This window comes from Methanobacterium veterum (assembly GCF_000745485.1).
In the GTDB taxonomy this organism is placed as follows: Archaea; Methanobacteriota; Methanobacteria; order Methanobacteriales; family Methanobacteriaceae; genus Methanobacterium_D; species Methanobacterium_D veterum.
In genome coordinates this window covers 55,955-113,625 of the sequence record NZ_JQJK01000015.1, presented here as the reverse complement: position 1 = coordinate 113,625, position 57,671 = coordinate 55,955, and the positions used below count along the sequence as shown (strand labels likewise).

General features: G+C 32.2%; 64 protein-coding genes and 2 tRNA genes (2 of these 66 running past the window's edge). 41 read left to right on the top strand and 25 right to left on the bottom strand.

The window, feature by feature from the left end; genetic code table 11:
* The 4 genes from EJ01_RS07905 to EJ01_RS07890 all read right to left on the bottom strand — a co-directional run.
* Positions 1-547, bottom strand: partial view of a DUF134 domain-containing protein gene (locus EJ01_RS07905; RefSeq protein WP_048081836.1) — the 5' portion only. It extends 50 nt beyond the left edge of the window; 547 of the gene's 597 nt are visible here — the first part of the coding sequence; the start codon lies at positions 545-547; the stop codon falls past the left edge of the window.
* Positions 548-897: 350 nt separating this feature from the next.
* Entirely contained in the window at positions 898-1,968 is a 1,071-nt protein-coding gene (locus EJ01_RS07900; protein ID WP_048081835.1) for a metallophosphoesterase, read from the bottom strand.
* A gap of 191 nt (positions 1,969-2,159) precedes the next feature.
* Positions 2,160-3,071 carry a methanogenesis marker 7 protein gene (locus tag EJ01_RS07895; protein WP_048081834.1) on the bottom strand — a complete coding sequence of 304 codons (912 nt, stop codon included), beginning with the start codon at positions 3,069-3,071 and terminating at the stop codon, positions 2,160-2,162.
* Positions 3,056-3,571, bottom strand: coding sequence for a hypothetical protein (locus EJ01_RS07890; RefSeq protein WP_052375976.1), 516 nt, complete (start codon positions 3,569-3,571; stop codon positions 3,056-3,058). The genes EJ01_RS07895 and EJ01_RS07890 overlap by 16 nt, the downstream gene beginning before the upstream one ends.
* Before the next feature lie 306 nt (positions 3,572-3,877).
* On the opposite strand from EJ01_RS07890, the gene EJ01_RS07885 reads away from it, so the two are divergent.
* Entirely contained in the window at positions 3,878-4,141 is a 264-nt protein-coding gene (locus EJ01_RS07885; RefSeq protein ID WP_048081833.1) for a PRC-barrel domain-containing protein, read from the top strand.
* 56 nt (positions 4,142-4,197) lie between these two features.
* Here the strand turns inward: EJ01_RS07885 and EJ01_RS07880 are convergent, their stop codons facing one another.
* The gene (locus tag EJ01_RS07880; protein ID WP_048081832.1) at positions 4,198-4,470 is read right to left on the bottom strand and encodes a hypothetical protein; all 273 of its coding nucleotides are present in this window, start codon (positions 4,468-4,470) and stop codon (positions 4,198-4,200) included.
* A gap of 229 nt (positions 4,471-4,699) precedes the next feature.
* Between EJ01_RS07880 and EJ01_RS07875 the strand changes: the two genes are divergently transcribed.
* The 6 genes from EJ01_RS07875 to EJ01_RS07850 all read left to right on the top strand — a co-directional run bounded on the left by EJ01_RS07875 (position 4,700) and on the right by EJ01_RS07850 (position 9,970).
* Positions 4,700-4,912 (top strand): TRAM domain-containing protein, encoded by a 213-nt coding sequence (locus EJ01_RS07875; RefSeq protein WP_048081831.1) that lies wholly within the window; start codon positions 4,700-4,702, stop codon positions 4,910-4,912.
* Positions 4,913-5,007: 95 nt separating this feature from the next.
* Entirely contained in the window at positions 5,008-5,679 is a 672-nt protein-coding gene (comB, locus tag EJ01_RS07870) for a 2-phosphosulfolactate phosphatase (protein WP_048081830.1), read from the top strand.
* Positions 5,680-5,693: 14 nt separating this feature from the next.
* Positions 5,694-6,926 carry a TraB/GumN family protein gene (locus EJ01_RS07865; RefSeq protein WP_084689179.1) on the top strand — a complete coding sequence of 411 codons (1,233 nt, stop codon included), beginning with the start codon at positions 5,694-5,696 and terminating at the stop codon, positions 6,924-6,926.
* A 155-nt stretch (positions 6,927-7,081) separates the two neighbouring features.
* Positions 7,082-7,294: a DUF1922 domain-containing protein gene (locus EJ01_RS07860; RefSeq protein WP_048081829.1), complete on the top strand. Its 213-nt coding sequence runs from the start codon at positions 7,082-7,084 to the stop codon at positions 7,292-7,294.
* 38 nt (positions 7,295-7,332) lie between these two features.
* Positions 7,333-8,922 (top strand): GTPBP1 family GTP-binding protein, encoded by a 1,590-nt coding sequence (locus EJ01_RS07855; RefSeq protein WP_048081828.1) that lies wholly within the window; start codon positions 7,333-7,335, stop codon positions 8,920-8,922.
* Between the two features lie 427 nt (positions 8,923-9,349).
* Positions 9,350-9,970, top strand: a complete 621-nt coding sequence (locus EJ01_RS07850; RefSeq protein WP_157197607.1) for a hypothetical protein — start codon at positions 9,350-9,352, stop codon at positions 9,968-9,970.
* A gap of 112 nt (positions 9,971-10,082) precedes the next feature.
* Here the strand turns inward: EJ01_RS07850 and EJ01_RS07845 are convergent, their stop codons facing one another.
* Positions 10,083-10,934 carry a TIGR00269 family protein gene (locus tag EJ01_RS07845; RefSeq protein WP_048081827.1) on the bottom strand — a complete coding sequence of 284 codons (852 nt, stop codon included), beginning with the start codon at positions 10,932-10,934 and terminating at the stop codon, positions 10,083-10,085.
* A gap of 220 nt (positions 10,935-11,154) precedes the next feature.
* Here EJ01_RS07845 and EJ01_RS07840 point away from each other — a divergent pair, with 220 nt between their 5' ends.
* The 3 genes from EJ01_RS07840 to EJ01_RS07830 all read left to right on the top strand — a co-directional run bounded on the left by EJ01_RS07840 (position 11,155) and on the right by EJ01_RS07830 (position 13,926).
* A complete protein-coding gene (locus EJ01_RS07840; RefSeq protein ID WP_048081826.1) occupies positions 11,155-11,460 on the top strand; it encodes an MTH1187 family thiamine-binding protein in 306 nt (101 codons plus the stop codon).
* Positions 11,461-11,718: 258 nt separating this feature from the next.
* On the top strand, positions 11,719-12,240 hold the full coding sequence (locus EJ01_RS07835; RefSeq protein ID WP_048081825.1) for a hypothetical protein: 522 nt from the start codon (positions 11,719-11,721) through the stop codon (positions 12,238-12,240).
* A 306-nt stretch (positions 12,241-12,546) separates the two neighbouring features.
* Complete coding sequence (locus tag EJ01_RS07830; protein ID WP_084689178.1) at positions 12,547-13,926, top strand: DUF2142 domain-containing protein; 1,380 nt, start codon at positions 12,547-12,549, stop codon at positions 13,924-13,926.
* A gap of 73 nt (positions 13,927-13,999) precedes the next feature.
* Here the strand turns inward: EJ01_RS07830 and EJ01_RS07825 are convergent, their stop codons facing one another.
* The 3 genes from EJ01_RS07825 to EJ01_RS07815 all read right to left on the bottom strand — a co-directional run bounded on the left by EJ01_RS07825 (position 14,000) and on the right by EJ01_RS07815 (position 17,455).
* The gene (locus tag EJ01_RS07825; protein WP_052375973.1) at positions 14,000-14,803 is read right to left on the bottom strand and encodes a mechanosensitive ion channel family protein; all 804 of its coding nucleotides are present in this window, start codon (positions 14,801-14,803) and stop codon (positions 14,000-14,002) included.
* Between the two features lie 248 nt (positions 14,804-15,051).
* Positions 15,052-16,149: a DegT/DnrJ/EryC1/StrS family aminotransferase gene (locus tag EJ01_RS07820; protein ID WP_048081823.1), complete on the bottom strand. Its 1,098-nt coding sequence runs from the start codon at positions 16,147-16,149 to the stop codon at positions 15,052-15,054.
* A 412-nt stretch (positions 16,150-16,561) separates the two neighbouring features.
* Positions 16,562-17,455, bottom strand: coding sequence for a CPBP family intramembrane glutamic endopeptidase (locus EJ01_RS07815; protein WP_052375971.1), 894 nt, complete (start codon positions 17,453-17,455; stop codon positions 16,562-16,564).
* A gap of 502 nt (positions 17,456-17,957) precedes the next feature.
* On the opposite strand from EJ01_RS07815, the gene EJ01_RS07810 reads away from it, so the two are divergent.
* Positions 17,958-19,127: a tRNA (guanine(10)-N(2))-dimethyltransferase gene (locus EJ01_RS07810; RefSeq protein ID WP_048081821.1), complete on the top strand. Its 1,170-nt coding sequence runs from the start codon at positions 17,958-17,960 to the stop codon at positions 19,125-19,127.
* A gap of 156 nt (positions 19,128-19,283) precedes the next feature.
* On the opposite strand, the gene EJ01_RS07805 is transcribed toward EJ01_RS07810, so the two are convergent.
* Positions 19,284-19,976 (bottom strand): hypothetical protein, encoded by a 693-nt coding sequence (locus EJ01_RS07805; protein WP_048081820.1) that lies wholly within the window; start codon positions 19,974-19,976, stop codon positions 19,284-19,286.
* A gap of 363 nt (positions 19,977-20,339) precedes the next feature.
* Between EJ01_RS07805 and EJ01_RS07800 the strand changes: the two genes are divergently transcribed.
* The 4 genes from EJ01_RS07800 (at position 20,340) to EJ01_RS07785 (ending at position 23,596) form a co-directional block, all read left to right on the top strand.
* Positions 20,340-21,134 (top strand): DUF4013 domain-containing protein, encoded by a 795-nt coding sequence (locus EJ01_RS07800; protein ID WP_048081819.1) that lies wholly within the window; start codon positions 20,340-20,342, stop codon positions 21,132-21,134.
* A gap of 168 nt (positions 21,135-21,302) precedes the next feature.
* Complete coding sequence (locus EJ01_RS07795; protein WP_048081818.1) at positions 21,303-22,016, top strand: DUF4013 domain-containing protein; 714 nt, start codon at positions 21,303-21,305, stop codon at positions 22,014-22,016.
* Positions 22,017-22,181: 165 nt separating this feature from the next.
* Positions 22,182-22,901 (top strand): DUF4013 domain-containing protein, encoded by a 720-nt coding sequence (locus EJ01_RS07790; RefSeq protein WP_048081817.1) that lies wholly within the window; start codon positions 22,182-22,184, stop codon positions 22,899-22,901.
* Between the two features lie 197 nt (positions 22,902-23,098).
* A complete protein-coding gene (locus EJ01_RS07785; RefSeq protein WP_048081816.1) occupies positions 23,099-23,596 on the top strand; it encodes an Lrp/AsnC family transcriptional regulator in 498 nt (165 codons plus the stop codon).
* 55 nt (positions 23,597-23,651) lie between these two features.
* Here the strand turns inward: EJ01_RS07785 and EJ01_RS07780 are convergent, their stop codons facing one another.
* The 3 genes from EJ01_RS07780 to EJ01_RS07770 are packed head-to-tail and all read right to left on the bottom strand — an operon-like array spanning position 23,652 to position 25,146.
* Positions 23,652-23,996 carry a hypothetical protein gene (locus EJ01_RS07780; RefSeq protein ID WP_048081815.1) on the bottom strand — a complete coding sequence of 115 codons (345 nt, stop codon included), beginning with the start codon at positions 23,994-23,996 and terminating at the stop codon, positions 23,652-23,654.
* The gene (locus EJ01_RS07775; protein ID WP_048081814.1) at positions 23,997-24,614 is read right to left on the bottom strand and encodes a DUF2953 domain-containing protein; all 618 of its coding nucleotides are present in this window, start codon (positions 24,612-24,614) and stop codon (positions 23,997-23,999) included.
* A gap of 25 nt (positions 24,615-24,639) precedes the next feature.
* Positions 24,640-25,146: a GerW family sporulation protein gene (locus tag EJ01_RS07770; protein ID WP_052375970.1), complete on the bottom strand. Its 507-nt coding sequence runs from the start codon at positions 25,144-25,146 to the stop codon at positions 24,640-24,642.
* Positions 25,147-25,507: 361 nt separating this feature from the next.
* Between EJ01_RS07770 and EJ01_RS07765 the strand changes: the two genes are divergently transcribed.
* Together EJ01_RS07765 and EJ01_RS07760 are read left to right on the top strand one after the other, a co-directional pair.
* Positions 25,508-26,431 (top strand): prenyltransferase, encoded by a 924-nt coding sequence (locus EJ01_RS07765; protein ID WP_048081813.1) that lies wholly within the window; start codon positions 25,508-25,510, stop codon positions 26,429-26,431.
* Between the two features lie 137 nt (positions 26,432-26,568).
* Positions 26,569-27,951 (top strand): MFS transporter, encoded by a 1,383-nt coding sequence (locus EJ01_RS07760; protein WP_048081812.1) that lies wholly within the window; start codon positions 26,569-26,571, stop codon positions 27,949-27,951.
* 33 nt (positions 27,952-27,984) lie between these two features.
* Here EJ01_RS07760 and EJ01_RS07755 read toward each other — a convergent pair whose 3' ends face one another.
* A complete protein-coding gene (locus EJ01_RS07755) occupies positions 27,985-28,452 on the bottom strand; it encodes an HIT family protein (protein WP_048081811.1) in 468 nt (155 codons plus the stop codon).
* 138 nt (positions 28,453-28,590) lie between these two features.
* Between EJ01_RS07755 and EJ01_RS07750 the strand changes: the two genes are divergently transcribed.
* The 6 genes from EJ01_RS07750 (at position 28,591) to cofG (ending at position 33,610) form a co-directional block, all read left to right on the top strand.
* A complete protein-coding gene (locus EJ01_RS07750) occupies positions 28,591-28,896 on the top strand; it encodes a DUF2769 domain-containing protein (protein WP_048081810.1) in 306 nt (101 codons plus the stop codon).
* Positions 28,897-28,905: 9 nt separating this feature from the next.
* Positions 28,906-29,922, top strand: coding sequence for a histone deacetylase family protein (locus EJ01_RS07745; RefSeq protein WP_048081809.1), 1,017 nt, complete (start codon positions 28,906-28,908; stop codon positions 29,920-29,922).
* A 98-nt stretch (positions 29,923-30,020) separates the two neighbouring features.
* Positions 30,021-30,701 (top strand): DUF2100 domain-containing protein, encoded by a 681-nt coding sequence (locus EJ01_RS07740; RefSeq protein WP_048081808.1) that lies wholly within the window; start codon positions 30,021-30,023, stop codon positions 30,699-30,701.
* 322 nt (positions 30,702-31,023) lie between these two features.
* Positions 31,024-32,001, top strand: coding sequence for a GTP cyclohydrolase MptA (mptA, locus tag EJ01_RS07735; protein ID WP_048081807.1), 978 nt, complete (start codon positions 31,024-31,026; stop codon positions 31,999-32,001).
* A gap of 23 nt (positions 32,002-32,024) precedes the next feature.
* Complete coding sequence (locus EJ01_RS07730) at positions 32,025-32,459, top strand: DUF2120 domain-containing protein (protein WP_157197606.1); 435 nt, start codon at positions 32,025-32,027, stop codon at positions 32,457-32,459.
* A gap of 65 nt (positions 32,460-32,524) precedes the next feature.
* Positions 32,525-33,610: a 7,8-didemethyl-8-hydroxy-5-deazariboflavin synthase subunit CofG gene (cofG, locus tag EJ01_RS07725; protein ID WP_048081806.1), complete on the top strand. Its 1,086-nt coding sequence runs from the start codon at positions 32,525-32,527 to the stop codon at positions 33,608-33,610.
* A 208-nt stretch (positions 33,611-33,818) separates the two neighbouring features.
* On the opposite strand, the gene EJ01_RS07720 is transcribed toward cofG, so the two are convergent.
* Complete coding sequence (locus EJ01_RS07720; protein WP_052375968.1) at positions 33,819-34,220, bottom strand: response regulator; 402 nt, start codon at positions 34,218-34,220, stop codon at positions 33,819-33,821.
* 707 nt (positions 34,221-34,927) lie between these two features.
* Between EJ01_RS07720 and EJ01_RS07715 the strand changes: the two genes are divergently transcribed.
* The 3 genes from EJ01_RS07715 to EJ01_RS07705 are packed head-to-tail and all read left to right on the top strand — an operon-like array spanning position 34,928 to position 36,973.
* Positions 34,928-35,386 carry a GNAT family N-acetyltransferase gene (locus EJ01_RS07715; protein WP_048081805.1) on the top strand — a complete coding sequence of 153 codons (459 nt, stop codon included), beginning with the start codon at positions 34,928-34,930 and terminating at the stop codon, positions 35,384-35,386.
* Between the two features lie 27 nt (positions 35,387-35,413).
* Complete coding sequence (locus tag EJ01_RS07710) at positions 35,414-36,136, top strand: class I SAM-dependent methyltransferase (protein ID WP_048081804.1); 723 nt, start codon at positions 35,414-35,416, stop codon at positions 36,134-36,136.
* A gap of 15 nt (positions 36,137-36,151) precedes the next feature.
* Positions 36,152-36,973 carry a pyrroline-5-carboxylate reductase dimerization domain-containing protein gene (locus EJ01_RS07705; protein ID WP_048081803.1) on the top strand — a complete coding sequence of 274 codons (822 nt, stop codon included), beginning with the start codon at positions 36,152-36,154 and terminating at the stop codon, positions 36,971-36,973.
* 4 nt (positions 36,974-36,977) lie between these two features.
* Here EJ01_RS07705 and EJ01_RS07700 read toward each other — a convergent pair whose 3' ends face one another.
* A complete protein-coding gene (locus EJ01_RS07700) occupies positions 36,978-37,271 on the bottom strand; it encodes a chorismate mutase (RefSeq protein ID WP_048081802.1) in 294 nt (97 codons plus the stop codon).
* Positions 37,272-37,422: 151 nt separating this feature from the next.
* On the opposite strand from EJ01_RS07700, the gene EJ01_RS07695 reads away from it, so the two are divergent.
* Positions 37,423-38,031, top strand: coding sequence for a nitroreductase family protein (locus EJ01_RS07695; protein ID WP_048081801.1), 609 nt, complete (start codon positions 37,423-37,425; stop codon positions 38,029-38,031).
* Positions 38,032-38,123: 92 nt separating this feature from the next.
* Here EJ01_RS07695 and EJ01_RS07690 read toward each other — a convergent pair whose 3' ends face one another.
* Positions 38,124-38,381, bottom strand: coding sequence for a hypothetical protein (locus EJ01_RS07690; protein WP_048081800.1), 258 nt, complete (start codon positions 38,379-38,381; stop codon positions 38,124-38,126).
* A gap of 356 nt (positions 38,382-38,737) precedes the next feature.
* On the opposite strand from EJ01_RS07690, the gene EJ01_RS07685 reads away from it, so the two are divergent.
* From EJ01_RS07685 to EJ01_RS07660, 7 genes are all read left to right on the top strand, one after another.
* Positions 38,738-39,196, top strand: a complete 459-nt coding sequence (locus tag EJ01_RS07685; protein ID WP_048081886.1) for an Hsp20/alpha crystallin family protein — start codon at positions 38,738-38,740, stop codon at positions 39,194-39,196.
* Between the two features lie 142 nt (positions 39,197-39,338).
* Positions 39,339-39,905 carry an Hsp20/alpha crystallin family protein gene (locus tag EJ01_RS07680; protein ID WP_245611174.1) on the top strand — a complete coding sequence of 189 codons (567 nt, stop codon included), beginning with the start codon at positions 39,339-39,341 and terminating at the stop codon, positions 39,903-39,905.
* A gap of 571 nt (positions 39,906-40,476) precedes the next feature.
* A tRNA-Cys gene (locus EJ01_RS07675) sits at positions 40,477-40,548 on the top strand.
* A gap of 42 nt (positions 40,549-40,590) precedes the next feature.
* Positions 40,591-40,737 (top strand) — tRNA-Trp (locus EJ01_RS17270).
* Between the two features lie 135 nt (positions 40,738-40,872).
* Positions 40,873-41,466, top strand: a complete 594-nt coding sequence (locus EJ01_RS07670; protein ID WP_211251446.1) for an MBL fold metallo-hydrolase — start codon at positions 40,873-40,875, stop codon at positions 41,464-41,466.
* Between the two features lie 496 nt (positions 41,467-41,962).
* Positions 41,963-42,766, top strand: a complete 804-nt coding sequence (locus tag EJ01_RS07665) for a helix-turn-helix transcriptional regulator (RefSeq protein ID WP_048081798.1) — start codon at positions 41,963-41,965, stop codon at positions 42,764-42,766.
* Complete coding sequence (locus tag EJ01_RS07660) at positions 42,693-43,625, top strand: UbiA family prenyltransferase (protein ID WP_084689177.1); 933 nt, start codon at positions 42,693-42,695, stop codon at positions 43,623-43,625. The genes EJ01_RS07665 and EJ01_RS07660 overlap by 74 nt, the downstream gene beginning before the upstream one ends.
* A 103-nt stretch (positions 43,626-43,728) precedes the next feature.
* On the opposite strand, the gene EJ01_RS07655 is transcribed toward EJ01_RS07660, so the two are convergent.
* The 5 genes from EJ01_RS07655 to EJ01_RS07645 form a co-directional block, all read right to left on the bottom strand.
* On the bottom strand, positions 43,729-44,379 hold the full coding sequence (locus EJ01_RS07655; RefSeq protein ID WP_048081797.1) for a potassium channel family protein: 651 nt from the start codon (positions 44,377-44,379) through the stop codon (positions 43,729-43,731).
* A gap of 154 nt (positions 44,380-44,533) precedes the next feature.
* The gene (locus EJ01_RS17975) at positions 44,534-44,662 is read right to left on the bottom strand and encodes a hypothetical protein (RefSeq protein ID WP_269221173.1); all 129 of its coding nucleotides are present in this window, start codon (positions 44,660-44,662) and stop codon (positions 44,534-44,536) included.
* A complete protein-coding gene (locus EJ01_RS18080) occupies positions 44,659-44,781 on the bottom strand; it encodes a zinc ribbon domain-containing protein (RefSeq protein ID WP_157197609.1) in 123 nt (40 codons plus the stop codon). Before EJ01_RS18080 ends, EJ01_RS17975 begins: the two co-directional genes overlap by 4 nt.
* A 120-nt stretch (positions 44,782-44,901) precedes the next feature.
* Complete coding sequence (locus EJ01_RS07650; protein WP_048081796.1) at positions 44,902-45,675, bottom strand: slipin family protein; 774 nt, start codon at positions 45,673-45,675, stop codon at positions 44,902-44,904.
* Positions 45,676-45,989: 314 nt separating this feature from the next.
* Complete coding sequence (locus EJ01_RS07645) at positions 45,990-46,232, bottom strand: TRAM domain-containing protein (RefSeq protein ID WP_048081795.1); 243 nt, start codon at positions 46,230-46,232, stop codon at positions 45,990-45,992.
* A gap of 160 nt (positions 46,233-46,392) precedes the next feature.
* Here EJ01_RS07645 and EJ01_RS07640 point away from each other — a divergent pair, with 160 nt between their 5' ends.
* The 5 genes from EJ01_RS07640 to EJ01_RS07620 all read left to right on the top strand — a co-directional run bounded on the left by EJ01_RS07640 (position 46,393) and on the right by EJ01_RS07620 (position 52,406).
* Positions 46,393-46,863, top strand: coding sequence for a metallophosphoesterase (locus EJ01_RS07640; RefSeq protein ID WP_245611173.1), 471 nt, complete (start codon positions 46,393-46,395; stop codon positions 46,861-46,863).
* Positions 46,864-47,153: 290 nt separating this feature from the next.
* On the top strand, positions 47,154-48,173 hold the full coding sequence (locus tag EJ01_RS07635) for a UPF0104 family protein (RefSeq protein ID WP_048192869.1): 1,020 nt from the start codon (positions 47,154-47,156) through the stop codon (positions 48,171-48,173).
* A gap of 175 nt (positions 48,174-48,348) precedes the next feature.
* On the top strand, positions 48,349-50,196 hold the full coding sequence (locus tag EJ01_RS16480) for a PAS domain S-box protein (RefSeq protein WP_052375962.1): 1,848 nt from the start codon (positions 48,349-48,351) through the stop codon (positions 50,194-50,196).
* A gap of 269 nt (positions 50,197-50,465) precedes the next feature.
* Complete coding sequence (gene fhcD / locus EJ01_RS07625; protein WP_048192868.1) at positions 50,466-51,359, top strand: formylmethanofuran--tetrahydromethanopterin N-formyltransferase; 894 nt, start codon at positions 50,466-50,468, stop codon at positions 51,357-51,359.
* A 336-nt stretch (positions 51,360-51,695) separates the two neighbouring features.
* Positions 51,696-52,406: a phage minor head protein gene (locus tag EJ01_RS07620; protein ID WP_048082114.1), complete on the top strand. Its 711-nt coding sequence runs from the start codon at positions 51,696-51,698 to the stop codon at positions 52,404-52,406.
* Between the two features lie 18 nt (positions 52,407-52,424).
* On the opposite strand, the gene EJ01_RS07615 is transcribed toward EJ01_RS07620, so the two are convergent.
* Together EJ01_RS07615 and EJ01_RS07610 are read right to left on the bottom strand one after the other, a co-directional pair.
* Entirely contained in the window at positions 52,425-52,610 is a 186-nt protein-coding gene (locus EJ01_RS07615; RefSeq protein ID WP_048082113.1) for a hypothetical protein, read from the bottom strand.
* Positions 52,611-52,627: 17 nt separating this feature from the next.
* The gene (locus tag EJ01_RS07610; protein ID WP_048082120.1) at positions 52,628-54,517 is read right to left on the bottom strand and encodes a 3H domain-containing protein; all 1,890 of its coding nucleotides are present in this window, start codon (positions 54,515-54,517) and stop codon (positions 52,628-52,630) included.
* A 170-nt stretch (positions 54,518-54,687) separates the two neighbouring features.
* Between EJ01_RS07610 and EJ01_RS07605 the strand changes: the two genes are divergently transcribed.
* Positions 54,688-56,160: a bifunctional ADP-dependent NAD(P)H-hydrate dehydratase/NAD(P)H-hydrate epimerase gene (locus EJ01_RS07605; protein ID WP_048082112.1), complete on the top strand. Its 1,473-nt coding sequence runs from the start codon at positions 54,688-54,690 to the stop codon at positions 56,158-56,160.
* 106 nt (positions 56,161-56,266) lie between these two features.
* On the opposite strand, the gene EJ01_RS07600 is transcribed toward EJ01_RS07605, so the two are convergent.
* On the bottom strand, positions 56,267-56,524 hold the full coding sequence (locus EJ01_RS07600; RefSeq protein WP_048082111.1) for a pro-sigmaK processing inhibitor BofA family protein: 258 nt from the start codon (positions 56,522-56,524) through the stop codon (positions 56,267-56,269).
* A gap of 289 nt (positions 56,525-56,813) precedes the next feature.
* Here EJ01_RS07600 and EJ01_RS07595 point away from each other — a divergent pair, with 289 nt between their 5' ends.
* On the top strand, positions 56,814-57,671 hold the 5' portion of the coding sequence (locus tag EJ01_RS07595; RefSeq protein ID WP_048082110.1) for a glycoside hydrolase family 26 protein. 264 nt of this gene lie beyond the right edge of the window; 858 of the gene's 1,122 nt are visible here — the first part of the coding sequence; the start codon lies at positions 56,814-56,816; the stop codon falls past the right edge of the window.

Here is a 57,671-nt window from a genome sequence, read left to right as displayed (position 1 = left end):
TACATGGGACTCCCGGTGTTTTAGGAGATTCATATCCGCAATTCGGACATTTACAAACTCTAGGTTGGCCTGCTCCCCTTCCACCACTAAATCCTCTTCTCATTCCCATTCCAGGTTGTCCTGTGGGTGTTTGAGCCTCTTCAACTGTGCTGATTTTATGAATATGCTCTGATCCACAGTCCGGACATTTTTCATATTCTTTTTCAGGGCTGTACCATTCAAAACTACAGCTTTTACATTTATACCTTTCTTTATCTGCCACGAAATTTCCCCCTTTAATTTTAATCATTTTACCCTCAATAAGGGCCTTTGCAACTTTTCCTCGGGCCAGATTTAAAATTCTGTGAAATGTGGGTTGTGAAATATCCATGATCTCTGCTGCTTTTCCTTGTTTAATGTCTTGATAATCTTTTAACCTTATTGCTTCAAGTTCATCCATTGTAACCTCTACTGGATCAGCATGGCAAATATCTCCATTTAAATCTGGCCTGAAACACCTGATTTGATGCTCTTGGAATATTCTTCTGAATCTTCTCGGCCTCACCATGTTATGAATATATATTCATAATTATTATATAAAGGTTTTGAATATTTATTCATAACTAATATGTAACCAATTTTTAGCACAACAAAAAAGCAGAAATTAAAGCTCTAATTTATTTAAATCAATTTATTACTCTTTAAAATCATATATAAATGACATACATAAGTTTTAAATTTTTTTGGATAATTACAATTCTTATTAAAATATTTAAAGTAGTTTTTAACTATTAAAATTAAAAATTAATCCGGATATACTGATGAAAAATCTAAAGATGTTTATTCATCCTAATTTAAATTAGGTGCACTAACTTGTGAATAAATTAGCATAATGCCTACATTTACATATATCCCAAATTACTTCTTTTTGAGATTAATTAAAGTTATTTCACTTCTAGAACCCGATCTCATTGGGGGGCCCCATGTTCCAGTTCCCGGAGATACATAAACCTGTGTTCCATTATGATTATATAATCCATGGAAATACGGAAAAACAAGTCTTCCAAGGAAATTCAATGGGAATATCTGCCCTTTATGAGTGTGTCCTGAAAGCTGCAGGTCAATACCTGCTTCACTTGCAAATTCAACTTCTATAGGTACGTGATACATGAGAAGTGAAGGTTTTGATTTATCAATATTTAACCCCGGAAGTACAGTTTTAAGGTAATTTCTTTGAGTTGAATACCCCACCCCAACTATCTGCAAACCTTCAAATTCAACCACTTCATTCCGCAGTATATTAATATTTGTAGATTTAAGAACCTCAAAAACGTTTTCCAGCCCTTCATACATATCATGATTGCCTGTTACAAAAAAAATCCGGGATTTAAGTTTATTAATTGAATCAAACATAGAAGGATGTAAACCTACAGTTCCTTCAACAAGATCTCCGGTTATTAATACTAGATCTGGATTTAAAATGCTAATTTTTTTAACTATTTCTTCCATAAATCCGGAATTTCTAATAGGTCCAATATGAGTATCACTTATTTGAGCAATTCTCAACTCTCGCTCTAAATTTGATATTGGTATCTCAATTTCCCTAATATTCAGATATAAGCTGTTAAAAATTGAATATGCACTTATAACTGAAGCGACTATAATTACTGCAATTCCTGCAGTAAATGGAGGAATATTGAATACAAAGTTCACTATTTCATAACCAATGAGGGTATACCCTAAAACAAGTGCAACACCCATCCACGTAGCAGATAACATGTAAACTGTACGTGTAAATTCATTGGACAATGTACCTTCAAGTATCGCTGCAACAGGATAAGCAGCGGTAAATATAATTACCAGCATTGTGATTATAGTCTGAGATACACCTAACAGCATGCCTAATCTATTAAAGATATAATAATCAATAGCTAAGAATCCTAAGAAAAATACGGATAAGAATAAAGCAAGCTGAATAATTCTCCTCATTTTTAAACTCCAATACAAAACCAGTTTTTAATCTTATAGTAAGTACTGTTAATTCTATATCACATAATATTTTAATTTTTTTATATTATCCCCCTAAATTATAAAAATAATTCGATAACAAACTCCAATTTAATAATAAAATAAAAAATCAAGTAAAATTCAAAGGGATTTTTTAATATTTAGAGCTATAACTAAAGAATAGAAGATTCAGGTAACAGCTTAACCAGAATATAATCGTACATCAAAGATCTCCTTATTTCGGAAACATCTTCTAAAATGTACTCATCCACCTTAACTTTTCCAATTTTATCTTTATATTCGTCATAATTCAGTTTAACCCTTACCCCATCCAGCTGACTTACAACTGGTGCTGGTGAATAAACATCTGTTACTGCAGGTATCTGGTTTTCAATCTCCGTTTTTACAAGTATTGAAGGTACAATAGGTGGATCTTCAATTATTTCTTTCCTTCTATCATCAAGAATTCCCTCAACAGTTTCAGCCAGACTTCTAAGTGCCCTTATATGTTCTCCACGTTTAAGCCTGCTTGGAATTCTACCCAATCCCCCAACATATGCACTTGCCCCCGGAATATCCTCGACATCTATATCTGGAGCTCCAGTTACGACTACAGGGATTTCAAGGTCTTCAAAAAGATGTATTTTATCTAATATACACTCCCTAAAGCTTCCAAGTGCAAAAACAGCCAGATCATGTTCTTCGATTAGCTTTTTTTCATCCTGTGAAATTCTGGATATACCCTTTCCAGCTCCACGGGAAAGCCCAATCATGTTGTCCTTTGCCCCATATCTCCTGAGATATTCTGAAATATCACACGCAGAATGGGGAAGGTGCTGCCTTGCAAGAGTTGGAGAAACTATAGCAATCTCTGTACCTGCCATTGGGGCGATTTTTACTGTTCCAAGGAGTTCTTTTGCCTTTTCCTGGACTTTATCCACGTCTTCTATTGGAACGGCAAGTGTTATAACGAGATCCATTTGACTCAGGTTTTCCTGAAGTACAAATCCACCCAGATCTTCTATAAGCTCTGTAATCTCTTCATGCTTGTGAACTCCTCCAGTGTAAGTTAAGGTTTCATACATAATCTTTTCTCCAGAATGTTATACCTCATTTCAGCTCTTTCTATTGCAGATAAAGGTACATTTTTGTGAGATGGTATTTCAACAGTTTCTGCATCTTCATTTACCACGTTATCTTTCATATAATCCGGATAAACCACAAAATTATAATCTTTATCAACCACGCTAAAACCCATATCTTTTACTATCTCCTTTAAAAAATTTGAATAAACTTTTACTTTTATCTTTCGATTTTTTTTGGATCTCACAATTTCTTTAATTTCGTAATCTAAAGGGGAAGTTTCAAACTTCTCAGAAAGCATTTCTATACTTTCTTTAATCTGTGAGAACGTATTCAGTTTAATTTTAATAGATTTAGTGGATAATTTAGTTTCAGATAAAACAACAGCTATATCTGCTCCAACTGAATCTGGAGTTTTATTTACTATATAGTTTGAAATACCTGCAAGTTTTACGATTTCTTCACACATAGGAGTTGTTACAACTTTTAAGGAAAATTTCATAGTCTACCCTTAGTTTTAAAATATTTAAATTTGATGTTTTTATCAGTTAAGATGAAATTATAAACGCTACCAAAAAAATCATGGAATTTTTGATGCAAAATGCAGCATGTTTTTTAAGCTTCGTATCCTGTGCAAAAATTCACCAAATTTTTTGAGGAATTTTAATATAATAAAAGTAATATAATAATTATTACAAACAGGAGTCTATCCTACTTACTAAACAGGGCATCTTAAAAAGATTCAAATTGGCTTAAAAAATGTAATTTAAATTAAAAATGATTATGATTAATTAAAAGGGTGATTAGTATGAAAATAGACGATATTAAAGGTAAAGAAGTAATAGATGAAAAAGGAAATGTAGTTGGAGAAGTAGAAGATATTGATTTAGATTTTAGAAACCGCAGAATTGAAGGTCTTGTACTTCGAGAAGCAAGTATAACTGGTAAAATAGGGCGTGGGGAAACCAAGCTTATTCCATGCAATATGGTCGATGCAATTGGAGAAAAAGTACTTTTAAAAGGAAAACCACTTACTCAAGAAGATTTAGACGTTATAACTGGTGGAGAATAATTAAATATAAAATGTGAAATAATTATTTAAATAAAACAATTTTATACCTGCTTAGATCATTCTACAGTATCTTCCTGAAATTTAAACTTAATAAATGCCACCACTACCCTCTGAAAAAATTCCCGTTTATTATACTCAGATAGATTATCATAAATTGATAACAATTCATGGGTATCAAAAAGATGGTTATCTATCCCCTTTTTAATTATTAATTCTTCCAGTTCCATATCTTTTTCAGGCTCTTTAGTGAAATTATTGAAAAATAACCCACCCATACTCATTTTGTACTCTTCTACCATTGATTCTATTGTCTTATCATCGTCATTCAAACCAATCAACTCTTAAATTTTTATCCTTTAATTCAAATTTTAGTTTAGTTTAATATATTGTTAGCTTTATATGCATGATCAAAACACTTAAATATTATTTTAAACCAGGGAAATTCCTTAAATCATGCAAATAGACAGTTGTTAATAATGTTATGAAAACATTTATATAATAACTTAACCGTATATTTAAATAAGACCAACTTAGTTTTGGTCGAAGGAAGTGAATGAATTGTTCGGAACAGATCAAGGTCCAAAAACTGCCCCTATTTCAGAAGGGGAAGAATATGATGTGAAGATAGAAGATGTGGGTAAAGAAGGCGACGGAATTACCCGTATAAATGGTTTTGTGGTATTTGTACCCGGTACAAAAGCTGGAGAGGAAGTTAAAGTTAAAATTGTTTCTGTAAGAAGACGTTTTGGTTTTGCTGAAAAAATTAGTTAAAATTGTTCTGTAAAGACATTTGGGTACTGAAAAAAAATTAGATACCCCCAATTTCGTTTTTTATTTATTGAATTTCCCTATTTTTGGTGTTTTTAATGTTGGTTTCTTTAAGTTTAGATAAATCAATCTCTAAAGATGTTGCAATTATGGTAGATGTTTTAAGAGCTAGCGCTACTATAAATGTTGCTCTAAATAATTTTAATAAAGTTATAGCCGTAAAAGATAAAAATAAAGCAATAGAACTTGCCAAAAAGTACAATGCAGTTCTTGCAGGTGAAAGAGATGGGGCTCCTATTCCAGGATTTGATACTGGAAATTCACCAGTTGCAATACAAAATTTCAGTGGAGATACACTTGTGCTTACCACTACAAATGGTACTCGAATTCTTGAAGGAATGAAAGCAACAGCAATGGTTGGATCATTTGTAAATGCAAAAGCTGTAGCCCAAAAAGCTTCTGAAATTGCTGAAGACCATATAGAAATAGTAATGGCGGGAGTTAGAGGAAGATTTGCAATTGAAGATTTCCTTGGAGCTGGAGAAATAATATCTTATCTTAAAAATTGCGAACTTGATGAAATGGCCATGGCAGCATACATGGCATCAAGAGACGAAAAAATGGTTAAAAACGCAATCATGAATTCAAGGTCTTCTTTGACCCTCCAAAAACTTGGATTTTTGGAAGACATAAAGTTTAGTATTAAAAAAAATATATATGATATTATCCCCATATATGAAAAAGGGATCATTAAGAATTATACAAACTAAAACGTGAGATTTCTATGGCACCAGAATCACTTGAAATAATCGGAACAGCGCATGTATCAGAAAAAAGTGTTGAGAAAGTTCGAAATACTATTTTAGAGAAAAAACCAGACGTTGTAGCTATTGAACTAGACATTAATCGTTATACTAATTTATTAAACGAAAAAGAAGGAGTTGAAACTCCTAAAGAGGAGTTTCAGATTAAAAAACTGATTAAAGGTGACAACCTGACCTTATTCTTAGTTAGCGGATTTTTATCATATATGCAGCGCAGAATAGGTGATGATGTAGGTGTTAAACCGGGATCAGAGATGATGGCAGCAATAGAAGCTGCGAACGAAATAGGTGCAAAAATTGCCTTAATAGACCGTGACATTTCAATAACCCTGAACCGTGCATTAAACAAAATGAGCATCATCGAAAAAATGAAGTTCATATACGGCTTAATAGCATCCTTCTTCAGCAAAGATGAAGAAATTGAAGATATTGAAAGTATAACCGAAGGAGATGCTCTTGAAGAGGTCATGGAATATTTCAAGGAAATGTCGCCCAAAGCATATGATGTTCTGGTAAATGAAAGGGACCAGTATATGGCAAGAATGCTTACAGATATTCCAGATGAAAGCGTAGTTGCAGTGGTAGGTGCCGGGCATAAAGAGGGACTTACAAAATATATCAATAATCCAGAAGATATACCTCCACTTTACGACCTCCTAGGCGTTGAAAAATCCAGATTTTCATTCATGCAGATCCTGCTGTTTTTAATACCCGTTGTTTTCATCGCAGTGTTTGCAATGGCCTTTTTTAGTGGAATTAATATACAGACCAGCATCCTCCAATACGTGCTGCTAACAAGCGGATTGTCCTTTGCAGGTTGTATTTTATCTGGATCAAAGATTTATTCTGCAGTAACAGCATTTATTGTGGCCCCCTTGACAGTTTTACATCCACTTCTTGCTGCAGGATGGTTTTCAGGACTTGTAGAAGCCAAAGGAAGAAAAGTAGGAATGGATGACCTGGCAGACTTTAAAGACTGCGAAAGTTTAAGGGACTTTTGGGATAACAACCTCTTTAGAGTTTTAATAGTTGTTGTTGGAACTAACATTGGTGCCATGATAGGGGCCTTCCTTACGATACCCAATGTATTTTATCCATTAATTCTTAAAATTTCTGCAATCATTAATCCAATAATTATTACAATTTTTAACACACTCAACCCAATATTAGGCAAAATTTTTGGATGGGGATGATTGCAGACCGAAAGCCAACTTTCTGGCCAAATTAGATATTTCTAAATTCTTTTTTTTAAAAAATTTTAAATAAAGTGAAGTTACATTATTAATACAATTCAGTGAATTTAAAAATTAACACAAAAATAATATTCAATAAGTTAACACGTGATTTCATGTATCTCATATTTAGATGTAACTGTGGACGCGCAATGTACTCCAAAGAAGGAGTAATTCAAAAAAAATGCGTTTGCGGTAAAGTATTTAAGGTTAAAAGTCGGCGTATCCTTGCAAAAACTGAAGATGTGCAGTTAGCCATCCAGAAAGTTAAAGAATTACAGGAAGAGAAATACGGCGGCGCTGTTTTTACAACCGCCGATAAAATCTGATATTACTTTATTTGAGGAATTATAAATAGCTCAATCTCATGACAAGCAGCATCTATAATATTACAAAAAAAGGTGAAAGAAAAAATATAGAATTTAAAGAAAGCCTTAAAAAAGATTATCATCTTCAAAAAGATAGAAAACAGCGCCTTGCATCCCAGATGAAATACAGGATGGAACGGGGTAGCGGAGAAGCTATTTATTTTATAGGTGTAGATGATGATGGAAACCTTCTGGGACTTTCAGATGAGAAAATGGAAGAATCATTATTTGTTTTAAAAAGTATCGCAGAAGAGATAAATTCCACTATTTTAAAAGTTGAAAAGTATCCTGGAAACAACGGCGATGTAGCTCGAGTTTTTATTGGTAAAAAAGATCTTTCTAAGCGAGACCACATGCTTGTAGGTGTTGCAGGACATGTAGACCATGGAAAAAGCACACTTATTGGGACCTTGACCACCGGCAGCCTGGATGATGGCTCCGGCAGGACGCGGATATTTTTAGATCTGCAGAAACATGAAATAGAGAGAGGGCTTTCAGCAGATCTCTCCTTTGCAATTTACGGATTCTGTAATAGGGAACCTGTAAGAGTTAAAAATCCGCTGAATAAAAAAGAAAAAGCAAAGGCTGTCGAAGACTGCGATAAACTCATATGCTTTGTAGACACTGTAGGCCATGAGCCGTGGCTTAGAACAACTATAAGGGGAATTGTAGGTCAAAAGCTAGACTATGGGCTCGTTACAATAGCTGCAGACCAGGGGCCAACCCATATTACCAGAGAACATCTGGGGATTATAATGGCTATGGATTTGCCGTCGATTGTTGTAATTACCAAAATTGACATGGTAAGTGCAGAAAAAATAAAAGAGACAAAAGATGAAGTATTCAATCTTTTAAAACTTGTTGGAAGAATTCCTTACATGATAAAAACATGTGAAGACGCTAAATTTGTGGCAGAACACGCTAATCAACATCTTGTCCCAGTGATAAATGTTTCTTCATTAACTGGAGATGGCCTGGAACTTCTTGATGAATTATTTTTAAACCTTGAAGTTGAGGCAAAGGAAGAGGATTCACTAAAACCATTCATGATGTATATAGACAAAATATACTCAGTAGTAGGTGTTGGGGCAGTTGTAAGCGGAACAGTGAGACAGGGGAGAATTAAAAATGGAGATAAGCTGCTTTTAGGCCCCGATGGAACTGGAAAATTTATGGACGTTAGGGCAAAATCCATTGAAATGCACTACTACAAAAAAGATTATGCCGAAGCTGGAGATGTCGTTGGAATCTCAATAAAAGGAGCAAATATCGATGATATTAAAAGAGGCATGATTTTATGTGATCCTAACTATGAAAAACGATCTGTTAAGAAATTTGAGGCGGATGTTGCCATATTAGTACATCCAACAACAATTAAAGAAGGTTACGAATGCATAACTCATATAGAGACAATTGCAGAAACTGTTATCTTTGAACCTCTTGATAAAGAGTATATGTCTGCTGGAGATACAGGTAAAGTTAAAATGCAGTTTAAATATAGGCCTTTTTCTGTTAAAGAAGGTCAGAAAATCATATTTAGAGAAGGTCGGAGTAAAGGAATAGGTACAATCACCAGGATCATTGAATGAGAATTAAGTTACGTTAAAAAATAAGATCTAATTACTCTTTTTAGGATAAATGAGTTAATATCTACCTACTTTTTATTCCCAAAAACATCGCATTTTTTAATGTAATATTTTTTCATAGTTAAAATTTTAAATTGTTTTAAAGGCTTATTATATTATACCAATCATTTTAAACTGATTAAAACGTATTTTAATGCTTAATTACAAAGTTATTAATACTGGAAATAAGAATATTACTAATAAGATATTACATATTAACTTTTGATCATTTGACACCATGCCTTCAATTTACTTTTCCAGGTTAACTCCATTTAAACATCAAACTATTATTAAACTAAACTACGCCCCTAATCCATTTAAATTCCATAAAAACCTAACTGGAGGTGATTGAATAAATAAAATTATAGGAATTTTGTTATGCCTGTTAATGATGTTCTCAGCAGTTAGCACTAGCTCTGCAGCCGTTATAGGCAGCACTTCATACGGTTATGTAGAAAAGTTTACCTATGGAAACCCCAATTCTAACGTTAAGATTGTATATATAACCGGAGTTCACCCCATGGAGGATGAATTCAGCTACGATGTAGCAAATGTTGTGAGAAACAGATCAAATAGCTTAAACTACAGATATATAATCTATAAAGTCCATGTAACTAAATCCGCGTCAAACTATACTCAAGGAAGAATGAACGGACAGCTGCTGGCACAAAAATTCGTTGTCCCTGATGTAATTAGAATCAAACCAACATTTGTATTTGACGTTCATGAAAACCACGGCGCTTCAAGCGGATATAAATATTACAGGTTCTTATATCCAATATCAAAAGGTTCTTACACACTTGGAATTGCTAGATCTATAACTTACAGACTGCCGTCACTGGTAATTTACACTCCACCAAATCCAACAAGCCCTCAGTATGTCACTGTACCAATTGCAAATAAAGGAACACCTGTTATAATTTACGAAACATATCATTTCGATTCAGCTTCCAAAAAGCTACAGGATGCAAGAAGATTCGTAAATGCAGTTGACAATACCTATTTTAGATAACTTTCATCCTTTATTTTTTAATTTTTGGATCAAGCTACCCTAAATAATTATTTATCTTTCAATCAATACATTACAAATATCTATTAACGTTTCAATCACATAACCACACAAACTAACCGTCCAAATAACCATTAATCTCTTCAAGCATTTCACATGCTTTACAAATATCCATTGAAGATGGTTCACCGCATTTTTTACACTCATACAAATTCGCTGGCTTCTTTTCAAACTGGAATGTTTTGTCAAATGATCTAAGTATATTCACTTTGGTTCCCTTTCTCTCGGACTCCATCTTGTTTAAAAATCCCTTTATTTTAGACCTTGCAGACAGGTGAGAGTAAGGACATTCTGCAAAATGAACGTCTATATCATTTAAAACTGCCCATGTTCCTACATCTTTTTCAGGTACATTCCAGAGAGGTTTAATTCTTGGAATGAGTTTTTCATGAATGGTATTCAGCTTAGGTCCAAACTTTGAAAATCTTCTAAAATCCGCCCTTGCAAATGTCATAAGGAATGATTGTATTTCATCATCAAGGTTGTGACCTGTTGCAATTTTACAGGCTCCAACTTCATAGGCTGTTTTGTTCAGTAAGTATCTCCTGAAAACTCCGCATGGTATACATGCACTCTTATAAAAACTAAAAATATCATCAAGTTTAAAATTAAATTCATCTAAAAACGATTTTTCAATTAATTTAACCCCTATTTCTTCAGCATTTTTCCTTGCTGCTTCCACACCTTCATTTCGGTATCCAGAAATTCCTTCATCAATAGTTATGGCCACCAAATCAAGATTATATTCCTCTTTAAATTTGTTCAGTATATGTAATGTTAGAATACTGTCTTTTCCACCTGAAAGGGCCACTGCAACTTTTTCATTATGTGCCAGCAGCCCATATGTTTCTATTGTTTCCTTCACATTGTTTTCAATGTTTTTGTTGAATTCTTCCTGAGCAACCATAACAGATCAAAATAGGTTTGCAGATTATTTGAGAAATAGTTTATGTTAGATTAAAAACTTCTGGAGAATTTTCTTAAAATCATTGGAAACTCATGAAAAAAAGAATTTTCAAGACATCTACTGCTTTGCAGTTTACAATTTTAAACCTTAAGAACCTTTAATTTTTGTTATTTATTTCACTTAAAAATGTTGATATACTAAATTAAACATATAATTTATTATGATATCTGCAGAACTAACCATAGTCCCAGTTGGGACATGTGATACAAGCATAAGTAAATATATAGCTGCTGCTACATCTGCATTAGAAGATAATGGCATTAACTATAAGCTAACAGGAATGGGCACTTTAATTGAAACAGATAATCCGGACAAACTTTTCACCGCAATAAAAGCCGCTCACGAATCCATATTTAGAGAAGGCGTACAAAGAGTTGAAACCCATGTAAAAATAGACGACCGAAGGGATACAGACAAAACAATGGAAGAAAAAGTGGGTTCAGTTGAACAAAAAATGGGAAAATAACCATTTCCAGGTAAATAGCAGCATTTAATTTTAATTTTTTAACCTAATTTGAATGCCGGTTAATATCAAACCCTATTTTTCTAATTAAGATAATATAAAAGCAAATTTTATTCTAATTTACAGTTCTATTCGTTTAATGGGGTTACTCCACATCACTTTCCATATCCAAGATATATCTAAAAAAATTTATATTCAATGGAAATAATCCCAATTATACTCAATCACATTATCACAATTAAAAAATACAGAGGTTATCATTTGAATAAGATTGTACTCATAGTTCCAGTTTTAATTTTCATAATTGCCATATCTGGTTGTACTTATGAAGACAGGGGCCCTGGCGTAAACAATATCTATAATAAAAGCGGAATTTACTTTGAATATCCCCATGAATATACAATTAAAGAAGTTAATAGTACAAATGGAGTATTTGTAGAAGGTGTAAGCGCCTGGGACTATAACTGCACATTTAAAATATCCAAAGAATCCCTTGATAGTGCTGGAAAAGTTAATGGAGTAAGTATAAAAGATCTTAAAAACACTGCTAACCTTACTAAAGCCAATTATACAGTTGAAGAAGTTCAAAATATAACCATAAACGGCACCCAAGCTCTTGATATAATTTATGCCCATTACAGCGTCCCATATGTTAAATATGAGTCAATATATTTTGATAAAAACGGGAAAAGATACAATATATTATTTGAGTATAACGGCGTTGGAGTTACGGATACTCGAGCAGTTGTAGCAATTACAGGTACTTTTAAAGTGCTCGAATAGTTAATTATTTTTTCTAAATTTTTAACCGCATTTTACTTTTAATAGATATCACATGTTAAATTGAGCAATTCACCATAATATAATTAAAGAAAGTTTAAATTTGTTAGTTTGATAAATTCACTAAAATAAAGCAAAACTTTTTGAATACTCATTGATACCCAACATTGTACCTAACAAATGGTCAGATTTCATAGTTGAAGTCAATAATACATTATCCAGATACGGGATGAAGTGTAAGTAAAATTAAATACAAACGGAATATTTTGCCGGTTTACTTTTTATATAATTAAATCTATATCTCTTGTGATGAATAGAATTAAGAGTTTAAATCCACAGTATGTATTTATTATTCTGGGATTGATTTACGGAATAGCTTTTTTAGTATTAATTCCTCCTTTTCAGGTTCCTGACGAATATGAACATTATTATAAATCATGGGATATAAGCAATGGACATCTAATTCCTGAAAAAATAGGAAATAAAGCAGGAGTTTCAGTTCCCGAGTCTGTAAAAATCATGACAGACAACGTCTATCAAAAATGGAAATACTACATTTTAAACAATCAATCAATGAACATGGAATACCTGTTAAATCTTCCACTTAAAAGCAGTACTAATACTTTTGTAGATATTTCAAAGTATGCTGTGGTAACTTATTCTCCACTCCCATATTTAGCCTCTGCATTAAGTATAGCTCTTGGAAAACTGTTTGATTTATCCCCATTAATATTGCTGTATTTAGGGAGATTCGGAAATCTATTACTATGGTTACTCATCATATTTTTAGCAATTAAAATAACTCCCATATTTAAATGGGGTTTCTTAGCCATAGCTTTAATGCCAATGACACTATTTCAGGCAGCATCTCTTTCAGCAGACTGCATAGCTATCTCATTATCGTTTCTTAGCATTGCAATTTTCCTTAAATTAGCCCTAGATGACAATATTAAAAAAATCACCCGAAAACATATTTTAATCATAATTTCAATTGGTTTACTGTTAGGTTTAGCTAAAATGCCATACATAATGCTGATTCTCTTATTCTTCTTAATTCCATCAAAGAAATTTGAAAGCAGAACAAAAATGTTTCAGATATTTGGACTTACATTTTTACTTGCAGTTTTAATCATCGCATTCTGGAACTTTATGGTTAATGGACTATACATGCCTCTTGATCCCGGAATATCCATCAAAGATCAATTACTTTGTATTTTACATTATCCCGTTGACTTTATTCAAACCATGTTAAACACTTCATCCCAATATGCAGGAGAACTTCCATTTATAGTGGTTGGTAATTGGGCTTATGCAAATTCACCTATCCCTAACCTGATTTACTACATATATTTCTTTATAATACTTTTAGTAGCTGCTTTTGATAAAGGCTCTTTCAAAATAAGTCTTAAACAGAGATATATTATTTTAGGATCATTTTTGTTAATTGCAGGCACTATTTTCATCCTTGAATATCTTACATGGACATATACTGGAGCACCAGTAATACACGGGATTCAGGGCAGGTATTTAATTCCAATATTACCTCTGCTGTTCCTAACTTTATATGAAAAAAGCGAGCGAACTAAAAATAGATTGCTAGTTGAGTTGATGATGAGCTTGTTTATCATCTTAATCCTGTCAAAAGTAGTGTTTATATTTATAAACTATTACTATGCGCTTTATTTCTAAAATAAAAGAAAATTCCCAAACATTAGTGTTTGGGTACAAAATTTTTAATTCTGGACAGAAAATTGTATCTGAATTACTTTGGTACTCCTTCTCCAGGTTCACGGAATTCTTCCTCGTTTCCACCTTCACCTTTTTCTTCTATTTTTTCTTTGGTTTTGCTTTCTCCAGTCTCTGCCATTTTTCGTAAATAGTCTGCTACAATATCTTTAGCTCCTACTCCCACTGAAATTCCTATTGCAATTGCTATACCTGCAGAAATTCCCCATGCCAGCGGAACCAGGAAAGTATATATAATTGCAGTTTGAATACGCCATTGGTCTAATGCAATTACAATTACCACTACAGAAAGCAGTGCTTGTAATCCAACAACTATCCAGTTAGTAAATGGAACATCTTCACCTTTTAGCATGCTTCCTACCCATTTCATGAGGAAGTTAACTGCTATTAATCCTATAACAAGTACCAGTACACCTGCTATAAGATTGGGTATGTATAACACTACTGCATTCAGGAAATCTGCGAAAATTGGTATGTTTAAGACGTTTACAGCGGCCATTATGAATATCAAATATATGAACCATTTAAACAGTGAACCAAATAGCCCAGATATGGTCATTCCCGACTTCTCCAATGTTGTACCAAAGTCAGTTTTGCCCACTGTTTCATCAATATTGGTTTTCTGGAGTAGTTTAGATAAAAGCCCACCACCTACACGCCCTACAATCCATCCAATTATCAGGATTATAATAGCGCCAATTAAAGCCGGCAGGAATTGAATTACCATATTTACAGAATTTGTAAGGCCTTGTTGTACATTTTCAAAAACCACGTTATCAACCTCCAAAAAAATCTCTGATTTTTTTGGGGTTCCAAACATATTGTGTTTGAGAACCTCCACGCATTATACAATTATTATATGATAGGTACTATAAAAAATTAATACTGAATTAATAAAAAGTATTAATAATTATTTAAGGCACATTCCTATTTAAAAAATAATCATAAAAAATGATAAAATATTAAAAATAAATCTCAGAAATAACTATTTTTCAAAAAAAGTAAAAATAAGGTTATATCTTACTAAAAAACAATTATCCAGTTTTATCAAAAAATAAAATTTTTAAATTATTTAAAAATTTTATCCGAAGCATCTTGAAGTACAGATACTATTTTTCCAAAATCTTCAGCAGTTAAGGTAGGATTTACAGGGAGAGATAAAACTTCAGCCGCTGCTTTTTCCGCTTCAGGACAGTCAGCCGTGTACCCCAAATCTTCATAAAGTTTTTGGTTGTATATGGTCCTAGGATAATGGACTCCCGTTCCAATTCCTTCATTGTTTAAAAATTCTTTTAATTCATCTCTTTTACCATCTTCTACCCTTACCGTGTACTGGTGGAACACATGCCTAACATTTGACGCCACATATGGTGATTCAATACCTTCAATTGAATTTATATGCTCAGTTAAATATTCTGCATTTTCTATTCTCTTCTCATTGAACTCTTCAAGCCTTTTAAGCTGAACAACCCCTATTGCCGCTGCAATATCAGTCATTCGGAAGTTATATCCCAATGTAACGTGTTCATATCTTTCACTTTCACCATGAGCTCGTATAGCACGTGCATCTTTGTCAAATGCATCATCATCAGTAGTTATTATACCGCCTTCCCCAGTTGTAATATTTTTTGTAGGGTAAAAGCTGAAACACGCCATATCTCCAATGGATCCTACCTTTTTACCGTGGTAAATAGCTCCATGAGCCTGTGCAGCGTCTTCTATTACTTTTAAGTCATGATCTTCCGCTATTTTGCATATCTGATCCATATCTGCAGGCTGTCCGTACAAATGAACCGGTAATATAGCCTTTGTTTTATCTGTTATAGCTTCTTCAATTTTTTCAGGGTTTATATTATATGTTTTAGGGTCTATATCCACAAATACAGGTTTTCCGCCAGCATAAAGAACAGAATTTGCTGTTGCAGCAAAGGAAAACGGAGTGGTTATTACTTCATCGCCTTTACCAATTCCAGCACAAAGAAGAGCAACATGTAATGCTGTGGTCCCAGAACTTGTAGCAACAGCATGCCTAGTGCCGACATATTCTGCAAACTTTTCTTCGAATTCAGCAACTTTTGGCCCTTGTGCAATGAATCCCGATCTTAAAACAGCCTCTACTTCCTTAATTTCTTCATCACCAATAAATGGTTTAGCAATTGGTATCATCAAGTATCACCTTTAATTAATCAAGATTAGATTTAAGATAGTGAATAACGTCCTATAAGCTTATAAATCTTATTTAAGCTTTAAATTATATAAATTCAAATTTATGTAAGTCAATTGATTTAAATTGATTATTCACTATAAAAAAATAAACGATAAACATCAAACAACAATTATTATCTCACCCATCGTTTATTTTTATAATATTTATTTCAACTTTCAAATATTTAAAGTGGCTTGAGTTATCTAAATTTTTATTTTAAAATGCTAGTTTATTATTTGAATGCACTTTTTCAATTTAAATTAGGCCGAATTAAAAATTAATTGGTTTAAAATTAACCATTTTTTAGATATATTTCCTAAAATTACTTTTTGCATATCTTCTAAAAATAGATAAAAAGTAATTTAAATAAATTTAATTATGTTCTGCATCTTCCCATCTGAATATATCCCTTAATTTATCTTTTTTATTCCAGAATATAATTATCACTGCAATTACAGCAGCTGCTGCTGTTGTAAGAATATCACCCGAAGGACTGGATGACGTCATCATGATAGAAGGTAAATTACCAAATATTCCGTCGGGAGTACTGACTATGAGCACCGCATAAAGATTATTCATAACATGTATTCCAATTGCAGTTTCTATACCGTCTTCCCCCAAAGTTATAATACCCAACGCTATACCAATTATAACTGTCTCAATTAATGGAAATACGCTTAAAGTCATACCTGTCCCATTCATAATGTGTCCAAAGCCGAACAAAAATGAAGTAGCAAGAAGAGGTACAATTGGTTTTTTACTTAATAAACCCACTCCCTGCATTAAATATCCCCTGAAAAATACTTCTTCAAAGGAGGCCTGTATTGGAAATGTTATTAAACTTAAAATTAAAAGCATTCCAAATGTACTGGGGTTAAAAGTTACTTCATAACTTGCAGGATTAATCAAATAGAAGATTAAAGTTAACATTCCCAATATTAAAAACCATAATACCGCCCCTTTTATCATTCTGGCCCAATTAATTTGTGATTTAGTAGTAAACAATGATATGAATGGTCTTTGATGTAAAAAACGCGTGCAAAGATAAAAAACAAAGTACGAAGCTGCAAAGCCAACTAATGCCAGTGCTACCAGAAACATCGAATTCGATTGAATAGATTGAATATTTAAACCCACTGCAGAAATACCATTTTGCATAATTAAAAATACTACAAAAAGCACAGCCACAAGAATTCCTACTATTCCCTGTATTCCCCATGTCGCTACAATCGTAACAATGTATCTCCACCAGCTATTTTTACCCAATTCTGCATTATATAAAAATGGAATTTTTGATATAATTATTCCCCCATTAGATCTAGTACTAGAGTATAACTATTTGTATTTAATTATTAATAACATTCATTTGATTTATAGTGAATAACCAAACGTTCTGGATTAGTTGATCTATAAAAAATGTATTTGTGTGCTTTAAAACTAAACCTAAATTTATTAAGTTTAAAAAGTATGTTATTCACGGTAACATAAATAAGTTGTATAAAATCATATTTACTTTTATTAGAAAAATGATTTAGCCTGATAAAAATAATTAAATTATAATGCAGTTCGGTTTGTTTTAAAAAATCTAATTTTAAATTAATTGCAGCACTTTAAATAATTTAATTTTCAGGGAAATGAATTTAAAGTTATAAAAGATTAAATTAATAAATAAATTCATTATATTTTAATAATTCTAAAAAATTTGTATTTGATTAAATTTACCTATTCAATTTATTTAAAAACAATCATAAAAGGGCATGGTTAAATTATGGACACTAAAATTATTCATGAAGGGCTTGTAACGATTAAAACCCCAGAATTTGATAAAGTATCGTCTAAAGCTCCCGTTTTTTACAATCCAGTAATGGAACTTAACAGAGACATATCTGTAATTGCAATAAAGACATATCAAGACGAATTAGAGCATGAAATTAGCATATGTGATGCTTTTGGAGGAAGTGGAATCAGAGGCGTGAGATATGCAAAGGAGATAGAAAATGTCTCCAGGGTAGTTGTGACTGATATAAACCCCCGGGCAATCCAATTTGCAAATGAAAACATCAAAATAAATGAGTTAAACAACGTAAAAGCATGCAAAGAAGATGCAAACATCTTACTTAGAAAATGCAAAGGAAAATTCGACATTGTTGACATAGATCCATTCGGAACTCCTTCTTATTACATGGAATCTGCAGGAATTAGTTTAAAAGCAGACGGAATGATCTGCGCAACGGCTACTGACACTTCAGGGCTATGTGGGACTTATAAAGATCCGTGTGTTAGAAAATACGGCGCTATGCCACTTAAAACTGAATACTGTCATGAGTTAGGGGTTAGAATTCTTGCAGGATTTATTGCAAGGACATTTTCCAAATATAAAAAGTGCATTGAGATATTATTCTCACACAGCACCGAACACTACATGCGAATTTATGCAAGGGTCAAAAAAGGAGCAAAGATAACAGATGAATCCCTAAAAAAGGACATAGGATATATATTGCACTGTGAAAACTGCCTAAACAGAACTGTAGTTCAAGGTATAACTCCCAAAACCAGTTCTATCTGTCCAGTATGTGGTAAAAATTTTAAGACTGTAGGTCCCCTGTGGTGCGGCAGTATTTTAGATCAGCAGTTTATAGAATCAATGCTAAAAAATATGGAAAATACAAAAATAAACCAGGAAAAAAAAGTGTCTAAACTTTTAAATATGACATATGAAGAAGCAAACGGCCCTGCAACTTTTTATGACCTTCACCAAATATGTAAAAAAATGAAAACAAGCTCTCCTCGTCTTGATGCTGTTTTAGAATCAATTAAAGAAGAGGGATACTTCGTATCAAGAACTCATTTTAAACCTACGGGAATTAAGACAGACGCCCCTGTGGATAAACTAAAAGAAGTAATTTCGTGCTTAAATGAAACATGTGACCCTGCTTAATACTATTTGAAACAGATAACCCAAATATGACTTTGAAATCTCTAAGTCTGAGAAGTACGTTTATGTAATTGAAAAAAAATAACTTTTCATATTTTAAAATCTAAAAATAAAAGGAGTAAAAACTTAAAAAAATAATTTTAATGCTTAAAAATGAATTTATTCATAATCAAGCATCCCGTGTGTATAATAATACTGGAGCGATGAAGCGTGCGACAGCTCGAAATTCCTGTAAGGGTCACCTATGTACGGTAATAGCATCCCTTTAAGCGTATAATAATATGCAGGGATTATTCCATATTCTCTTCTCACTATATCAAAAAACAACGGATATCCGCAGCCCTGAGTTATCATAGGGTTTCCACTTCTTGCCGTTCCGTGCCATACCATTGGAATAGGGCCTACCTGACCATGTTCCTTTGCAAGTTCATAGACATGATCCATCGCCCCTTCATAGGTGTTGTAGACTTTTCCATCGGATTTGTAGGTATATCTTCCATCAGGAACACCGAATAAAGCAACTTTAAGTGAATCAAAATAGTTTACATTACCTGCAGCACCGTTACCCTGAGTATCATGGAACGCCAGTTCTATTATATATACATCTCCTTCTTTATAGCTACGATAGTTCGAACTTCCAGCAAAGTGCACAACTAGAGCACATTTTGACCCTCTCTCCTCCGCATATTTTGCAAGTAGTTCAGAGTGCGGATGTCCAGGGTACATATCTGGATTAGCAAGTTTAACGAATCCTAGCCTTCCTAATGGTTCTATATCTCCATTTGCACTTGAAGCATAGATATAACCCCCAATAAGTAATAATATTACTATAACGACTATTCCCCATTTCATTTGTTCACCTGCACTTTGCATATGTGCAATAAATATTAATTTAATTTGTAATAATTGTAAATATTTGCTTAAAGCTAATTATTTTTGTTCTTTCCGTTTTAAATTAAAGTTCACTAATCTTTAAATATCATTTTTCATTATAGTAGTTAAATTTTTGCCCTATTAGTGATCTTAATTAAAATAAAATACTTATAAAAAACCGAAAAAAACACTTATTTATTGAAAATAAAAGCAAGACAAACTAAATATTTACTTTTTAATTATTAAATTTTATTATTTTTGTTAAACATTATCACTTAATATATGCTGAGCTTAATAAAATGAATTGGCATATGCCAAAATTAAAAAAAAGGAGGTTAAACTATGGATATTGGAGATTTAGTCTCAGATGCCTTAAAATACCCACTATCAGACTGGACTAAAATTTTAATGTTAGGAATCATCCTGGTGATTGCGGGCATAGGAAACATATCAAGGTCATTCATGGCAGACAGTACATTAATATCAGTTTTAGGGATTATTGGATTTATTGTTGGATTATTAGGATATGGTTACTTCTTTAAAATCATAAAATCAAGTTTAGCAGGAATTTCAGAGCTTCCATCATTCGATGAATTTGTTACTATGTTTATAGACGGCATTAAAGTAGCTGTAGTCGGTTTTGTTTATTCAATACCTGCCGTTATATTAATACTAATCTTTGCAGCATCAATTATAATATCATTAATTTCAAACCCATCATCAATTCCTATAGGAGCACTTATTGGGGCTGGAATTGGAATTATCCTTGCAATGTTATACATGCTTATAATTACCCCAATAATCGCAGTTGCAGTGGCAAATATGGCCTACAATGACAGTGAATTTAGTGCAGCATTCAGATTCAGTGAAATATTCGACAAAATCGGGACCATAGGATGGGGAAACCTTATACTATGGTATATGGTGACAATAATTGTTTATATAGTCATTGCTGCTGTAGGCGGAATTATAACTGGCCTTTTCAGTTTAATTAGCCCCGTACTAACAGTAGTGTTAATGGCATTAATTGTAACACCTTATCTACAGATGTATGTCGCTAGATCAGTAGCATTGCTATACAGTTCTCAAGATGTGATATATGGATCCCAGCAAACAGGAACTGCACATTCAAAATAAACAAATTTCTTTATTTTTATTTTTTATCCTTATTTCAAATATAAAATCCGCTTTTACAGTGTCTATAACTATCACTAATTTTTATTTTGTTAAACATTATCTTTATATACGTGAATGATTCAAATAACAAATTGGCTTATGCTAAAATTAAAAAGGAGGTAAATAAATATGGACATAGGCGACATAATAGGAGATGCAGTTAGATATCCCTCACAGGACTGGAAAAAAGTAGTTACATTTGGTGTATTTTTCCTTTTAAACTATGTAATTATTGGAATTTTATTCTGGCCAGGATATGCACTTAGAGCATTGAAAGCAACCTTAGCAGGTTCAGATGAGCTCCCAGAATTTGGTGACTGGGGCGAAATGGTTATAGACAGTCTTAAATTAATTATAGTTTCTATAGTATACAGCATTATACCAGCGATAGTAATATTAATAGGCATATTCGGATCAGCAGCTTCAATACAAAATTTAGGAAGTTTAATGTCACCAGCAGCAGCATTGGGCCTGATAAGTGGAGTTGTCCTTATCGGTATAATCCTTGAGATTATATTCAGTTTAGCATTAATACTGGCAATAGCAAATATGGCACTTTACGACAGCGACCTTGGGGCAGCATTCAGATTCAGTGAAATAATTGATTTAGCTAAATCAATTGGATATGTAGACTACATAATCTGGTTTATAGTGATGATCATTGTAGGAATTGTTGTAGGAATTGTAGCAGGTATTTTAAATGTTCTTGTCATTGGACTACTCTTAACTCCATTGATAGTTATGCCATACGCATATCTATTATATTCAAGATCACTTGGATTATTAGTTACATCAGAAGACCTATTTGCAACAGAAGAAAGAACTACATACGCAAGGGAATAAATTCCTTTTTTATTTTTTTTATTTTTTATACTTATTTTAAATTTAAAATGCATTTTGCAATATATACCCATCACCCTTCTATTTTGCTGAACATTATCTTTATATAAGTGAATAACTCAAATAACAAATTGTCTTATGTCAAAATTAAAAAAGAGGTGAATAAATATGGACATAGGAGAAAATATATCAGATAGTATTAGATATCCCACATCAGATTTGGGAAAGCTTTTGATACTAGGAATAATAATGATTATCCCCTTAGTGAATTTTATAGGTATGGGATACTTTTTAAGGGCTTTGAAATCAAATTTAGCTGGAATATCAGAACTCCCCAACTTTGATGATGTTGGTGAATTATTCATCGAGGGCCTTAAACTATTCATAGTAGGAATAATTTACAGCATTCCAGTTTGGATAATAGCTGCAGGCTTAGGAGCAGGTCAAAATGTGATCATGAATGCAGGCATGCTTTCTGGAGCTGCATTATATGCATTAATCCTAGGATACATAATTTATGTGATATTAGCCATCATCATAGGGTTTATAGAGATTATTGCAGTAGCCAATCTGGCATATAACGATGGAGAATTTAGTGCAGCTTTTAGATTCACTGAAATACTTGGTCATATATCCCAGATCGGATGGGCAGATTATATAATTTGGTATATCGTAGTGGTACTGGTATCTTTAATTATTGGTTTAATTGCAGTAGCTATCACATTTGCACTCGCCATTACACTTATTGGTATCATATTAATTCCAGTGCTTCTCATTTTAGTAATATCATACATCTCACTGTTCTATGCAAGATCCCTATCCCTGTTATTCTTGTCCCAAGAAAAAATATACAGTTATCAAGAATCAGTCCAAGAACCTTCAAAATAAACCTATTTTCTTTTTTTTATTTTTGATAAAATTCAACTTAAAATTTAGATTTTCCTAAAAAGATGTTTTTTTTAAATAATTATATATTTTCATCAAACCAATTAATTTTATAAGAATGTGCAACGTATTTAAATTATAAATTGACAATATGTAAACATTGTTCATAATTTTCATTAATTAAAAATACAGTGATAAAAATGAGAGATGACGAGGGACCAACCAAACTAGATGAAATTGACAGGAAAATTCTTAACTTATTAAATGAAGACGGAAGAATGTCTTACAGGAAGATTTCACGTGAATTAGACATATCCGTAGGTACAGTTCACAATAGAGTTGATAAATTTACAAAAACAGGAATCATTAAAAAATTTGTTCCACTTCTAGATCACTCCAAAGTTGGATATAAATTAACTACTGTAATTGGCGTTAAAGTCAAAGGCGGAGTTTTACGAAACTGGGAAGATAAAACAGCCTATAACAAAAATGTACTTGGCATATATGATGTTACTGGCGAATATGATGCCATATTAATAGCTAAATTCAGAGATACAACCGAACTTGATGCTTTCATAAAAGAACTCTTAAAAGAACCAGATGTACAGAGAACATACACTCAAACCGTTTTAAATATAGTAAAAGAAGATCTGGGATCTTCCGAAATCATCGAAGAAGAAGAAAATAACGAAAGTTAATCTCTAAAAAGTAAACTACTACTTATTTTTTTAACCTCAAAAAAATGGATGGTAATTACTGTTTTTTACTTTCTTTAAAGACCATCTCTATAAGTTCATCAGAATCAATTTCTTCTCCTGTAATTGAAACAGCGTATTTTTCTCCAGACTCTTCTATTACCAGCGCAACAGGAAAAATTTCTATCCCTCTGAAATTAGGCATGTTATTTCCTATAGTTACAACTTCAATTATTGGATAGATAGTTCTATCCGCTGCTCTAATCTGTTTTCCAACTACTTTATCCCATTTGGGCATTTCTATATTACAATTTCCGCAAAAATCTTTAAACATGGAGGATATATCTTTTTTGTCCCTATTTTCGCGGTTAAATATTTTTTTTGTGCCACATAAAAGATTCATTTAAATAAACACTCCTCTCAACTTTCTAAGTTCCCAAATGAGGGATCTAACGGGTCTCTTAGTTAAAACATTTAAAGACGTTGCAACAATCCTAAGTAGCCTTAATTTCACTTTAATATTTAATGAGCCTTCTAACCTGTCATTTTTAAGATCAGGCTCTACCGAAAAATATGTATTCGGAATTACATTTAAAATTGCAGCTATAGAATAGAGAAATCCCCCAACTAGGGCCGTATCTGCAGCTTCTCCCAATCCAAAAATAAGATTAAATGTGATTCGTTCTATAGAAATAGATCTTAAAGAAGACTCCATTATATCCATAAAATAAGGTAAAGATTCTATAAAATCAGGAATAACTTTTGGAAGCATATCCGGAAGTACATCGAGAAGTTTTTTAAAATCAAATTTACGCTTAGGCTTTTTTTCTTTCTTTTCTTCTTTAGGTTTTATAAGTTCTCTGTCTATAATCTTGATTTTCCACCACTTAATTTTTAAATAGCCCTGATTAATTTTATTTTGCCTGAATAATTCCAAAGAAATATGAAAAGGAACCACCAGAATCCCTATTATGATCAGCACTATAATAAGAATTATGATGGCCGCAATGATGTTTACCAATTATGATCCACTCTCTTTTAAAATATTACATTCTAGGTTCTGAACCAGGGCCTCGAGGTGTTACACCTTTAGATTCTCCTTCACCCTGACCTCCCATTTCTTCTTTTCCTTTTTTGGCCATTTTCATTCCTTTTTTCATTACTCCTTCAGGGCCGCCTTCTTCTTCCACCATTTTTTTAATGCCGTGTCCTACGTCTGTTGCCATTTTAGCTAGAGGCCCCATACCATGTACAGATAATATTTGAACACCTTCTGGACCTTTTATATCTTTAAATGCAACTATTACAGATACAGGACTTATTCCTGCTCCACCACCGGCACCTGCTCCTTTTCCTTTATTATCGCGCATGCCGCCCATTCCAGCTCCAGTCCCAAACATCAACCCTACTTTAGTTATTGGAATTATTACTTTATCATCTATTTCCATTGTTTCTCCTATCACATTATCAGTAGCTAAAACTTTCAAAAGTTCATCTATAGTTGTTTTAATGACATCAGTCATTTCCTTCATATCTCCTTCCATTTCTGCCATAAAAAATCTACCTCCAAAATTTATTCTATTTCTAATATGTGATCATAACTATTTATAATTTAGTAATACTAAATTACCTAAAATACATTGTAATTATTATCCATGAATAAAAAAAAGCCAAGTTAAAAAATAAAGTTGTCATCAGTAACTTCATTATAATCATTAATTCTCTTTTAACATCAATTACACGCGTAAAAAGCTGTTAATATAGGATATTGATGTTTTAAACATCCCAATTACCAGTATTTATGAAATAAACATGCCCACAAACAAAGACCTTAAATTTAATTTATTACAAATATAGTAAAAAAGTAATATTAGGTTTGATAAACTTAAATTATGTAATTTAGAGGGACATATAATGAATTTAAATTATGATAAACTAGTTAAAATTGTTAAACTGGGGCGTTTTCATTTTCTACTGGGAAGCTTTCTGTATTTTTGTATTGGAGCATTCCTTGCAGTTATACTGAACGCTGAATTTTCTTTAAACAAGTTTTTACTGGGTTATGCTATTTTATTTACTGCACAGCTTTCTATGCATTACAGCAACGATTATTTTGATTTAGAAGCAGATAAATATGGTAAACCCAGCCAATTTGCAGGTGGAAGCGGAATTTTAGTTAAAAATCCAGAACTTAAGAAATTTTCAAAATGGTTTTCAGCTGCGCTTTTAAGCTTATCTTTAATCATTGCCGCAGCATTTGTGTTATTATTTTCCTATTCTATATGGTTCTTTTTGTTTATGGTGTTTGCAAACCTTTTAGGATTGTTTTACGCTGCTCCCCCAATTAGATTATCCTACAATAAACTGGGAGAACTTGCAACCATATCTGCAGGTTTCGTGATGCCTGCTATAGGCTACTTAACATTAATGGGAACAATAGACATGCCTTTTATTATTTTTTCAATGCCTCTTCTACTTTACCAGATGTTGTTCATAAGTGCAGTTCAAATTCCAGACATGGAAGGGGATAAACTTGGAGGTAAAATTACCTGGATTGTATATAAAGGACGTAAATTTGGCTTTAAAATAATTGCGGTTTCAGGAATATTAGCCACATTGTCTTTTTTTAGTATATCAAGTACCAGTTTGTATCCCTCAATTTTAAATTTTAAAATTGTTGCACTTATCTCAATAATTCCACTTAGTCTTGCCATATTAAGCTATTTAAGAAGAACAGAAAATAGAAAAAATGCGATACGTCTTGTAAATCAAAATATTATATCTTTAACTATATTTTTAACCCTAACAAACTTCTATTTTTTGTATCTCATTAAATAAATAGAATATATTAATTAATTTGTTATACAAATTACAAATAGAGCATGACAAAAATTATAATCTCATTTAAATGCTAGAACTCTAAATTCAATCTGAAAATAGATTTAAATTATGATCAATTAATTTGGAACTACAAAATGAAAAATAATGGGCTTAAAAACATAGTTTTAATCACTGTGGCACTTGGCTCTTTCCTTGTACCATTTATGGGAACTTCATTAAATATCGCTATCCCCTCAATTGGTACAGACTTTGCTTTAAATGCTATTTTATTAAGTTGGATTCCAACCATATTTATTTTAGCTAATGCTGCATTTATACTCCCTTTTGGAAGATTAGCTGACATACATGGAAGAAAAAAGATTTTTACCTACGGGGTTGTAATTTTTACATTTGCCTCATTTCTTGCTGCAGTCACCCCTTCTGCAATTTTACTTATCATATTTGTATTTTTACAGGGTATGGGCTGTTCAATGATTTTTGGAACAGGAATAGCTCTTATTTCTTCAGTTTTTGAAGAAAAAGAAAGGGGAAGGGCATATGGAATTTATGTTACATCAGTTTACACCGGAATTTTCAGCGGATTGATACTGGGCGGATTTTTAATTCAACAATTTGGATGGAGAATTATCTTTATATTCAACGTCCCTTTTGGTCTTTTAATACTTTCAATCATTTTATTGAAGTTTAAATCAGAATGGGCAGGATGTAAAGGAGAAAATTTCGATTTTATAGGAGCAGTACTTTTCATTTTCATAATGGCAACATTGATGCAGGGATTCTCCACACTTCCAGATGGAAATACAGGCAAATATCTAATACTAGCAGGTATTTTAGGAACTCTGATCTTTATAAAATATGAAAATAGATTAAAACACCCTCTTTTAAGGATTTCTATCTTTAGAAACACATTTTTTACTATTTCAATAATTTCAATTTTAATAATTAATCTTGGAACTTCTGCAATGACCTATCTGTTAAGCCTTTATCTTCAATATCTAAAACTGCTGAGTCCCAATGCTGCAGGAATCATTCTGGTTTTACAACCCCTATCTGTAGCCGTTTTATCCCCCTTTGCAGGGAGAGTATCAGATAAAGTTGAAACCAGCACAATTACATCCATAGGAATGGGTATCACAACTATCGGCCTTTCCTTGTTCATTTTCTTAAACGAAAATACCCCATTATATATAATAATTTTAGGATTAATCCTTGTTGGAACTGGCCTTGCACTTTTTTCGTCCCCCGCCACCAATGCAAGCATGAGCTCTGTAAGCAAAAAAACTTATGGAACTGCTTCGGCAACTGTTTCAACCATGGTATTTACTGGTCAACTGCTGAGTATGGGAGTTGTACTTCTAATTTTTGCAATGTATCTTGGAAATGTCCAGATAACATTCCAGTATTATACGACATTTTTAAAAAGCTTAAATATTGCATTCCTTGTTTATACAGCAGTTTGCTTTGTAGCAATATTTGCATTGATTTTAATGGGTAAAAATAAGAACTCAATTGGGTAATAATTAAAATAACTAAAACCATCCCATTAAAATCTATATCTCAAAATTATCTTTTATTTCTTTAATGATTTTTATCCGGACATCTTCTGCAACTTTACGGATGCCCCCTTTTGCTTTCATTGTACTGGATCCAAAACAGGGGTCTTCAAAAATAAGGCCTTTAAATTCCGTTTTTTCTTTATATCTAGGTATCATATGCCAGTGCACATGTGGATCTGGAGGATCTTTACGGTAAGAAGAATTCATCAGACAGCCCCAGTTAAACATTGTGGAATTAAATGCTTTTTTAAGTGCATATTCTAATTTTTTAACAATTTTACTAAATTCAAGCCATTCTTCGCCCTTTAATTCTGCCAGATCTCCCTCAAATCTTTTTAAAGCTATAACACATGTTCCAAGGTTCCTTTGATCAGGTGCGAGTAAAATAATCCAGTAGTCTGTTTCAGCTAGTAAATCTCCATAATTATAATCCTTTAATTTTTCAAAATACTTGCATTCCATACCCATTCCCTTCCTGGCGTTTATATTAAAATATACTGAATTTAACACATTTTAATTTTATTAAATATATGAATTTTTTATTAAACTTACAGCATCATTTAATACATTCAAATTTCAAAAATATAAATTAAGAGCATTATGAAATTTGAGGATTTAAAAAACGAATTGAATAAAATGAGCAGTTCAGATAAAGATAAATTCCTTGCAGAATTAAGGAAGGATTGTATCTGCCATGAATGCCCAACTTACAATAACTGTACACGAAAAAGCAAAGAGCTACTTTTCTGTATTTTAGGTAAAAGTAATTGTCCAATGGATGAAAGAGCATGTCTATGTCCCCAAGACTGCAGTGTACATCAAAAATATGACATGAAGTTGTCCTTTTACTGTTCAAGAGGTAAAGAAACAGAAAGACGTGATGAACTATATACAATAAATATATAGGTGTTTAAGTTGAATGCACTTGTCTACTGCGATGATTATAAAAAGCATGATACTGGAAACCATCCTGAAAACAAAGAACGTTTGAATGCCATAATTAATTCTCTAAAAAAGGAAGGTATTTTAAGTAAAATTCATTGCATTTGTCCTCCATCTGCAACAAAAGAGGATATTTTAAGAGTTCATTCCAAAGCTCACGTTGAACAAATTAAATCTTTCTGCCAGAATGGGGGAGGCTATATAGATTATGACACATATGCCTCTCCCCAAACTTACGAAATTGCAAAACTTGCAGCTGGCGGCGCAATTAAAGCGGCAAATTTAGTTTTAAATGATTACAACAGTGCATATGCAATTGTAAGACCTCCAGGACACCACGCGACAAGAAATAAATCTAGGGGATTTTGTATATTTAATAACCTGGCCATATCTTTAGAATATTTAAGGCATGAACACAAAATTAAAAAATTTTTTATATTTGATTTTGATGTTCACTTTGGAAATGGAACATCCGATATATTCTATAAGGACCCTGATGTCTTTTATATCTCTATTCATCAAAATCCAAGAACATTATTTCCAGGAGATGGATTTGTAGAAGAAATTGGTAAGGGTAATGGTGAAGGCTGTAATTTAAATATTCCAATGGCCCCGGGATCAACTACCGATGATTATATTTACATTCTGGATAAAATTCTTGAACCTGCCGCATCTAAATTTAATGCAGACTTTTATTTTATGGATGTTGGGTTTGACGGCCATGCAGATGATCCACTTTCAAGTCTATCTCTTACTGATGAGTTCTATGAATATATAGCAGGGAAAATGATGGGCATTGCAGGTTCATTAGCTCTAATTTTAGAAGGAGGATACAACTTAAACATTCTTTCGAGGTGTAATGTTAAAATGATAAACGCACTAAATAATATAAGCCATGATAATTATAAACATGAACTGAAAGTTTCAGAAAGTACAAAGAATACGTTTAATAAAATAAAAGATGTATTTTCGCCATTTTATGAATTTTAGGTCTTATACTAATCAATGAGGAAATATAAATAAGTTAAATAAATATTAACACATCAAAGAATTATTTTCTCCACAAAATTTAATTAACGGTGATATTTATGGAAAAACTTAGACTTCATCAAGCTCAGTTACTAATTAAAGAAGCAGGAAAATCTAAAACTACAGGTGAAAAATTTAAAGCCCCCAAAGAAGGAAATATAGACGTTAATCTCTTTGGAGAAATGTTAGATGAACTGATTGAGGCAGAAGAATTTATTTATTCAAGCAGGCCTTCCCACAAACTCAATGAAAATGATGCGAACTTATTTTGCGGGAAAATTTTAAATGTGAGAAATAAAATAGACAGTATGCTTGCGAATTTTGGAGTTATCGAAAAAGAAAGCGTTGAAGAAGAGATTAAAAAATTATCTGAGGGTCTTTTAATATTAACAAGTAAAGGAAACTTTAGAAAAATGATATCCAAGTTCGGAGTTGACGCTCAGCAGATACTTGTTGCAGGTGTACCTCTTGAAGTAGAAGATATGAAGATTATCAATCCTAAAATTCCTGAAGCTGCGTTAGGGGCAATTTCAAAGAAAATAGAACACGTGAAAAATGATATTAGTAGAAAAATGAGCAGCATTAACTTAGAAAAGATTTTAGTAATTATTGAATCAGATAAAGCAAGCGAACTCCTTGGTAAAAGAGCAGAAGAAATTTATAATGCAAATGTAGTTACCTTAGACAATTTAAAGGACTTAACGCCAGAAGAATTTAAAGATATAATAACCAAAATTTAAGCTTTATTTGAGTGAAATATAATTAATATTCTTCCATTTAAAGTATTTCAGTACTAAATTTATTTTTATTTTGCTTTGAAAATGGTTTTAATAAAGATTTAATAATTATTTAATTACCTTTATAAATCATTAATCAGTATTTAAAATTATAAATAATTAAAAAACTAAAGATATAAAAAATTGATTATCAAATTAGATATATTAAACTATCATCATATTCCATATTGACAGTTTAGTAATACTAAAAAAATGGTTAATTTATGATTTACTTAAACATTTAAGTTCTAAAATACTAAATGATTATCAATCGGGGTGAAAAATTTTGTCTATCACATGTTTTCCAGACACACAAGATAAAGTACCCACTATCCCTGTACATCTTACAAGGGTCGGAGTTAGCGGGGTTAAAAAACTTTTAAAAATTGAAAGAGAAGGGAAAAGACCCATAGTACTTCTACCTACCTTCGACGCCTTTGTGGATCTTCCAAGTACGCAAAGAGGGATCCACATGTCCAGGAACCCAGAAGCCATTAGCGAAGTTCTTCAAGAAGCTATGGAAAGCACAGCAGTTGAAATAGAAAATGTATGTGCGGAAATAGTAAGTCTTCTTCTTAAGAAACACAAATACGCAAGAAGGGCAGAAGTAAGCATGAAAAGCGATTTCATGTTCATGAAAAAATCTCCTGTTACAAAAATGAAAACTCAGGAAATGACCAAAATCATGGCAGACGCCAGCGGTTACAGAGATGGAGATAAAGTCGTGATAAGAAGGATGATCGGTGCTGAGGTTGTCGGAATGACAGCATGCCCTTGCGCGCAGGAATCCATAAAAGAGAGTTCACGACAGAAACTTCTAGAGTTTTTAGATGAAGAAACAACTGAAAAAGTCTTAAATACTGTATCTCTTGCATCGCACAACCAGAGGGGAAGAGGTATGATCATGATAGAAGTCCCAGAACAGCATATGATCCGTGGTGAAGACCTTATAAGGATTATAGAAGACTCAATGAGTTCTTCTGTATGTGAACTTCTTAAAAGGTCCGATGAAAATGCAGTTGTGGTCCATGCGCATGAACATCCAATGTTTGTTGAAGACTGCGTAAGAAATATGGTACAGAAGATTGTGAATGAATATTCTCACCTTCCAGATGATACATTAGTAACTGTAAGACAGATAAATGAGGAAAGTATACACCGACATAACGCATTTGCAGAAAAAGTCGCCATGTTAGGTGAGCTAAAGTACGAAATTGAAGGTATAGAAGAAAATAATCAGTCGGCTAAAACAATTTGTAACTGAGATCATTTTGGAGAGGATACTAAGTGAAGCCAATACACAAAATTGCAGGTCAGGTAATGGGTGATTTAGAGGCATTCCATGGATCAAAACCTGCTATAGATGCAGATAATATTCTCATTGTAAGAGGAATGTCAAGAAAGCGATTTAATGAAGAACTGGACGAAGTTCTTTCAAATCTTTTAAAAAGTATGGGTGCGCGCCAGATAGATATGTTTTCTGAAGAAGGAGGGAACATCATCGGCATAATGGATGAAAGAATAAGAGAAAGCGTCGATATTCCCGGTGAAACTGATATTACTGGAGTTTATCTGCTTAAAGAATCTTTAGAAGCCATGAATTGTAATGTAGCATATACATTAGGCCTCGTTGATAATGTTGGGACTTTTATCGTTACATGGAAAGATAAAAGTGGAATAGGCCCTCAGTTCGTGGAAGTGGTCGCTGCAAATATGGAATAATAATTTTTTCCCTCTTTTTTTATAAACTTTAAATTACTATTTTTACAAATTAAACGGAAGATAGCATGTCCGAGTACTCAAAAGAAGAAATAATATCCCTTTTAAATGCGAAAGGTAAAGATATTCTATCTATAATTTCTACCGCAGAGTCCAAAAGGGATACTGACACAATTACATATTCTAAAAATGTCTTTTTACCACTTACAGATATCTGCAGAAATGAATGTGGATACTGTACATTTAAAAAAACTCCTGATGATAAAGAAGCAAGAATTTTAATGGATTATCCTGAAATTTTTGATATTTTAAAGGAAGCAGATAAATATAACTGCAGGGAAGCTCTTTTTACCTTTGGAGAACGTCCAGAAGAAACTTCCCAAGTAAAATCAGCTCTTGAAGATAAAGGATACTCCAATATGGTCGAATACCTTTACTTTATCTGTGATGAAACCCTAAAAAACACGGGACTTTTACCCCACAGTAATCCTGGAGTGCTAAAAAAGAAAGAAATGGAAGTATTAAAGGAAGTAAATGCATCTATGGGTTTAATGCTTGAAAATACAAGTAACAGACTTATGAAAACTATTGTGCATGAGAAAAGTCCTGGAAAAGATCCAAAGTTAAGGATTAAAACAATTGAAAATGCGGGAAAATTAAATATTCCATTTACAACAGGACTGCTTATTGGAATAGGAGAAACAATAGAAGAAAGAGCTGAATCACTCCTTGAAATAAAACGTATTAATGATAAATACGGCCATATCCAGGAAATTATCATTCAAAATTTCAAGCCAAAACCAGGGATCCCCATGGAATCATGGAAAGAACCATCTGTAATTGAAATGATAAAAATGGTTGCTGTAACCCGACTTTTATTCCCAAATACTGGAGTTCAAGTCCCTCCAAACTTAAATAACCACAACGCACAGGTATTTCTCCTTGCAGGTGCTGATGACTGGGGAGGAGTTTCACCACTTACAAAGGACTTCGTAAATCCAGAAGCTCCATGGCCGGAATTAGAAGATCTTAGAAAAATGACAGAAGAAATGGGACTATCTTTAGATGAAAGGCTTCCAGTCTATCCTGATTTTATATCCTCTGAATTTTTAAGTGATAGAATTATGGAAAAGATAAGTTCTTTTAATCTATAGTTTTTGATCAAACACTCGAAAATCTCTGATTTTCGGTGCTTGCAAATCTTTGATTTGCAGCCGTGAAAATTGAAAATTTTCACATGCCCCAAAAAAATCGGAGATTTTTTTGATGGCTTTTTCTAAAAAGTTTGAGTGATAGGATTAAAAAAGATAATTCTTTTAAATAAAAATGTTGAAAAAAGAAGGAAAAAAAATAATTATTTTTTTATTTACTTGCAATAAACCTTTTATATATTTTCCTTTTGTAAAGAGCGTTTTCAACTGTATATTTTAATTGATTTTCTTCAAGAGGTTTAAAAATACATCCATAGGGTTTTGTAGCCCTCATATGCTGCATAATCTCATTATTGAAATTAGGGGTTATATATACAATGGCTGTATCAAAATTATCAGCTACTTTTTTAGCAAAATTTATTCGGCCATTCATATTTCCAAGTTCTATGTTTATGAGTACTAAGTCTACTTTTATCTCCTGAACTTTTTTAAGAGCTGTTTTTTCGGAGCATGCTATGAGAGGGGCATTATATCCCCAAAACTCAAACCAATTTTGGAGATTCATTGCAGTCATGGCTTCATCTTCAACAATCAAAATTGTTGTATCCGACATATGTCACTAACTCCATTTAATAAATTTTCTAAATTTTGTATTACTACACTATAATATATTATTATTCGTTACATATAAACGTTATAATTTTTACAATATAAGCCCCCATTTGCTTAAAAATACGTATTTTGCGTAAAAATACATTAAAAATTGATTAAATTACATAAAAATGAATATTAACCTATTTTTTCTTTTAGCAAATGTCAAAATTTAGAGACATATAAAAGATTTAAATTATAAATAAAACAAAATTAGCAGTTTAATTACATTTATACAATAATCAATTAGCATAAAATGCCCATTCATATTAGATAAAGCTTAATATAAAGTATAAATACATATTAACTTTACAATTTTATTATTAAATAGGAACTTAAAATTGGGCTCTACAAATCATAGTAATTTATGCATGATAACAGTCCCAAAGTATAGATTCTAAAGATGGATCAAATAAAAAATATACTACTTATTTTAATTATACTTTAATTATTTTACAATTACGAATCTGAAATTATACAACAAGTATAAATTATGTGCAGAATCTAAACCCAACTAAATCATTTAAAAGATCTAGAAGATCTTTAAGAAATTCCATATATTCCATTTTAAATAATAATGTTAAGTCAATTTATTGCCCCATTTTTATCAATTTTTCAATTCATTTAATACATTATTAACTTGAAATTAGTTAGTAAAGTTGGTTAAAAATGATAATTAAAAAAGCTGAATTTTCAGATCTGGAAGAAATACTTCAATTACAGAAACTGGCATATAAAAGCGAAGCTGAGCTTTATAATGATTTTAATATTCCCCCTCTAGTTCAAACATTAAAAGAGGTAGAAGAAGAATTTGAAAACCACGTATTCCTTAAGGCAGTGGAAAATGTGAAGATAATTGGCTCAGTAAGAGCATTACTAATCGATCCTAAAACATGCTACATTGGAAAACTCATAGCCCATCCGGATTTCCAGAATCAAGGAATTGGAACAAATTTAATGAGGGAAATAGAGAATATTTTTAAGGGCTGTGAAAGATTTGAGCTTATTACAGGACATAAAAGTACGAAGAATCTAAAACTATACGAAAAGCTTGGTTACAAAGAATTTAAAACCCATAAATTAACTGAAAACCTAAATTTAGTATATTTAGAGAAAATAAATTTATAAAAATAATTGAAACACTTGATGGTTCCTATGAACGAGTTTGAAGAATCTAAATGGATAAATAAGCAAGCAGCATTAGAATTTATTGAAAGCGCAGATATGTATATTCTGGAAAGACAAAAATTATTTGCAGTAATGAAATCACTGTATAAACACTTTTTAGAGGATAACAATAAAACCATAAAAATCCTAGAACTTGGATGTGGTGATGGTAGAGTAACTCATGAGCTTCTACAAATTGATGCAAACCTTGAAGGAACTTTAATTGATGGCTCTGCAGAAATGGTTGAAAGCGCAAAAAATAGACTTAAATCATATCCAGGTTTAAAATTTATTCAAAATACATTTCAGGAACTAGTTAATAGTAATTTATTATCTGAAACTTTTGATTTTGTTGTTTCATCTTTAGCTATACATCACCTGCAGGAAGATGAAAAGAAAACTCTATTTGAATATGTTTATAATCATCTGAGTCCAAGCGGATTCTTTTTAAATATGGATGTTATACGTGCTCCAACAGAAAGTCTAGAGAACTGGTATCTCAAGCTCTGGAAAGAATGGATAATAGAAAATGAGGCAAAAATGGAACATTCAGAAAGTTTTCAGAACATACCTGATCAGTATAAAAACAATCCAGATAATAATCCAGATACACTGGAAAACCAGTTAAAACTGCTGAAATCCGCCGGTTTCAGTAACGTCGACTGTTATTACAAATATGGGATTTTTTCTGTTTACGGCGGCCAGAAATAAAAAGGAGAGTAAAATATGTCTAAAATTGGATTTATAGGTTATGGGAGCATGGGGAGCATGATCATAGAAGGTTTTCTATCTTCCAATGTTATAAAACCTTATGAAATCATTGTTTCAAATAGAACAAAGAGCAAACTGGAGGATATTAAAAAAGAATATCCTGAAATTGAAATTACAGATAACAATGCATATTTAGCAGAGAAATGCCGTGAAATATTCATTTTTGTAGGTACATCTGCAGTAAAAGAAGTAATTGAAGAAATGAAAGATGAACTTTCAGGAGATTCACATATTACATACATTGCAGCAGCTTTAACCATGGAGAATGTGAAAGGTGCATTTCCAGGGAAAATTAGCAAAATCATACCCAGTTTAACCTCCAAAGTTAACGAAGGTGTTTCTCTTATCTGTCACAACGAGAAAGTAACTGAAAAAGAAGCAGATTTTGTAAATAATCTCTTCAGCTCAATTAGTGATGTAAAAATCATTGAAGAAGAAAATTTTGAAGCAGGATCTGATTTAACAAGCTGCGCTCCCGCATTCATTGCCGAGATCTTCATGAAATTTGCTGAAGCTGGCGCTAAAAATAGTAACTTTACTCCTCAAGAAACAGAAGATATGGTTATAAAGACTCTTTATGGGACTGCAAAACTTCTTTATGAAGGAAACATGGGCTTTGAAGAGGTAATTTCACGAGTAGCCACAAAAGGTGGTATTACAGAAGAAGGAGTTAAGATACTGGAAAAAGAACTGCCAGGTACCTTCGATAAGCTTTTAAAAACTACTTCAGCTAAGCATAAGAAGATTAAAGAAGAATTAAATGAGCAATGCCACTAAAATTTTATTTTAAAGTTTGTTTTGAATGATGATCCATTTCATAATCTATAAAATTCTGGATCATTGTTCTGTATATGTTCTCAACTATATCCTGCTGTACCCCATACTTCATAGCTAGTGATCTTACTTTTTGAATAACTTCTTCGACACGTTTTGGAGCTTCCACCTCCCCAGCATTCTTTTTAAATTTAGCAGCTTCTTTTACAAAATAACTTCGCCTTGAAAGTAGTTTTACAATTTCCATGTCAATTATGTCGATGTTTTCTCTGATCTCTTCCATATTTTTGCATTCTTTCATTAACTCACCCATGTTTAGGCATTAAACCACCCTATTATCAAATTTTAAGTATATTTCAAGCTATAACTAAAATATTATACGGCAGTTGATTATATAAAAGTTTAAGAATTAAAGAAATGATTTTTCGCATAATTATCAAGGAAATGATATCATGCTAACAACTAAAGAATCTATCGAAAGACGAAGGAGCATTCGAAAATTCAAAGATAAATCTGTTCCAGAAGAGCATATAATGGAGTTAATAGAAGCCGCAAGACTTGCGCCTTCCGGCTGCAATGCACAGCCATGGCGTTTTAAAATTGTTAAAGATAATGAAACAAAGATGAAGCTTGTCGAAGCCTCCCATAACCAAACTTTTATTGGTCAAGCCCCAGTCGTACTGGTTTGCTGTGCTGATGTTTCAGATTATATTGATGGATCAGCCTCGGGAATTCAGGATTTAGGTAAAATAGGTGCTGTTGAAGACAATATTGTGAATATAATTTGCAGAAATGTAGATGAAATGAAAAAAATGAGCATATCTGAAATCAGCCAAAGAATAGCTGCTAATGTGGCAATAGCTATTGAACACATTGCCCTACGTGCACTTGATTTTGATCTTGGAACTTGCTGGATTAGAGCACTAGAAGAAGATAAAATTAGAAATATCTTTGGATGGGATGAAAATATTTATCCTGTAGCGTTGCTGCCTGTAGGTTATCCTGATGAAGATCCTGCACCACGTAAAAGACTTAAAATTGAAGATATAATTATATATTAATTGAAATCTAATTTAAAGTTAATTTTAGATCTAAAATTACGTTAATAACCCATAATTAACGAAATCTTCAATTTTCAAATCTCAGCTTACATTTATTTGCTGAAAGCCATTTTATACAGTGCGCATATAACTACAATATATGCAAGGCTCCTTATTATTACTAAAATAGTCATTGAACTTGCATAGCCAAGAATAGTTGCAAAATGCGAAATTCCAAAAAGACCAAAAGCTGCAGCTATGTAAAGAGGGACTGTACTTTTAACTTTTTCATATCCTACAATACCAAGGGCCACTATTATAACACAAAAAATCAAGTTTACGATTATTACCGGATCTAGAACAAGAGCCATGTTTTATCACCTCATTCTTTATCTCTAAATATTAGTTATATATAAACTCTTATTTAAAAATAGAATATTTTAACAGTGCCCTACTTATTCTTTTTAAATGTAATATTAACTGAAAATTTTAAAAATTTGGTCATTTAGCCCGCTGCAATACCTAAAACTTTGACATGACGTAATTATATGTCGTTTTGTTACTTTAATATTAATTTTATACCCTTATTTTCAGCAAATAATGATTATTAATCTATATTTATGATATTCATCCAATAAATAAGCTTTTAAATTTAATGGGTTATGGAAAAGTTTATATATTGTTTTTGAAATATAATGAAAGCGACTCAAATAATGAGGCTGAAAATATGAATAAAAGATATAGAAATAAACAAAAAACTATTTTAGATAGGAAAGGTTTAGTTGAAAGGATGCTGGAAGATACAGCACGAACAATCGACAGCATTAAGTACGATATCGAAAAGTCAGTGGTTGACTACACATTTGTACCTGGAAAGGACATTATCGAAACAGATGAAGACATAATAGTACATGTGGACTTACCTGGCATCAAAAAAGAAGATATTGAACTAAAACTTACCGAAACCAACCTTAAAATTGTAGCTAATTTTGATATAACACAGGAAGTCGAACAAGGAAGTTACATAACATTTCATGATAGAAAGTCAGGTGTTATGAGGCGATCTGTTAGATTCCCTAAGAAAGTAGTTCCAGAAGAAGCTGAAGCTACCTTTGAAAATGGCATTTTAACAGTTGAAGTTCCAAAATTGGAGAAAACAGAAAGTTTTACTTTGGAAATCAAATGAAAAATGAAACTTTAATTTCTGCAGGTTCTTTATTTTAGAGATGTTACGAACCTTAAGACTTAAAAATATGTTTCATAATTTATCAAAAAATAAGTATTAAAAATTAAAATAAAATTAATAAATATACTGGGAGATAATAAAAATGTCACTTTCAAAAGATATGGCCGAATTTTCAGAACATATGGCTAAAAAATCACATAAAGGTATGAAAAAAACAGCTTCAGAATTCTTTAATGTTGTTAATTCAATTTCAGCAGATAAAAAGCACATGCACAGCGAAAATACTATTTTAACTAAAAGAAGTTTAGTTAAACAAATATTAAAAACCACAACAAGAACAGCTGATAATATTAAATACAATCTCGGAAAATCAGTTACAGACTACAAATCTGCGCCGGGAAAAGACATTACAGAAACAGATGAAAATATAATCGTGCAGTTAGACATGCCTGGCGTTAAAAAAGAAGATATTAAACTTAAAATTACAGATTCAAATCTTAAAGTTGAAGCATGCTTTGATATAACACAGGAAATCGAAAATGGAAGCATTACTATAAACAACAACACAACAGGTATTTTCAAAAGAGAAGTGCAATTCCCTCAAAAAGTGATACCTAATGAAGCTAAAGCTACCTTCCAAGACGATGTTTTAACCATTGAAGCCCCAAAAGTAGACAGGACAGAAAGCTTCAAAGTAGAGATCAAATGAAAACAATTATCAGGTGAATTTAGACTTTAATTAGGAATAAACTCTAAAAACCTGCATGTTTATTATTTAGATTCTATTTGGAGAGGGTGGGATATACTTTTTTAAAATGAGAATCAATACAGCCGCCTCCTATGAGATATTAACCAATATCTCCACATATTGATTCTTCCGGTGAATAGAATTCAAATATAAACATCCTGTTTTTTTTGTTTAAATAATTAGATTAAAATCTTTGAATTTCTAAATCATACTCCATTCTAGCATATAATCGGTTTTTAAATAAATTCAATTACTGCAGCATCCTATATGCCAACAGTTTAAATCTTTCACTATTATTAAGTAGAACTTCAATTCAAATGTAAGGTTGCAACTTTCATATTTTGGACAAGTATTTTACAGATAATTTACAATATATCTATTAATGGGAATTATATTTCCAAAAAAACTTTAAAAGAAGTTAAGTATGATTTATTTGTCTTATTTGATTGAGTTATTCTGCTAAATTTAGAAGCTCACATTCCGTAAGGTTTAAATACTAATACAGCATAATTTAACTAATGAGCTATGATATGCCAAGGTAGCTTAGAGGCGAAGCGGTGGACTGCAGATCCATTACACGGGAGTTCAAATCTCTCCCTTGGCTTTCAAACTTTTAATTATTAAAAATCAAATGAATATTTCATTTGGGGTCATAGTGTAACCAGGCTATCATCTGGGACTCCAGTTGTCTTTGAAGAAATGCGCGCTCTGAGGTTTAGTACCCAATGATGATCAATTGGAGTACTGAGACAAGAGAAATCCTAGGATCTGGGTTCAAATCCCGGTGACCCCATTTAATTCAACCACTTAAAAATCTATAATTTTTTGATAATATCACTCCCTAGGGAGAAAAGCAAACTTATTTTACTGTTTTTAATCTAAATCATCAAAAAGGTGATGGAATTTGAAAAAAATAAATGATGTTCTCATGATTGAAGGACTTGGTTCTGATTCTAATATTTACGTCTTTGATGATGTTATAGTTGATACTGGAACCGGTGAAAACATTGAATATTTGCGTGAATCACTGAAAAAAGCAAATTTAAATATTTCAGACATATCACTGATTGTAAATACCCACTGCCACTACGATCACGTAGGTGGAAACAGGTACTTTAATTCTAAACTTGCAATACATGAAAAAGATGCCCCCGCGCTTGAAAATGGAGATCCTATTGCAACTGTTGCCCAGATGTTTGGAAGAAGTTTAGAGCCTCAAGAAATCGATTTTAAATTAACAGAAGGAGATAAGATAGGTGATTTTGAGGTAATTCACACACCAGGACATACAATAGGCGGTATCTGCCTTTACAATGGCAAAACACTGATATCTGGAGATACAGTTTTTGCTGGTGGAGGATTTGGAAGGTACGATATTGGCGGAGATATAACTATGCTGAGGGAATCTTTAGAAAAACTTTCTAAACTCGATGTTGAATATTTGCTTCCAGGGCACGGCCCCGCAGTTGATAACGGTTCAGAACATATAAATTTATCCAATAGGATGATTAAAGGATTTTGAAAATCTGTCAAATTTACAATTTAACACTTACAAAATTATCAAAAATCTCACAAAAATCGAAGCTTACAAAAATCGTAGATTTTGTGAGATACGAAATGAATATCATTTCTTATATTTTTAATTTCATAACGGCAAAAATTCCTAGTTTTGCACCTCACAAAATCTTCAATTTTGTAGGCCCCAAATACCATGTGTTTGAGGGTTTTAATTGCTTTCTTTATTTAAATCTTAATTTTCTAAATTTATTTATACAAATATCTACTAATAATATTTTAATTTAATTTATTTTCAGCTTTAAATTATTAAATAGAATATATGTGCCTATTAGTTCAAATTATATAAATAAAATAAAAATAATAGACTATTTATTTTATTAATGTGCATATTATATTGATTAATATAAAAATAATTATAAAAGCGCATATATTACTACTAAATATCTTAATATTACTTAATAACAATAATCACAATTTATATCAATAAGGAAGTATAAAATATGAACTCAAAAGGTATTTATGAACAGTATGACAAGGCAGCAGACCTTTTGAAGTTTTTAACCAGTTCTAATGTTCGCACTAGCATATTGTTGAGCTTAAATGAAAGCTCAAAAAATTTGACTGGATTAAAACAGGACCTTAACCTAGAATCATCTACTATCATTCATAGTACAAGCAAGCTTGAAAAACGCGACTTAATCTTTAAAAACGGGGAAAATTATAGTTTATCACAAATAGGAAAAATATTTACCATTAAATTAGTAAATTTAATTAAAACAATGGATAGCATAAAAAATCACGAGAAATTATGGTTGAATCATGAAATAGATGGAATACCTAAAGATTTAATAACAAATCTTGGAGATTTAAGGAAATCGAGTCTCATAGAAGCAGATTCTATGGATATTCATAAGCCACATACAAACTTTATTCAACTATTAGAATATGTTAAAAAAATGAAGGGCGTTTCTCCAGTTTATCATCCCGATTTTCCAGAAATTATAAAAATATTAGTCTCAAATGGAACATATGTACAGCTTATAGTAACTAATCCCATTTTAAGAATATTAAATCGAGGGGTTCTAACAGAAGTATATTCAAAAAAGAATTTTGAATTATATGTAACAAATGAGCATGTAAAAGAAGCATTTACTGTTGCAGATGATTTTTTTTCATTAGGATTATTCATAGTTAATGGAATATACGATTACAGTATCGATCTAGTAAGTGATGATAAAAATGCCATTGCATGGGGAGAAAAATTATTTGAATATTATCTTAAAAGATCAAAAAAAGTTAATTAATAAATTATTTTTAAAAACTAAACGCTTCATATCATTCTTAATACTAAATTCACTATTTATATCATTAGTTTGCTTTTCATTAACATATTTTTCATTTCTGATGTTCGATTTGGAACCAAATCTCAAATTACTCTTTGCAATGTTTTTTACTATGTTTGGTGTGTATAATCTAAATAAATTAACCGATAAAGAAGAAGATTCAGTTAATCTACCAGAAAGAGCGAATTATATTTTAGGTAATGAAAAAGCTATTATAATTATAACAATATTATCCTATTTTACTGCTCTTTTATTGGGAATTTTTGTTAACATTTTAGATTTAATTGTGATCCTATTTCCCTTATTTGCCGGGATCATATATAGCGTGAAATTATTACCTAAAATTCCGCGCTTAAAGGATATAACTGGAATGAAAAATATTATAGCAGCTCTAAGTTGGACAGTTGGAATAGTTTTTCTTCCAGTGATTAGTTCTTATAAAGGTTTCATAATCACAATTTTAATATCATCATTCATTTTCATTAACCTCCTTGTAAATGCCATCATATTTGACATAAGAGACATAAAAGGAGACCGAAAGAACAATATAAAAACCATCCCTGTTGTTATCGGACGGCAGAAAACCGAAAAAATGTTGTTAATAATCCATTCTATACTCATTCCATGGCTTGTATTATCCATTTACTGGGGCTTTTTTACACGTTATCTTCCAGTGCTGATTTTCTGCATCATTTATGGATACTGGTATATTTATTATTTCTGTAATGCTGAAAAAATCCCTAAATTTGCTACAGACATATTGGTTGATGGAGAGTGGATATTTGTGGCATTATTATGCTTTATTATAACCATCATCTAAAAATAAATTTGAATTTTTATAAATATAAATGGGTTATGTAAAAAGTAGTCGATTTTAAACTTAAAAATAAGCACTCAAATTATTTCAAAATCTCAATAAGAATTTATTTTGTAAATGTCTTCACAACATCCTTTACAGCACGGTTTTTAACGAGAATTGATACTTTGTCCCCTTCATTTAAAACCATATCTGCCTTAGGAATGGTTATTTCACCATTTTTATACAGGGCCACAATTATATAGTCGTCTGTGGGGTTAATTTCATTGATCTTCTTTCCTATGACTTTATTATTTTTCACCGTAAGGTCCAGTATTTCAGCATCTCCCTTTCCAATAACTATTAAATCTGCCACCTTTGGCCTTGTTATTAATTTTTCGAGGTAACCTGCTGCTGTAAGTTCTGGACTTATAACATCGTCTATTCCTACTTTTTTAAATGCTTCTTCATGATCAGGATTGCTTAACCTTGCGATAATCTTAGGAATATTATATTGTTTTACAAGTATACAAGAAAGAAGATTTGCCTCGTCATTTCCAGTAGCTGCAACAAAAACATCTGCCTCACTTACATTTGCCTCTTCAAGTGTTTTTGTATCAGTACCATTACCGCAAATAACTAATGCATCCAATTCAGCCGCTGCATTGCCGCATAAGCTGTCATCACTTTCAATAAGGGTCACGTCATGCCCTCGACTAACTAAGTTAGATGCAAGATTTAATCCAACTCTTCCTGCACCCATTATCACTATATACATCTTTACGCCTCTATTGTGAGTATTTTAAGAATAATAAAATAATTTTTATTAGTTAATTCATTAATTTATTTGAATCGTTAGACTTTCAAATATTTCTCATCATACTATAAAAATGTATATCCAATAGTGAACCACCTCCCTTACAGGAGGGGTTTCATAGAAGTTTAATGTCAAGCATTCTTATTCTAATTGGCACGTCCACAGTACCACTACTCCATATCAAAAATGATTTAGGAGCTATTTTCCTTAAAATATTAATTGCACCAGTTACATCAACATTCAAAACATTTCCGCAATTTTTACAAACATACAATCCCTATATTTAAGATTAGTTTTACCTATGATTCCACATTGACTGCATTCCTGTGAAGTGTATGATTCGCTTGTTTCAACATATTCAATGCCCTATAACTCACATTTAGATTTGATTTTTTGTTTGAAAAGGTCGTATGAAATGTTAACAAAGTTTTGGTTGTTTCTTCTTACAATATTAATATAAAGAAAATTAGTCATTTATATTTTTTATTTAAGTTTCACTTCTGATTCCATGAAGTCCTTTAAGTCCCTAACTGTTGACATGAAGCTTGCAGGGAATACTATGGTAGAATTCTTTTCACTTGCTATTTCAAGTAACACTTGTAAGTTACGTAATTGAAGTGCTATCGGGTGTGCAGTTATTATATCTGCAGCATCACCTAGTTTTTGAGCTGAAAGGAATTCACCTTCAGCAGAAATGATTTTAGCTCTTTTCTCCCTCTCTGCTTCAGCCTGTCTTGCCATGGATCTCCTCATTGTTTCAGGCAAATTGATATCTTTAATTTCTACAGCAGTGACCTGTACGCCCCATGGTTCACTGTGTTTATCTATTATCTCCTTAATTCTTTCGTTTATCTTTGAGGTTGAAGATAAAACATCGTCCAACAGGAATTGTCCAATTACATTTCTCATAGTGGTCTGAGCAATCTGGTTAACTGCTCTGTTGTAATTTTCAATTGCAACAACAGCATCATATGCATTTACAACCTTAAAATACGCAACTGCAGCCACATCAATTGATACATTGTCCTGAGTTATTATTCTCTGGGATGGAATAGGCATAGTGACAATCCTAAGGGATACTTTATCCAGCCTATCAACTACAGGAATAATCAGGCGCAAACCAGGATCTTTAACCCCTATCACTCTACCAAACCTAAAATGCACCCCTCTTTCATATTGATTTACTACACGTATTGAAAGACCTAAAATAATCAAAATTATAATTCCCACAATAAAAAGCGTTACTAGATCTGCCATTTTGTTACAACCTCCTACCACATCGTAGTCACGTTAACATCAGTTATGTAATAACTACCTATTAAATATAAAGATTAAAGTATGATTAAAATACTAAAATAATTTTTGATTATAGCCAAATAAGATTATAATTTTACTTTAAGTCAATATAATAATAAAAATTAGTAACGCCTTAAAATTTAAGTTCAATATATGAACTAACTATCAAGTAACTATCAAATACAAAAAATGAATTTAATTATTAAAAAAAGAGTGAAGTGTCGTGAAAATCATTATTTTCAAGACTTATTAATTAAATTAAATTTAATTTAAGTTTATTCAACATCTTCAACTATATCAGCAAAACCAAAGTTTCTTCTTGTTGAGTTAATTTTGATTTTAACTTCATCGCCCAGTTTTGCTCCTGATACAAAGACAACAAATCCTTCTATTCTTGCGATTCCGTCGCCATCTCTTCCAACATCTTCAATTTTAACATCGTATTCATCTCCTACATTAATAGGAGCTGAAGGTCCTTTATCTGAGAAATTATCTCTTCCGTAATTATTTCTAAACAATTCATCACATCCTAATAAGCTAGAAAACTAGCTTAAAATACTCTTTATTTTAAAGATATATAAATATTGTTATTAATAATTTCAAAAAGATTGATTTTACTTGATATAAATGATCAATTTTATACAGATTATTTACATAAATAAAAATATGATTGGTATAATGTCAGACTCACATGATAATTTACCTGCAATAAGGGAAGCCGTCAAATTTTTCAATGAAGCAAAAGTAGAATTAGTAATACACGCTGGAGATATGATTTCACCATTCGTTGCTAAAGAAATTAAAAATCTCAATGCAGAATTTAAAGCCGTTTTTGGGAATAACGACGGTGAACGAGATGGTTTGCGGCATTTTTTTAAAGGTATTTGTTACCACGATGATTTTCAAGAACTTGAATTGTATGAAAAAAAAATTGCAGTTATTCACGGCACAACTGAGGATATTGTGACAGCTCTCGTTAAAAGCGGGAATTATGATATCGTTATACGGGGACATACTCATAAATTAGAAGTTAAACAGGGAAAATGCATGATGATTAACCCTGGAGAAACATGTGGATACCTATCTGGTAAAAAAACAGTTATACTGCTTGATCCTGAAGATTTAAGCTATGAATCTATTGTTTTATAATAATTACTTAAAATCTGCACAACTATTTTATCTCTCAGGGAGTAATAATGTAAATTTTGTATCCCAAAGTAAGTTTACATATTTTAAAGATTAATTCCCTAATTTAACATAAATTATAATTCGTGCACATGATTATAAAACATTAGCGAAAGTTATATACTAGGTTGTATACATTATCAAAAACCTTAAATTAACTGTTTAATAATTGAATATGAGATAAAAATTCAGAATGTTAAATATCAAAATCAATATTATTTTATATACGTATAAATCAAATAAGGGCAGAAAATATGAAACATAGCACTTTGATCTTATCACTCGTAGGATTTGGGATTCTCGTAGCTATGGTTCTGATTATAGGGCCAAGCAAAATTGTAAGTGCGGTTGAATTAGCAAATCCATGGTATCTGCTTCTTGCAGTACTTATACAGTTTGCAATTTATGGTTTATGGACCCAACGATGGGCAATTAATGTGAATTCTGTAGATATTAACATTAAAAAAATTCATCTCCTTCCCATGTTAATGGTAGGTATGGCTGTTAATAATCTAACTCCAAGTGGAAGAGGGGGAGGAGAACCAGTAAGGGGATATATATTAAGTAAATACTCAAAAACCACCTTCGAAAAGTCTTTTGCAACCGTAATAGCAGACAGAGGGCTTGATACATTTCCTTTCATGGTTTTAGCCGTTATAACCATAATTTCTCTAGTTTTATTCATGACTTTATCGGAACTGGTAGTAATAGGCCTTATAATTGCAGTTATAGCCCTGCTTATTCTATTTATAGTGGCATTATACATGTCCATAAATAAAGAATTCGGTAAAAAAGCCACATTATGGCTTGTAAAGGTAATAAAACGATTTTCTAGAAAGGAACACAGCACACTCGAAGAAAAAGCATTAACTGTTATTCATGGCTTCCAAAAGAGCATGAGGACTATGATAAAAGATAGAAATGTTTTGATGTATGGGCTCCCACTTTCTTTTATAATCTGGATTTTTGAAATATTAAGAGTTTACATTGTATTTTCTGCATTCAACGCGGAAGTATCACTCATATTAATAGCAGAAGTTTTTATAATTTCTACCCTGCTTGGAATGATACCCCTTCTTCCAGGAGGCCTGGGTGCAGTTGATGGTGTGATGATAATTTTATTTTCTGCTGCAGGTGTTCCACCATCCATAAGTGCTGCAGCAACCATAGTTGAAAGGCTGATTTCATTCTGGATGACCACAATCATAGGTACTGCTGTACTTCCTTATTTTGGAACCGGCGTTGTAGATAAAATTTTTAGTAAAAACAGTTGACAAAAATCAGAATACCTAAAATAACCCTGAGATATGCTCAACTCTACTTTTTAGTAAAAATAAGCTCAATGTACAATATTTTTTCTATTTATCAATTTTAAATAGGAAATTGATATTATTTTAAATATTATTATATGATATACTCTAATAAACATCTTAAATTAGAGGATCGTGCATGAATGATGAAGATATGTTTAAAAAACAGCAGGGTAAATTTAAAATACATTCCACTATTGGAAAAATAGAGAGACATAGCAATTTAAAAGAAAAATTATGGCTAAAAACCAGTATTTTAGACAAGCACATTGATCCTATTTTCCTGCACGATATTGAAGGAAACTGCATTTACCTAAATAAGACAGCTTGCAAGTTCCTGGGTTATACTAAAGATGAATTAATGAAAACAAATCTTTACGACTTAAATTTTCCCGAATTTTCTAAATTAAATCTTCACTCAGAAGAGCCTGTGAAACAAGAACTAAAATTCCAATCCACTCATTTTAAGAAAGATAAATCAATTATACCTGTAGAAATACATTCAAAACTCATTGAAGTAGAATCTGAAAAACTTGTTCTCAGCACTGTCCAGGATATTACAGAACTTAAAAAGACTGAGGAAAATTTAAGATGGAATATTAATCTAATTCGTTCTGTGGCAGAAAATTCTCCTCTGGCTTTTTATGTTGTAGATAACAAAACTGATTCTGTTTTATACCTTAATCATAATTTTTGTAAATTATGGGGTTTAAAAGGGCTTGAAAAAGAAATAAAAGAAGGTAAACTTAAAAATAAAGATATTATATTAAAAATATTGCCTTTAGCAGAAGATAAAGAATATTTTATGGAAACATGCGCGCCACTTCACCATGAAGAGAATAGATCAACCCTGGAAGATGAAATTTCACTTACAGATGGCAGAATTATAAGACGATTCTCTAAACAAATTAGAGATAAAGAAGACCACTATTTTGGGAGATTGTTTATATGTGAAGATATCAGCGAACGTAAAAAAATTGAAAACTCCATTAAAGATAGAGAAGAGCATTTAAGCTTAATTACAGATAATATGTTGGATTTAATGTTCCAGGTTAACAGTGACGGAATTTTTGAATATGTAAGTCCCTCTGTTAAAGATTTACTTGGATATGAAGCAGAAGATATCATTGGCAAAAGGGATTATGAATTTATCGGCATGGCCCATCCAGATGATTTTGAGATACTTATAGACACAATTCAATCAGTTATCCAAACTTTAAAACCAAATAGGACACAGCATAGGCTTAAACACGCTGATGGGCATTATATTTGGGTAGAAACCGTGGGAAATCCCCTTTCTAATATTAAAGGAGAATTTTCAGGGGCAGTGTATATCACCCGAGATATTAAAGAACTTAAAAAAGTAGAAACTCAGCTCAAATCTTCTTTAGAGGAGAAAGAAGTGCTTTTACGGGAAATTCATCATAGAGTTAAAAACAACATGCAGATAATTAGTTCTCTTTTAAATCTTCAATCCAGATATTTAAATGATAAAAAAACAGTAAATGTTCTCAATGAAAGTCGAAATCGAGTTAGATCCATGGCAATGGTCCACGAAGAGCTTTATCGATCTCGTGACCTTTCAAAAATTGATTTTGCAGACTATATCCAGAGATTATTATCTGGACTTTTTAATTCATACGGAATTGATAAAAACCTAATAAAGCCTAAAATTAATGTAGAAAATATTCTTCTAAATATAGACACTGCGGTTCCTTGTGGTTTAATTATAAATGAATTAGTTAGTAATTCCTTAAAACATGCTTTCGTGCAGGGACAAAAAGGGAATATATCAATTAAATTCCATCCTCAAGATGAAAAATACGTGCTTAAAGTTGCAGATGATGGAGTTGGATTTCCTGAAAATATTGATTTTAACAATACAAAAACATTAGGGTTGCAGCTGGTAACCACCCTTGTAAAACAACTATCAGGTAGTATAAATATTTATAGGGATACAGGAACCCTATTTAAGATTGTTTTTTAAGTCAGATAAAAATCTTTACAGTATTCGTAAAATTTCTTTTAATTAACGGTTCAAGTGAAAAATTACGCCATTTTTAATTAATTAAAACAATAATTTGCTATTTAATCCAATAGATAATTGTCATCATCAAATCTCTTTTAAATTTATCAAAAAATCAAACATGAAAACATACCATTTCATAGGTACGTTTTTGTTTAACCTTTTTAGGAAAAAAGTTAAACAGAAAAATATATAACTTCTTTTTAACTGACTATCAGACGGTGATTATCATGGAAATAAACGGAGTAGAAATAGAAGATACTTTTGCTGAAGCATTTGGAATACAGGTTTCACGCATACTTGTAACTGCAGCTACCAAAAAGCTGGCTAAAATAGCAGCAACAGAAGCAACCGGTTACGGAACATCAGTTATCGGGTGCCCTGCAGAGGCAGGAATAGACTGCTACGTCCCGCCAGAAGAAACCCCTGACGGAAGACCAGGTTACATGATCATGATCTGTAACATGAGCAAGAAAAAACTTGACCATGAGTTATTAGAACGTGTGGGAATGTGTTTACTCACCGCTGCAACAACCGCGGCATTCGATGCTCTTGATGATGCTGATGAGAAACTAAACGTAGGATTCAAACTGAAATTCTTTGGAGACGGTTTCGAAAAAGAATTAAACATAGATGGAAGAACTGTCTACTCAGTTCCAATTATGTCTGGAGACTTCTTAGTTGAAGGTGAATTTGGAATCAAATCAGGAATAGCTGGAGGAAACTTCTTTATAATGGGAGACAGCCAATCATCAGCATTAATAGCAGCAGAAGCAGCAGTAGATGCAATTGGAGCAGTTGAAGGTGCAATAACCCCATTCCCTGGTGGAGTAGTAGCTTCCGGTTCTAAAGTCGGATCAAACAAATACAAATTCTTAGGTGCTTCCACCAACGAAAAAATGTGTGTTACACTCAAAAACGAAGTTGAAGACAGCGATATTCCAGCTGACGTAAACGGAGTATACGAAATCGTTATTGATGGTGCAAGCGAAGAAGCTGTTAAAGAAGCAATGAAAGTTGGAATCACCGCTGCAACCAAAGTCCCAGGTGTCTTAAAAATAAGCGCTGGAAACTTCGGTGGAAACCTCGGTACATGCAACATCAAGCTTCACGAAATTTTCTAAATTTGATTCTCAAAACTCTATTTGAGGACCATTTTTCTTTTTTTTAACACTATTTTTCTATAGTATGATCCAGATTAACTTTCAATTTTCATCTTTATAATCAAAAATACTTTCTTTAATGGATTTAGATAGTAACAGAGATATACTAAAAATTCCAAAATTTTTAAAAAATAATTAATAGTGATCATATAAGCAGCTAGAACTAGGAATGATTTAACACGGCACTCAACTAGGTAAGTTTAATAGGTAGATCCTTATCAATAATATTTGACTGTTAAACATTTGAGAGTCCAGAAATTTTAAGCCAATTTAAATAAGCATATAGAAGGGATTACATTGCCTTATATCGTATGTACTAAATGTAACGGATATTACAAGCTTCAGGAATGGGAATCACTGGATGATTTTGAAGAATGCGAGTGTGGGGGCGATTTAATACAGGTTGATTCGTTAAATATACCTTATAACACTGAAAGAGTAAAAACCATCGTTGAAACATTTAAAAATTCTGAACCTGATGAAAAAAATACTGATTCAAATGGAAATCACAAATTGAGTATTAACGTTGACCACACAGACGGATTAACTAAACTATTAAAAAATAAAAAGCCTTCTAAAAAGGGCTTTTCTGTAGAAGAACAACGATCCATATTTAAAGAAATTGCATTAATTCCAGAACTGTATGATTTTGAATATATAGGTCCAATCGATGACCATACAAAATTACAGATTATCAAAATACTTGCAAAGGTTGTTAACGATGGTAAAGGAGTTATAGATGCCTCCAATGAAATCAAATCTAAAACATCACTAAATTCTGAGGATGCTGAAAATATAAGTAAAAATGAAATAAGCAGAATAAAAAATCTTGGAAACTGGCGCATTCATAAAGAAAAAGGATATAAATACTTCAAAATATCTAAATCACTCAATACATGCGAAAAGTGCCGTAAAGCATATGATAAAAAGATATTCAATATAAATGAAGTTAAAATGCTTCCCCCATTACACCACCTGTGCAGATGCAACGCCATATTCATAAAATAAATAAAAATAGTAAATAAGCTAATTTTCTTCCTTAAATATGTAGCCGCATGAAGAACATCTATATTTACCTTCTTTGGATTTATATCCTGTTGATGATTTATGTTGAGGCCCACCAACAACCCCTACGGTTCCTGAATCCTTCAAAATATGTTTATCCTTACAACCACACTTAGGACATTTTTCACTCAGCAATTCTGCTTTCATATTTTCACCTACTAATTTTATTCATTATCATCAGGTTGACTTTCAACAATTTCCCATATTTTCTCTTCAGGTAAATTGACTCCTAAAAGTATGCCTTTATTATCAAGTGCTTTTTCAATTTTCTTAATGGTCTTAACGTCTGGTGCAGCCACTGTATGAGAATGTATCTGCCGCGATATTTTGTATAATGACTCAACAGACCTTCTTGCGTCTGGCCTTTTAAGTTCATCTTCACAGTTTTTAACATCTTTTTCTGAGCTAACGTATAGATTTCTGGTTACGATTTGCCTAACTCCAGGAAGGTAATGCTTTGAATCTAAAATTCTGCCTTTAAGCCCCACTATTATCTTTTTATCATCAAGATTAGTTACTTCATGTCGAAGAAGCAGTTCTACAACCCTACCAAATTCCTGAATTTTAGTTTCTATTTCTTCTTTAGATAAATTAACACCTAAAAGGAATCCTTTAGCTTTTAACTCTTTTTCAACATTTGCCAGACTCTTAGTATCAGGCCCTGTAATCTTATGGGAATGAATTCCCCCTCCTGAAAGAGAATATAACCTTTCTAAAGATTCCATCTTTTTTGAATCTTCATCTAAACTTTTTAAAAAGTTATCCATGTCTTCAATTCGAGATAAGCCTATGTTTCTATGGAGTGATTCATGGAATCCCGTCAAATAATATTCAATATCTTCCATCGTACAGCCATGTTTTAAGATTATTTCAGCTTCTTTGCGTATATCACCAACGGCATGGGATTCTGTAATTTTAATCTCAGGTTTTACGATGACTTCCACAATTCTTCCATGTTTTCTTGCAGCTTCTTTTATCTCATCGTCGTTTAAATTAACTCCTAAAAGTAAACCTTCTTTTTTAAGTTCTTCTACAATCCTATCCAGACTTTCCCTGTCCTGCCCTGAAATCCAATGCGAATGAATTCCACTTACAGATTCATATACCCTCTGCAGTGAGTTTTTTCTTGCTGGATCACGCTCTAAACTATCCATAAACTTGTTTAATTCATCCATTTTAGAAATCTCAATTTTCCTTGCAAGGGGCTCCTTAAACTCAGGCAGATGATATTCTATATTTTCCAGGGTAGCCCCATATCTCAGTATTATTTCCGCTTCTTTTTTGATATTTGAAACACCATGCATCATGGTAATTTTCACGAGGGTCGGCTGGATAGCAGCAAAATAAATATCTTCCCCGCCGCTTGTTTCAGGTGATATAACTTTATCTGCTCCAGATCTGTAAAGTCTTTTGATGTTTTCGCTTTTACTTGCCCTTGCAACTATCCATATCTCTGGATGCAGTTCCCTTGCAGTTAAAGTTATGAATAGGTTATCAACATCTTCACCTGTGGCTATTATAATACCTCTTGCTTTTTTTATCCCTGCAGATTTAAGGATGTCTTCATCTGTTGCATCCCCAGGAATTGCAAGAACCTCTGGTTCTTCCCATAATTCTTTTTCTATAATATTCCTATTTCTCTCAATTATTATTGCTTCCTGGTTCCTTCTTTGAAGCTGTTTAAAGACTGCGCTGCCAACTCTACCATATCCACAAAGTATAAAATGATTTTTAGCAGCGGCTATCCTTCTTCTTTGCCTGGAACCAGAAGTAACTTCTTCTACAGCCATTGAAATCACCGTTAATGCTAAGGTAAACACATAAGCAACTAAACCAACTCCTCCTAAAACCAGTGTTATTGTAAAAAGTTTTTGAACAGGAGTAACAGGAATAATATCCCCATAACCAACAGTTGCTATCGTTATAACAGTATAATATAAAGAATTAATTATATCTAAATGCATTATATACATGGATCCAATTATACCATAAATAAACAGCGCCATTAATGCAACTAAAGCGTAAATCAATATAGAATACGAAATAATAGGCATGTTTTCAGATTCTATAATTGGGAGCAGATTTATTCGGGCCACTAAATCACCATGCAGCTAAATATTATTTTTAAAGTGAATTAAGGTTATAATTAAATAATTTGTTTTATAGATTATATAAATAGCGATATTTGATTAAACCCCTAATAAATTATATAAGCTGTGATAATATGACTCCAAAGGATATGATGGCCGTTGATAGTAATGCAGAAGAATTAGGCATTTCTAAGTCTGCACTTATGGAAAATGCAGGTAAATCCGTAGCTGATCACATAATTGATATTCTAGATCCATGCAAAATTGTGATATTTGCAGGTACTGGCGGTAATGGAGGTGACGGATTTGTTGCTACACGGCATTTACTAAATAACGGTTATAATGTAGAATTATGTTTTATAGGCCGTTCTGACAGAATTAAATCCCATGAAACTATTCAAAACTGGACTGCAATCCAGAATATAAATTCCGGCTTGAATTCTCTTAAAATAAAAATAATTGAAGATTCATCCTCACTTAAAAAAGTCACTGCCCCAGTTATAGTTGATGCACTGCTTGGAACTGGAGTTAAAGGCAAGCTTAGAGAGCCAATTTCGAGTGCAATTGATATAATAAACAAGTCTGAAGGTATTAAAATTGCAGTTGACGTGCCAAGTGGATTAGATCCATTGACCGGAGAGGTCCAGGATAAAGCTGTAGAAGCGGATTTCACGCTTACATTCCATGAAATAAAAGATGGACTTAAAAAAGCTGCTGTTAGATATGTTGGGAATGTTATCCTGTATGATATAGGCATTCCAAAAGAAGCTGAAATATTTTTAGGTAAAGGCGATCTTCTAAGGCTCAAAAAAAGAGATATGACGTCCCACAAAGGCAACAACGGAAGAGTCCTTGTTATAGGCGGTAGCCGAGATTATTCGGGGGCCCCAACACTTGCAGCTCATGCAGCATTCAAATCAGGAGTAGATTTAGTCCATGTAGCATGTCCTCAAAGCGTTGCACTTCCAATTAGATCATATTCACCAGATTTTATCGTCCATACACTTTCTGAAGAGATCATCGTTGAAGATGATGTAGACAAAATAGTGGAACTTTCCAAAAATGTGGATTCAGTTGTAATTGGCTGCGGCATGGGCAGGGATGCAGAAACTGCGACTGCTTTAAATGAAATAGTAGGGGAAATTAAAAAACCAATGATAATAGATGCAGATGGTTTAAAATTATTATATAATGACATACTTAATGAAATAAAAAATGAAGTAATAGTTACCCCTCATTCTGCAGAATTTAAAGCTCTTTTCGGTTTAGATGTTCCAGAAGAACTTAAAGACAAAATGGAAATCATCTCAAAGACTTCCAATGAAAATAAATGCGTGGTTCTCCTAAAGGGAGCTCTGGATATTATTTCAAACGGCGAAAAAACAAGGCTGAATAAAACTGGAAATCCTGGAATGACAGTTGGTGGAACTGGAGACTGCCTTGCAGGCCTCACTGGAGGATTAATGGCCAAAGGACATGATGCATTTGAAGCTGCCTGTCTTGGAGCTTACATCAATGGAAAAGCTGGAGACATGGCTTCAGTAAAGTATGAATATCATTTTACTGCAACGGACATGATGAAATACATCGACGATGCTTTTAGGTAACTGGAAACAATGAAAGTAATTTTACAAAATAAATACAGATAATACATTTAAAAATCAATTTTACTTTTTTATTTAATCTAATAACAACTAAAAAAGAATAATTTAGTTAAAAGAATCCTAATATCTGCGCGAGTATTAAAAGCAGAACCCCCCATATTCCTCCAAACCCTGCAATAAGAACTGTCAGTATATTTATAGGGATATGGACAAACGGAAGTATATTTACCAGGAACAGGGCTATCCATCCAAGTATTACATGGACAAGTATTTTAAGCAGTAGTCCTGCAATTTTAAACAGAATTCCAAGTGCTGCAAATGCAACAATTAGTATTATGATTCCAAGCACTATAAGTTCTATAGACATTTTATCACGTCTTTATATTAGTTAAAGAACTTAATAAAGTTTTTGTGGATTTATTTTTGCTTTTGGGGAAAAATGGTCACTAAAAATAAATTTTATTATAATTAATTTTTTGATTTTACAAATTTTATAAAAGCTCCAATATGGACATATTGTCTTAAATATACACATAAACCTTTTAATAACAAAACAATAATTTAAAAGACTGTTTTATTGCTCAAACCGCACCTTAATGTATTTTCAAAACACATAACCATAGGTTTATCCAATAGTGCAGTAAATGATATAAAAAATGGAGATGGCCCGTATTTTTAAAAAAATTATTCCAATAATCATTCTAATAATAACTTTATTCACTCTTTTAGTGTCTGGATGTGTTAATGAAAAATCTGAAGGAAATCAAGGAATGGTTAAACTTCAGCCGCCATCTAAAGGTGTTTATCATTCTGCTTTCCCTGATTTTGGAGGTTCTGAAGACAATGTAACTTCAAAAAGAATCAGTAACTTTGAAAAGTTGGCAAATAAATCCATTGTTTGGGCGGCCTTTTCAGATAACTGGGGCGAAAGTAATGTTACATTCCCTAAAACAGCTGTAGAAACAATTCATGATCAAGGTGCTGTTCCTTACATCCGGATGATGCCCAGAACTAGCCTTGATGAAATTGACGAATCTAATCTAGTTTATAAACCTGATCCAAACTACAGCCTTCAAAAAATAATAGATGGAGATTTCGATAACCAGTTAAGAGAATACGCTCGTGAAGTAAAACAAACAAAAATACCCATAATGATTGATTTTGCATGTGAAATGAACGGCAACTGGTTTTACTGGAGCGGAATTTGTAACGGCGGTGGGGTCAAAGATAAATACGGTGACCCTAATCTTGCTGACGGACCTGAAAAGTACCGTGATGCATACAGACATATAATAAATATATTCAGAGAAGAAGGAACAACTAATATTACATGGGTCTTCCATGTCGATGCAGATACCGAACCCGCTGAATCATGGAATAATTACAGCACTTATTATCCTGGAGATGACTATATAGACTGGATTGGCGTAAGTGTATATGGATATACGTATGCAGGGGAAGAAGGGGAAAATTTCACTGAAATTATGGATGATGCATACCCCCAACTGGAATCA

Bases quoted from the DNA above. Each gene is read 5' to 3' on its own strand.
- EJ01_RS07855 (WP_048081828.1), top strand. From the start codon at position 7,333: ATGACAAGCAGCATCTATAATATTACAAAAAAAGGTGAAAGAAAAAAT.
- cofG (WP_048081806.1), top strand. From the start codon at position 32,525: ATGTCCGAGTACTCAAAAGAAGAAATAATATCCCTTTTAAATGCGAAA.
- EJ01_RS07900 (WP_048081835.1), bottom strand. From the start codon at position 1,968: ATGAGGAGAATTATTCAGCTTGCTTTATTCTTATCCGTATTTTTCTTA.
- EJ01_RS07790 (WP_048081817.1), top strand. From the start codon at position 22,182: ATGGACATAGGAGAAAATATATCAGATAGTATTAGATATCCCACATCA.
- EJ01_RS07830 (WP_084689178.1), top strand. From the start codon at position 12,547: ATGAATAGAATTAAGAGTTTAAATCCACAGTATGTATTTATTATTCTG.
- EJ01_RS07680 (WP_245611174.1), top strand. From the start codon at position 39,339: ATGTCACTTTCAAAAGATATGGCCGAATTTTCAGAACATATGGCTAAA.
- EJ01_RS07715 (WP_048081805.1), top strand. From the start codon at position 34,928: ATGATAATTAAAAAAGCTGAATTTTCAGATCTGGAAGAAATACTTCAA.
- EJ01_RS07845 (WP_048081827.1), bottom strand. From the start codon at position 10,934: ATGGTTGCTCAGGAAGAATTCAACAAAAACATTGAAAACAATGTGAAG.
- EJ01_RS07780 (WP_048081815.1), bottom strand. From the start codon at position 23,996: ATGAATCTTTTATGTGGCACAAAAAAAATATTTAACCGCGAAAATAGG.
- EJ01_RS07705 (WP_048081803.1), top strand. From the start codon at position 36,152: ATGTCTAAAATTGGATTTATAGGTTATGGGAGCATGGGGAGCATGATC.
- EJ01_RS07640 (WP_245611173.1), top strand. From the start codon at position 46,393: ATGTCAGACTCACATGATAATTTACCTGCAATAAGGGAAGCCGTCAAA.
- EJ01_RS07890 (WP_052375976.1), bottom strand. From the start codon at position 3,571: ATGAAATTTTCCTTAAAAGTTGTAACAACTCCTATGTGTGAAGAAATC.
- EJ01_RS07610 (WP_048082120.1), bottom strand. From the start codon at position 54,517: ATGCCTATTATTTCGTATTCTATATTGATTTACGCTTTAGTTGCATTA.
- EJ01_RS07810 (WP_048081821.1), top strand. From the start codon at position 17,958: ATGGACACTAAAATTATTCATGAAGGGCTTGTAACGATTAAAACCCCA.
- EJ01_RS07670 (WP_211251446.1), top strand. From the start codon at position 40,873: ATGATTGAAGGACTTGGTTCTGATTCTAATATTTACGTCTTTGATGAT.
- EJ01_RS07860 (WP_048081829.1), top strand. From the start codon at position 7,082: ATGTATCTCATATTTAGATGTAACTGTGGACGCGCAATGTACTCCAAA.
- EJ01_RS07800 (WP_048081819.1), top strand. From the start codon at position 20,340: ATGGATATTGGAGATTTAGTCTCAGATGCCTTAAAATACCCACTATCA.
- EJ01_RS07600 (WP_048082111.1), bottom strand. From the start codon at position 56,524: ATGTCTATAGAACTTATAGTGCTTGGAATCATAATACTAATTGTTGCA.
- EJ01_RS07755 (WP_048081811.1), bottom strand. From the start codon at position 28,452: ATGGAATGCAAGTATTTTGAAAAATTAAAGGATTATAATTATGGAGAT.
- EJ01_RS07690 (WP_048081800.1), bottom strand. From the start codon at position 38,381: ATGGCTCTTGTTCTAGATCCGGTAATAATCGTAAACTTGATTTTTTGT.
- EJ01_RS07760 (WP_048081812.1), top strand. From the start codon at position 26,569: ATGAAAAATAATGGGCTTAAAAACATAGTTTTAATCACTGTGGCACTT.
- EJ01_RS07825 (WP_052375973.1), bottom strand. From the start codon at position 14,803: ATGTTTGGAACCCCAAAAAAATCAGAGATTTTTTTGGAGGTTGATAAC.
- EJ01_RS07655 (WP_048081797.1), bottom strand. From the start codon at position 44,379: ATGTATATAGTGATAATGGGTGCAGGAAGAGTTGGATTAAATCTTGCA.
- EJ01_RS07770 (WP_052375970.1), bottom strand. From the start codon at position 25,146: ATGGCAGAAATGGAAGGAGATATGAAGGAAATGACTGATGTCATTAAA.
- EJ01_RS07685 (WP_048081886.1), top strand. From the start codon at position 38,738: ATGAATAAAAGATATAGAAATAAACAAAAAACTATTTTAGATAGGAAA.
- EJ01_RS07665 (WP_048081798.1), top strand. From the start codon at position 41,963: ATGAACTCAAAAGGTATTTATGAACAGTATGACAAGGCAGCAGACCTT.
- EJ01_RS07650 (WP_048081796.1), bottom strand. From the start codon at position 45,675: ATGGCAGATCTAGTAACGCTTTTTATTGTGGGAATTATAATTTTGATT.
- EJ01_RS07805 (WP_048081820.1), bottom strand. From the start codon at position 19,976: ATGAAATGGGGAATAGTCGTTATAGTAATATTATTACTTATTGGGGGT.
- EJ01_RS07895 (WP_048081834.1), bottom strand. From the start codon at position 3,071: ATGTATGAAACCTTAACTTACACTGGAGGAGTTCACAAGCATGAAGAG.
- EJ01_RS07635 (WP_048192869.1), top strand. From the start codon at position 47,154: ATGAAACATAGCACTTTGATCTTATCACTCGTAGGATTTGGGATTCTC.
- EJ01_RS07710 (WP_048081804.1), top strand. From the start codon at position 35,414: ATGAACGAGTTTGAAGAATCTAAATGGATAAATAAGCAAGCAGCATTA.
- EJ01_RS07785 (WP_048081816.1), top strand. From the start codon at position 23,099: ATGAGAGATGACGAGGGACCAACCAAACTAGATGAAATTGACAGGAAA.
- EJ01_RS07660 (WP_084689177.1), top strand. From the start codon at position 42,693: ATGATAAAAATGCCATTGCATGGGGAGAAAAATTATTTGAATATTATC.
- EJ01_RS07750 (WP_048081810.1), top strand. From the start codon at position 28,591: ATGAAATTTGAGGATTTAAAAAACGAATTGAATAAAATGAGCAGTTCA.
- comB (WP_048081830.1), top strand. From the start codon at position 5,008: ATGTTGGTTTCTTTAAGTTTAGATAAATCAATCTCTAAAGATGTTGCA.
- EJ01_RS07850 (WP_157197607.1), top strand. From the start codon at position 9,350: ATGTTCTCAGCAGTTAGCACTAGCTCTGCAGCCGTTATAGGCAGCACT.
- EJ01_RS07700 (WP_048081802.1), bottom strand. From the start codon at position 37,271: ATGAAAGAATGCAAAAATATGGAAGAGATCAGAGAAAACATCGACATA.
- EJ01_RS07765 (WP_048081813.1), top strand. From the start codon at position 25,508: ATGAATTTAAATTATGATAAACTAGTTAAAATTGTTAAACTGGGGCGT.
- EJ01_RS07840 (WP_048081826.1), top strand. From the start codon at position 11,155: ATGATATCTGCAGAACTAACCATAGTCCCAGTTGGGACATGTGATACA.
- EJ01_RS07795 (WP_048081818.1), top strand. From the start codon at position 21,303: ATGGACATAGGCGACATAATAGGAGATGCAGTTAGATATCCCTCACAG.
- EJ01_RS07885 (WP_048081833.1), top strand. From the start codon at position 3,878: ATGAAAATAGACGATATTAAAGGTAAAGAAGTAATAGATGAAAAAGGA.
- EJ01_RS07740 (WP_048081808.1), top strand. From the start codon at position 30,021: ATGGAAAAACTTAGACTTCATCAAGCTCAGTTACTAATTAAAGAAGCA.
- EJ01_RS07865 (WP_084689179.1), top strand. From the start codon at position 5,694: ATGGCACCAGAATCACTTGAAATAATCGGAACAGCGCATGTATCAGAA.
- EJ01_RS07720 (WP_052375968.1), bottom strand. From the start codon at position 34,220: ATGTCGGATACAACAATTTTGATTGTTGAAGATGAAGCCATGACTGCA.
- EJ01_RS07695 (WP_048081801.1), top strand. From the start codon at position 37,423: ATGCTAACAACTAAAGAATCTATCGAAAGACGAAGGAGCATTCGAAAA.
- EJ01_RS07615 (WP_048082113.1), bottom strand. From the start codon at position 52,610: ATGAAAGCAGAATTGCTGAGTGAAAAATGTCCTAAGTGTGGTTGTAAG.
- EJ01_RS07605 (WP_048082112.1), top strand. From the start codon at position 54,688: ATGACTCCAAAGGATATGATGGCCGTTGATAGTAATGCAGAAGAATTA.
- EJ01_RS07820 (WP_048081823.1), bottom strand. From the start codon at position 16,149: ATGATACCAATTGCTAAACCATTTATTGGTGATGAAGAAATTAAGGAA.
- EJ01_RS16480 (WP_052375962.1), top strand. From the start codon at position 48,349: ATGAATGATGAAGATATGTTTAAAAAACAGCAGGGTAAATTTAAAATA.
- fhcD (WP_048192868.1), top strand. From the start codon at position 50,466: ATGGAAATAAACGGAGTAGAAATAGAAGATACTTTTGCTGAAGCATTT.